56 protein-coding genes and 1 pseudogene (2 of these 57 cut by a window edge) are annotated in these 57,671 nt (G+C 40.7%); 6 read left to right on the top strand and 51 right to left on the bottom strand.

Annotated features, from left to right (window positions below; translation table 11 throughout):
- From AC6EJC_RS20195 to AC6EJC_RS20160, 8 genes are all read right to left on the bottom strand, one after another.
- Positions 1 to 2,076, bottom strand: the 5' portion of a protein-coding gene (locus tag AC6EJC_RS20195) for an AraC family transcriptional regulator (RefSeq protein WP_444955496.1). Its footprint begins 366 nt before the window's first position; 2,076 of the gene's 2,442 nt are visible here — the first part of the coding sequence; it begins with the start codon at positions 2,074 to 2,076; the stop codon falls past the left edge of the window.
- Between the two features lie 202 nt (positions 2,077 to 2,278).
- Positions 2,279 to 3,943: a methyl-accepting chemotaxis protein gene (locus tag AC6EJC_RS20190; protein ID WP_444955495.1), complete on the bottom strand. Its 1,665-nt coding sequence runs from the start codon at positions 3,941 to 3,943 to the stop codon at positions 2,279 to 2,281.
- A gap of 27 nt (positions 3,944 to 3,970) precedes the next feature.
- On the bottom strand, positions 3,971 to 4,975 hold the full coding sequence (locus tag AC6EJC_RS20185; RefSeq protein ID WP_444955494.1) for a BMP family lipoprotein: 1,005 nt from the start codon (positions 4,973 to 4,975) through the stop codon (positions 3,971 to 3,973).
- A 171-nt stretch (positions 4,976 to 5,146) separates the two neighbouring features.
- On the bottom strand, positions 5,147 to 5,737 hold the full coding sequence (locus AC6EJC_RS20180; RefSeq protein WP_444955493.1) for a restriction endonuclease: 591 nt from the start codon (positions 5,735 to 5,737) through the stop codon (positions 5,147 to 5,149).
- 173 nt (positions 5,738 to 5,910) lie between these two features.
- Positions 5,911 to 7,320: an aspartate ammonia-lyase gene (gene aspA, locus AC6EJC_RS20175; protein ID WP_444955492.1), complete on the bottom strand. Its 1,410-nt coding sequence runs from the start codon at positions 7,318 to 7,320 to the stop codon at positions 5,911 to 5,913.
- 200 nt (positions 7,321 to 7,520) lie between these two features.
- Positions 7,521 to 8,051, bottom strand: a complete 531-nt coding sequence (locus AC6EJC_RS20170; RefSeq protein ID WP_444955491.1) for a GNAT family N-acetyltransferase — start codon at positions 8,049 to 8,051, stop codon at positions 7,521 to 7,523.
- A gap of 109 nt (positions 8,052 to 8,160) precedes the next feature.
- Positions 8,161 to 8,562, bottom strand: coding sequence for a VOC family protein (locus AC6EJC_RS20165; protein WP_444955490.1), 402 nt, complete (start codon positions 8,560 to 8,562; stop codon positions 8,161 to 8,163).
- 112 nt (positions 8,563 to 8,674) lie between these two features.
- Entirely contained in the window at positions 8,675 to 12,058 is a 3,384-nt protein-coding gene (locus AC6EJC_RS20160; RefSeq protein WP_444955505.1) for an S-layer homology domain-containing protein, read from the bottom strand.
- A 307-nt stretch (positions 12,059 to 12,365) separates the two neighbouring features.
- On the opposite strand from AC6EJC_RS20160, the gene AC6EJC_RS20155 reads away from it, so the two are divergent.
- Complete coding sequence (locus tag AC6EJC_RS20155) at positions 12,366 to 13,529, top strand: aminotransferase A (RefSeq protein WP_444955489.1); 1,164 nt, start codon at positions 12,366 to 12,368, stop codon at positions 13,527 to 13,529.
- A gap of 513 nt (positions 13,530 to 14,042) precedes the next feature.
- Here AC6EJC_RS20155 and AC6EJC_RS20150 read toward each other — a convergent pair.
- The 7 genes from AC6EJC_RS20150 to AC6EJC_RS20120 form a co-directional block, all read right to left on the bottom strand.
- Positions 14,043 to 15,116, bottom strand: coding sequence for an ABC transporter substrate-binding protein (locus AC6EJC_RS20150; RefSeq protein ID WP_444955488.1), 1,074 nt, complete (start codon positions 15,114 to 15,116; stop codon positions 14,043 to 14,045).
- Positions 15,113 to 15,934 carry an ABC transporter permease gene (locus tag AC6EJC_RS20145; protein ID WP_444955487.1) on the bottom strand — a complete coding sequence of 274 codons (822 nt, stop codon included), beginning with the start codon at positions 15,932 to 15,934 and terminating at the stop codon, positions 15,113 to 15,115. The genes AC6EJC_RS20150 and AC6EJC_RS20145 overlap by 4 nt, the downstream gene beginning before the upstream one ends.
- Positions 15,924 to 16,736, bottom strand: coding sequence for an ABC transporter permease (locus AC6EJC_RS20140; protein ID WP_444955486.1), 813 nt, complete (start codon positions 16,734 to 16,736; stop codon positions 15,924 to 15,926). Before AC6EJC_RS20140 ends, AC6EJC_RS20145 begins: the two co-directional genes overlap by 11 nt.
- Positions 16,726 to 17,835 (bottom strand): ABC transporter ATP-binding protein, encoded by a 1,110-nt coding sequence (locus tag AC6EJC_RS20135; RefSeq protein WP_444955485.1) that lies wholly within the window; start codon positions 17,833 to 17,835, stop codon positions 16,726 to 16,728. The genes AC6EJC_RS20140 and AC6EJC_RS20135 overlap by 11 nt, the downstream gene beginning before the upstream one ends.
- 75 nt (positions 17,836 to 17,910) lie before the next feature.
- The gene (locus AC6EJC_RS20130; RefSeq protein WP_444955484.1) at positions 17,911 to 19,047 is read right to left on the bottom strand and encodes an N-acetyldiaminopimelate deacetylase; all 1,137 of its coding nucleotides are present in this window, start codon (positions 19,045 to 19,047) and stop codon (positions 17,911 to 17,913) included.
- A 182-nt stretch (positions 19,048 to 19,229) separates the two neighbouring features.
- Positions 19,230 to 19,943, bottom strand: coding sequence for a 2,3,4,5-tetrahydropyridine-2,6-dicarboxylate N-acetyltransferase (dapD, locus tag AC6EJC_RS20125; RefSeq protein ID WP_444955483.1), 714 nt, complete (start codon positions 19,941 to 19,943; stop codon positions 19,230 to 19,232).
- A 212-nt stretch (positions 19,944 to 20,155) separates the two neighbouring features.
- The gene (locus AC6EJC_RS20120; RefSeq protein WP_444955482.1) at positions 20,156 to 21,061 is read right to left on the bottom strand and encodes a DUF8580 domain-containing lipoprotein; all 906 of its coding nucleotides are present in this window, start codon (positions 21,059 to 21,061) and stop codon (positions 20,156 to 20,158) included.
- 233 nt (positions 21,062 to 21,294) lie between these two features.
- On the opposite strand from AC6EJC_RS20120, the gene AC6EJC_RS20115 reads away from it, so the two are divergent.
- The gene (locus tag AC6EJC_RS20115; RefSeq protein WP_190297661.1) at positions 21,295 to 22,239 is read left to right on the top strand and encodes a DMT family transporter; all 945 of its coding nucleotides are present in this window, start codon (positions 21,295 to 21,297) and stop codon (positions 22,237 to 22,239) included.
- Between the two features lie 75 nt (positions 22,240 to 22,314).
- A complete protein-coding gene (locus AC6EJC_RS20110) occupies positions 22,315 to 23,163 on the top strand; it encodes a sulfurtransferase (RefSeq protein WP_444955481.1) in 849 nt (282 codons plus the stop codon).
- A 163-nt stretch (positions 23,164 to 23,326) separates the two neighbouring features.
- Here the strand turns inward: AC6EJC_RS20110 and AC6EJC_RS20105 are convergent, their stop codons facing one another.
- The 8 genes and pseudogenes from AC6EJC_RS20105 to AC6EJC_RS20070 all read right to left on the bottom strand — a co-directional run bounded on the left by AC6EJC_RS20105 (position 23,327) and on the right by AC6EJC_RS20070 (position 27,786).
- Positions 23,327 to 23,953 carry a class I SAM-dependent methyltransferase gene (locus AC6EJC_RS20105; protein ID WP_444955480.1) on the bottom strand — a complete coding sequence of 209 codons (627 nt, stop codon included), beginning with the start codon at positions 23,951 to 23,953 and terminating at the stop codon, positions 23,327 to 23,329.
- 21 nt (positions 23,954 to 23,974) lie between these two features.
- A complete protein-coding gene (locus tag AC6EJC_RS20100; RefSeq protein WP_444955479.1) occupies positions 23,975 to 24,430 on the bottom strand; it encodes a DinB family protein in 456 nt (151 codons plus the stop codon).
- 23 nt (positions 24,431 to 24,453) lie between these two features.
- Complete coding sequence (locus AC6EJC_RS20095) at positions 24,454 to 24,771, bottom strand: GNAT family N-acetyltransferase (RefSeq protein WP_444955478.1); 318 nt, start codon at positions 24,769 to 24,771, stop codon at positions 24,454 to 24,456.
- 298 nt (positions 24,772 to 25,069) lie between these two features.
- Entirely contained in the window at positions 25,070 to 25,567 is a 498-nt protein-coding gene (locus AC6EJC_RS20090; protein WP_440722708.1) for a GNAT family N-acetyltransferase, read from the bottom strand.
- A gap of 181 nt (positions 25,568 to 25,748) precedes the next feature.
- Positions 25,749 to 26,162, bottom strand: coding sequence for a GNAT family N-acetyltransferase (locus tag AC6EJC_RS20085; protein WP_444955477.1), 414 nt, complete (start codon positions 26,160 to 26,162; stop codon positions 25,749 to 25,751).
- A gap of 89 nt (positions 26,163 to 26,251) precedes the next feature.
- A pseudogene (locus AC6EJC_RS20080) lies at positions 26,252 to 26,700 on the bottom strand (GNAT family N-acetyltransferase).
- Between the two features lie 174 nt (positions 26,701 to 26,874).
- The gene (locus tag AC6EJC_RS20075) at positions 26,875 to 27,087 is read right to left on the bottom strand and encodes a hypothetical protein (RefSeq protein ID WP_444955476.1); all 213 of its coding nucleotides are present in this window, start codon (positions 27,085 to 27,087) and stop codon (positions 26,875 to 26,877) included.
- A gap of 129 nt (positions 27,088 to 27,216) precedes the next feature.
- The gene (locus AC6EJC_RS20070) at positions 27,217 to 27,786 is read right to left on the bottom strand and encodes a TetR/AcrR family transcriptional regulator (RefSeq protein WP_444955475.1); all 570 of its coding nucleotides are present in this window, start codon (positions 27,784 to 27,786) and stop codon (positions 27,217 to 27,219) included.
- A 239-nt stretch (positions 27,787 to 28,025) separates the two neighbouring features.
- On the opposite strand from AC6EJC_RS20070, the gene AC6EJC_RS20065 reads away from it, so the two are divergent.
- Complete coding sequence (locus AC6EJC_RS20065; RefSeq protein WP_444955474.1) at positions 28,026 to 28,775, top strand: SDR family oxidoreductase; 750 nt, start codon at positions 28,026 to 28,028, stop codon at positions 28,773 to 28,775.
- A 365-nt stretch (positions 28,776 to 29,140) separates the two neighbouring features.
- On the opposite strand, the gene AC6EJC_RS20060 is transcribed toward AC6EJC_RS20065, so the two are convergent.
- The 14 genes from AC6EJC_RS20060 to AC6EJC_RS19995 all read right to left on the bottom strand — a co-directional run bounded on the left by AC6EJC_RS20060 (position 29,141) and on the right by AC6EJC_RS19995 (position 43,699).
- Positions 29,141 to 29,530: a hypothetical protein gene (locus tag AC6EJC_RS20060; RefSeq protein ID WP_076157294.1), complete on the bottom strand. Its 390-nt coding sequence runs from the start codon at positions 29,528 to 29,530 to the stop codon at positions 29,141 to 29,143.
- Positions 29,531 to 29,868: 338 nt separating this feature from the next.
- Entirely contained in the window at positions 29,869 to 30,168 is a 300-nt protein-coding gene (locus tag AC6EJC_RS20055) for a hypothetical protein (protein WP_235309177.1), read from the bottom strand.
- Between the two features lie 173 nt (positions 30,169 to 30,341).
- Positions 30,342 to 30,812: a hypothetical protein gene (locus AC6EJC_RS20050; protein WP_444955473.1), complete on the bottom strand. Its 471-nt coding sequence runs from the start codon at positions 30,810 to 30,812 to the stop codon at positions 30,342 to 30,344.
- Positions 30,813 to 31,117: 305 nt separating this feature from the next.
- The gene (locus AC6EJC_RS20045; RefSeq protein ID WP_444955472.1) at positions 31,118 to 31,651 is read right to left on the bottom strand and encodes a YfiT family bacillithiol transferase; all 534 of its coding nucleotides are present in this window, start codon (positions 31,649 to 31,651) and stop codon (positions 31,118 to 31,120) included.
- Positions 31,652 to 31,829: 178 nt separating this feature from the next.
- Complete coding sequence (locus AC6EJC_RS20040) at positions 31,830 to 32,588, bottom strand: hypothetical protein (RefSeq protein ID WP_444955471.1); 759 nt, start codon at positions 32,586 to 32,588, stop codon at positions 31,830 to 31,832.
- 161 nt (positions 32,589 to 32,749) lie between these two features.
- Positions 32,750 to 33,976, bottom strand: coding sequence for a Shedu immune nuclease family protein (locus AC6EJC_RS20035; RefSeq protein WP_444955470.1), 1,227 nt, complete (start codon positions 33,974 to 33,976; stop codon positions 32,750 to 32,752).
- A 121-nt stretch (positions 33,977 to 34,097) separates the two neighbouring features.
- The gene (locus AC6EJC_RS20030; protein ID WP_444955469.1) at positions 34,098 to 34,832 is read right to left on the bottom strand and encodes a hypothetical protein; all 735 of its coding nucleotides are present in this window, start codon (positions 34,830 to 34,832) and stop codon (positions 34,098 to 34,100) included.
- A gap of 484 nt (positions 34,833 to 35,316) precedes the next feature.
- Positions 35,317 to 36,627, bottom strand: coding sequence for a restriction endonuclease (locus AC6EJC_RS20025; RefSeq protein ID WP_444955468.1), 1,311 nt, complete (start codon positions 36,625 to 36,627; stop codon positions 35,317 to 35,319).
- Between the two features lie 534 nt (positions 36,628 to 37,161).
- A complete protein-coding gene (locus AC6EJC_RS20020; protein ID WP_444955467.1) occupies positions 37,162 to 38,280 on the bottom strand; it encodes a hypothetical protein in 1,119 nt (372 codons plus the stop codon).
- A 324-nt stretch (positions 38,281 to 38,604) separates the two neighbouring features.
- Entirely contained in the window at positions 38,605 to 39,315 is a 711-nt protein-coding gene (locus AC6EJC_RS20015) for a hypothetical protein (RefSeq protein ID WP_444955466.1), read from the bottom strand.
- A gap of 322 nt (positions 39,316 to 39,637) precedes the next feature.
- Positions 39,638 to 40,180 carry a hypothetical protein gene (locus AC6EJC_RS20010; RefSeq protein ID WP_444955465.1) on the bottom strand — a complete coding sequence of 181 codons (543 nt, stop codon included), beginning with the start codon at positions 40,178 to 40,180 and terminating at the stop codon, positions 39,638 to 39,640.
- Positions 40,181 to 40,398: 218 nt separating this feature from the next.
- Positions 40,399 to 41,988, bottom strand: coding sequence for an RNA-directed DNA polymerase (locus tag AC6EJC_RS20005; protein ID WP_444955464.1), 1,590 nt, complete (start codon positions 41,986 to 41,988; stop codon positions 40,399 to 40,401).
- Positions 41,989 to 42,244: 256 nt separating this feature from the next.
- A complete protein-coding gene (locus tag AC6EJC_RS20000) occupies positions 42,245 to 43,291 on the bottom strand; it encodes a hypothetical protein (RefSeq protein WP_444955463.1) in 1,047 nt (348 codons plus the stop codon).
- A gap of 204 nt (positions 43,292 to 43,495) precedes the next feature.
- Positions 43,496 to 43,699, bottom strand: coding sequence for a helix-turn-helix domain-containing protein (locus AC6EJC_RS19995; RefSeq protein ID WP_010345194.1), 204 nt, complete (start codon positions 43,697 to 43,699; stop codon positions 43,496 to 43,498).
- Positions 43,700 to 43,870: 171 nt separating this feature from the next.
- Here AC6EJC_RS19995 and AC6EJC_RS19990 point away from each other — a divergent pair, with 171 nt between their 5' ends.
- Entirely contained in the window at positions 43,871 to 44,158 is a 288-nt protein-coding gene (locus tag AC6EJC_RS19990) for a hypothetical protein (protein ID WP_040103230.1), read from the top strand.
- A gap of 265 nt (positions 44,159 to 44,423) precedes the next feature.
- Here the strand turns inward: AC6EJC_RS19990 and AC6EJC_RS19985 are convergent, their stop codons facing one another.
- The 4 genes from AC6EJC_RS19985 to AC6EJC_RS19970 form a co-directional block, all read right to left on the bottom strand.
- The gene (locus AC6EJC_RS19985) at positions 44,424 to 45,236 is read right to left on the bottom strand and encodes a class I SAM-dependent methyltransferase (RefSeq protein WP_307347369.1); all 813 of its coding nucleotides are present in this window, start codon (positions 45,234 to 45,236) and stop codon (positions 44,424 to 44,426) included.
- 216 nt (positions 45,237 to 45,452) lie between these two features.
- The gene (locus AC6EJC_RS19980) at positions 45,453 to 45,809 is read right to left on the bottom strand and encodes a hypothetical protein (protein WP_444955462.1); all 357 of its coding nucleotides are present in this window, start codon (positions 45,807 to 45,809) and stop codon (positions 45,453 to 45,455) included.
- 261 nt (positions 45,810 to 46,070) lie between these two features.
- A complete protein-coding gene (locus AC6EJC_RS19975; RefSeq protein WP_090738651.1) occupies positions 46,071 to 46,676 on the bottom strand; it encodes a class I SAM-dependent methyltransferase in 606 nt (201 codons plus the stop codon).
- Between the two features lie 220 nt (positions 46,677 to 46,896).
- Positions 46,897 to 47,100 (bottom strand): helix-turn-helix domain-containing protein, encoded by a 204-nt coding sequence (locus AC6EJC_RS19970; RefSeq protein WP_444955461.1) that lies wholly within the window; start codon positions 47,098 to 47,100, stop codon positions 46,897 to 46,899.
- A 171-nt stretch (positions 47,101 to 47,271) separates the two neighbouring features.
- On the opposite strand from AC6EJC_RS19970, the gene AC6EJC_RS19965 reads away from it, so the two are divergent.
- Positions 47,272 to 47,559: a hypothetical protein gene (locus AC6EJC_RS19965; protein ID WP_028542323.1), complete on the top strand. Its 288-nt coding sequence runs from the start codon at positions 47,272 to 47,274 to the stop codon at positions 47,557 to 47,559.
- 153 nt (positions 47,560 to 47,712) lie between these two features.
- On the opposite strand, the gene AC6EJC_RS19960 is transcribed toward AC6EJC_RS19965, so the two are convergent.
- The 10 genes from AC6EJC_RS19960 to AC6EJC_RS19915 form a co-directional block, all read right to left on the bottom strand.
- Entirely contained in the window at positions 47,713 to 48,702 is a 990-nt protein-coding gene (locus AC6EJC_RS19960) for a HEPN domain-containing protein (protein ID WP_444955460.1), read from the bottom strand.
- Between the two features lie 197 nt (positions 48,703 to 48,899).
- Positions 48,900 to 49,526: a hypothetical protein gene (locus AC6EJC_RS19955; protein WP_444955459.1), complete on the bottom strand. Its 627-nt coding sequence runs from the start codon at positions 49,524 to 49,526 to the stop codon at positions 48,900 to 48,902.
- 237 nt (positions 49,527 to 49,763) lie between these two features.
- A complete protein-coding gene (locus AC6EJC_RS19950) occupies positions 49,764 to 50,852 on the bottom strand; it encodes a hypothetical protein (RefSeq protein WP_444955458.1) in 1,089 nt (362 codons plus the stop codon).
- A gap of 149 nt (positions 50,853 to 51,001) precedes the next feature.
- A complete protein-coding gene (locus tag AC6EJC_RS19945) occupies positions 51,002 to 51,499 on the bottom strand; it encodes a hypothetical protein (RefSeq protein ID WP_061829663.1) in 498 nt (165 codons plus the stop codon).
- A gap of 237 nt (positions 51,500 to 51,736) precedes the next feature.
- A complete protein-coding gene (locus AC6EJC_RS19940; RefSeq protein ID WP_444955457.1) occupies positions 51,737 to 52,333 on the bottom strand; it encodes a DUF2441 domain-containing protein in 597 nt (198 codons plus the stop codon).
- A gap of 194 nt (positions 52,334 to 52,527) precedes the next feature.
- Positions 52,528 to 53,505 carry a site-specific tyrosine recombinase/integron integrase gene (gene xerA, locus AC6EJC_RS19935; RefSeq protein ID WP_444955456.1) on the bottom strand — a complete coding sequence of 326 codons (978 nt, stop codon included), beginning with the start codon at positions 53,503 to 53,505 and terminating at the stop codon, positions 52,528 to 52,530.
- 5 nt (positions 53,506 to 53,510) lie between these two features.
- Positions 53,511 to 53,648 (bottom strand): hypothetical protein, encoded by a 138-nt coding sequence (locus AC6EJC_RS19930; protein ID WP_444955455.1) that lies wholly within the window; start codon positions 53,646 to 53,648, stop codon positions 53,511 to 53,513.
- A 218-nt stretch (positions 53,649 to 53,866) separates the two neighbouring features.
- Positions 53,867 to 55,930, bottom strand: coding sequence for a methyl-accepting chemotaxis protein (locus tag AC6EJC_RS19925; protein ID WP_444955454.1), 2,064 nt, complete (start codon positions 55,928 to 55,930; stop codon positions 53,867 to 53,869).
- Positions 55,931 to 56,214: 284 nt separating this feature from the next.
- Positions 56,215 to 56,754, bottom strand: coding sequence for a CueP family metal-binding protein (locus AC6EJC_RS19920; RefSeq protein WP_444955453.1), 540 nt, complete (start codon positions 56,752 to 56,754; stop codon positions 56,215 to 56,217).
- A gap of 225 nt (positions 56,755 to 56,979) precedes the next feature.
- Positions 56,980 to 57,671, bottom strand: partial view of a polyprenyl synthetase family protein gene (locus AC6EJC_RS19915; protein WP_444955452.1) — the 3' end only. Its footprint extends 1,696 nt past the window's final position; 692 of the gene's 2,388 nt are visible here — the last part of the coding sequence; its start codon lies beyond the right edge, outside the window; its stop codon occupies positions 56,980 to 56,982.

Below are 57,671 nucleotides of genomic sequence, written 5' to 3'. Positions count from 1 at the left end.
CATCTCTTGCACACGCACAAAATCCTTGGATTGTCTGCGACCATTCCATTTATCTTCCATATCCGTCAAAATGACGACCAACAACGCCTCAATGTCTTGAAGGTCTAGCGTCAGAATCTGATTCCAGTGGTAATCAGCAAGCTTATCTGGCGGCGTCACACTCTGAGTGGCACACCATTTTAGTAAATCTTCCAGCAATTCATGGACAGACAGGTAAACTTGGACTGGGGCTATCCTGTGAAGACGAAGTTCTTCTACCCATTGGCTGATTAGCTTGGCACTTGCACCAGGTTCCTGTGACTCCATGGCACGAATCATTTCCACACGCTGATTGTCCAGCATTTTTGAATCCTGAGCCTGCTCCTTTGGGAGCACATCCGCTGTGTCATCCTTTTCCGCGCATATGCTGTATTCCATATTTGTATGTGAACGTCCATACCCCTCATACAAACGCAAGTTAAGGGCCTCTTTTCCTTTTACAAAGGACTCCCGCGCCTCTTGAATGTCTCTGACTACATGACCAATCCCTATTGAAATAGTCAAAGGAAGATACTCACCGACAACCTGAATCAGCCTATCAACGCTTTTGTGAAGCAAAATGCTCTCTTGGGCAGCAGACTCCGTACCAACTTCATATGGACTCCCGCTGCACTGTAGCAGCACAACAAAACTACTCTCCTCCTCCGGCGCGCTTACTGCTCTCCAGTGGGGTTCCAGCATCTCCAGCAAAATATTGTTCAGCGCATACTTGAGCAGCATTTTATCCTCTTCTGGAAAGCTTGCGGCCCACGTAGAATACCGGTCAATGGACACGATCATGACAACCAAAGAATTGCCGTCCCAATCGGAAAAATACTGTTCCCATTTCATACGCATTTCCTGTATGCCCATTCTACGCTGGATGACATCTTCCATATATTTGGAACGCAGCTCAGGCAGGCTTCGCTCTACCACCAATGATTTCCGGTGAAACTCTCCAACCAGCTTGCTAATCACAGGTTCCAGGTCATACAATCCTCCTTGGCGTGTTCCCTTATTGCCCGAATTCAACAGGTTATTAATTTTTTTCATGGGGCGAAAAGCTGCATAATTGTAATAGTAAACCGCTGAGCACCCAGCCAGTATAGAGATAAAGGCCAGCCACAGCATCATATTGCGCGCCAGCTTTACATTTTTCAGCAGCTTGTCCATCGGAACGAGCGATACTAGACGCCAGCCCGTTACATCAGAAAAGGTCTGGTTCGCCATATATTCCATGTCCCCTATCTCCACATAAGCATAGGGACTCACATCCAGTTCTTTCAAAACCCTGCCCATATCATTTAAGGGTAAGGACGATCTCAGCTTGGGATAGATCAGCTCGCCCTCCAGATCATACACGTATTGCGAGTTGGATAAATGAATATACAGTTTGGAAAAAAAACGGTCGTAATCCAGATTGATTAGCACCGCGCCAATGACCTTGCCATTCTCTACTATGGGCCTGGCCAGCGAAAGCAGCTCCATCGTCGCATGCTGGCGATCGGTGCCGTACCATCTCCGCTTAATCAGCAACGGCTTTTTTTGGATGTCCTGAATCCAGGGAACCCAGGTCGTATCCGGTGCCTGCTTCCAATCAGGCAAGTAACCATAATTGCTGGATACGAGAGCATGATTGTCCAAAGAAATGACTTCAACCGAATAAATTTCTTCGTGCGAAGAAAGGGCTTTCAAGTATTTCTGAAGCCGATCTATGACGGAAGCGTTGTTTGATAGCGATTTTCCATCCATTTGGGCACGTACAAAAGCCTCTACGTCCGGATGATAAGCCACATCAAGCGCCTTGTTATCAGACTCACGAAAAGCCCGATTGGTCACATCCAGATTAATTTGCAACAATTCTATATTGGGGGTGTTCAGCTCGGTATCCAAACCTTCACGGTATCCTGAATACGATAGCAAGCCGATCACGCTAATCACGAGCGACACGCACAGAGTGAGCAGTAGGATCAGTCTTGTCTGTTTATTTTTCAATATCAATCGAAGCTTAAGTCGCATCATTCCCGTAACTTCATCCTTCCGGACTTCGTTGTCCATCTTCCTCTTGCCAATATATCTGGTGACATATTCTCCCTAAATGTATTTGACGCAAGAGGCGGAATTCCCTGCCTATGTAAATCAAACTTAACAGAAGTCACATAATTAAAAAAAGAAGAAGTCCCCCTGTATAGGATAGAACTTCTTCTTTCGACTACTTATATTCATTGTTCAGCAAAAACAGATATTCGTTTCACCGTGTTTAGCTCGTCTTTTCCACCTGAAAACGATCCAGCTCCCGCTGCATCTCCTCGCGAATCTGACGAAGTTCTTTTACCTTCTCAGCCGACTCCTCAAAGGAACGCTTCTGCTCCACTGTGGAAGCCGTAATCTCTTCGCTGCCTGCGGCGGACTGCTGAGTGATTGCGCTGATATTTTCGATAGCTTGCTGCACCTGTACGCTCAGTTCTCGCGATACATTCATGTCCATTGATAGCTTGCTGACTTGGCCAGCAATTTGCTGCACTTTGCCACTGATCTCTGTGAACGATTCTCCGGTGGAGGTAGTTGCCTTCTCCTGCTCACGGAACAGCTCCTGACTTTGCGCCACAGAAGTCTTCACCTTTTCCATAGCCTGCGTAATACCTTCGACAGCGGTATAAATTTTCTTCACAGCAGATTCTGATTGATTCGCCAGCTTTTTCACTTCATTGGCAACTACAGCAAAGCCCTTTCCCGCTTCACCCGCACGTGCAGCCTCAATGGAAGCATTCAAGGACAACAGCGACGTCTGGCTAGCAATTTCGGATACGTAGCCGGTCATGGTTGTAATCTCGGCTGCATTGGCCTCCAGCTCCTTGACTGTCTGCTCCACTTCGGACATGGCTGAACGATTTTCTGTAACGATGCGCAGTTGATCGCTCATTACCCGCGTACCTTGCTCAATAACACGCAAAGCATCCTCACTATACGCGGTCGATTGCGTTGTTTCCAGCAGATTAGATTCAAACTTCAACTGCATCTCGTCCACAACACCTACCGTTGACGACAGATCCTCAGCAATTTTCTGACTGCCTATCGCCAGTTCCTCTGTTGACGTGCTGACTTGTGTCACAATTTCCTTCATGGCTTCATTATGCTGATCAATATCCCGAGCCATCAGATCGACACGATTACCCGCCTGATCAATGGAGAGTACAATGTTACGCAAGTTCCCGATCATGACTCGGAAAGATTCATTGAGCTCGTCCAGCTCATCGTGTCCCTTCGTTTGGGCGAGCTGCACTGTCAAATTCCCCTCGGCAATTTGCTTCGCAGCATCCGTTAACTTGCGGGTTCTAAGAGCAAGCTGCCTGGAGGTATATGTATTATATAGCCCAACCGCCACCAGAAGTATAACTGCACCTGCCAAGGCCAATTGCCAAGTAAAACGAATGCTCTTGGTCAAATCTTCTGTGTATTGGTCATAACGTGCCTTGGTCAGCAGATCCAGCATAAATACATCGTTTTGAATCCCCTGGGCACGCATGGCCTCCCGCTTGGACTCTGGGCTGTTTTGGGTACTCATTGCTTTTTCCGTTGCTACTTTCAATTGGCTGAATTTAGTTTTAATAGTATTCAGTCGCTTTTGCTGCGCTTCGGTCTGTATCATGCCCTGTGAAAGCAAAGCAATCGTTTTTTCAGACTGAGTCAGCTGATTTTGCACATCGGCTTTGTTGCTCTCCGTCATGGAAGTAGAATAATTCTGTAGCGCCTGCCCCGACTGAATCAAATAGGCATTGAGCTGCTGTACATTCAACATAGCCGGAACAAGATTACTGCTTTGCGAGTTAATACGAATTAATTCAAAAATAATATAAGCCACTAAAGCCAGGCAAGCGATCAGGGAAATCATCGCGTTCAGCACCAGTTTACCTTGCAGTTTCATCAGCATTCATCCTCCGTTTGCAAAAATTTATTGGGTAGGTACAGTAAGTGTGCCGGATTTGATTTTTTCCATTAAATCATCCATCACCTTTTGCTGATCCGGCTTCAGTGTCACGACACGAATAGGCGCCAGACCTATACCATCTTCCGCAAGACCAAACACCATGTCCTTCTCCGTAAATTTTCTTTGATGATCTGCAAAGCCTTTGACTACTGTATAAATTGCACTGTCTACATTTTTAATCATCGAGGTCACTACCGCTTTTTCCGCAATGAAAAACTGGTCGCTATCGACCCCGATGGCGAATTTTTGCTGCTTCTGTACTTCTTGTAGCGCACCCACGCCCGTAAGGCCTGCTGCTGCATAGATGACATCAATCTGATCCTGATTGATCATGTCATCTGCAATTTGCGTACCCAGCTCCGGCTTTCCAAAATCTCCTGCATACGTAGCGGTGACTTTGGCATTAGGCTTGACTGAGTGAACCCCTGCGCTATATCCAATTTCAAACTTTTTCAGCAGAGGAGATTCCACGCCTCCGAGAAAGCCCACCTGTTCAGTGCGACTCGTTAAACCTGCGACAACTCCGGCCATAAAGCTACCTTCTTCTTCTTTAAAGGTGATAGAGGCCACATTCGGTAAATCTGATTTCTCATCCACGATTAAAAATTTACGTTCCGGATATTTTTTGGCAACGCTTTCCAGACTGTCCTTGACCATGTAACCCAATCCAACGATTAAATCAGCTTTTTCTTGAGCAAGCTGCTCAAAAGCAGCATCATACGTCTTGGTCTCAGATATTTCCCGGTATTCAAAAACAATTTTCCCCTCATCCCGTGCCTTGACCAAACCTCGAAAAGCCGCGTCACTGTAAGATTGGTCACCCAGACCAATATCTGACAGTACGATTCCCACCTTAATGGGCTGGACCTTGGTTTGTGCTACCGATTGCCCACATGCACATAGCAATAATGCAAAGATTGTGACAATGGGAATCCACCTAAAAGTTAACAATATAGCTCGCTTCTTCATGACATATCACCTCAACATAATTTGGAAATCCCCAACATCTTTATATCGGTTATAAAAGCATATTTTTTCATAATAATTTCTGTAAATTCAGTTCTTCTATTTTATTATGAAAAAATAGAAGGGACTGACCACCAGGCTCGAATAACATCGCCTAACAATCAGTCCCCAATCTTATTTACTTTTACTCCATTTGGAAGCAATCACTTCGGTTTTACTTTCTATGAGATCCATGACTTCCTCGCGGTGTTTCGTCTTGAATAAATCAATCATGTCCATCAAGTCGTTGCGGTCTAATAGTTTAACCCCGTTGACAGCAGCAAGTGTTTTACAGGATTCCGTATAACGACCGGAGGTGATGACGACAGACTTGTCGGCCGCATAATAACGCATGGAGGTATAAATTTCCTGCACCGCGCCCAAACCTACCGGATGTTGTACCCCATAACGTTTGGCCTGAATGACAACCCTCACGCCTTCACGGTCTGTAAAAACTAGATCCGCTCCAAAATCCCGGCTACTGGTTGTTTTATAGATGTCCTTATAGCCAAGCGCGGATAACAACCGCTGCAAATAAAGCTCAAATTCCGAGCCATCCTCCATACGATCTATATCCTGAATTCCAATTTTGCGTGGGTCCAGATCACGTAAAATCTGATTTTGGCGACCACGTACCAGTCCCCTGATGATGAGCGCAAGCAACACTAAAAGTACAATGAGTCCTATTCCTAATTCCTTATAAGCCAATAATTTCTCTAGCAACATCCCACTTCCCCTTTTCTACAATAAGCGTAGCCGTATAATCCTTAACAGGAAAATCCCCTATGCACGCTGGCTCCCATATACATCTCCTTTATAACATAACAATAGCCCCGCCAGATTCGACGGGGCTATCTTCGTCTTGCCTCAAAGCTGTCTAAACTCCATACTCCGCATAATTATTCACGATTCAGCAAAGATTCTCCTGCAATACCAGGCTGAGTCATTTGGTACGGGTCCAATATAATGTCCAATTCTTCCTCGGTCAGTACGTTATACAGCAAGCACAACTCACGCACCGATTTGCCAGTCGTAATTGCTTCGCGAGCAATGCGTGATACCACCTCATATCCGAGATGCGGATTGAGCGCTGTAATAATACCTACACTATTCTCTACATATTCACGACACCGCTCCACATTCGCTTCAATTCCTTCCACACAATGAATGCGGAAGACATGGAAGCCCTGCTTCATGATTTCCAGCGACTGAAGCAGATTGTAGACAAGCACAGGCTCCATCACGTTCAGCTCCAGCTGACCAGCCTCAGAAGCCAGGCAGATCGTATGATCATTGCCAATGACCTGAAAAGCAATTTGGTTAATAACTTCACACATTACCGGATTTACCTTGCCCGGCATAATGGATGACCCTGGCTGACGGGCAGGCAGACTCAGTTCCCCCAGTCCAGCACGCGGTCCGGAAGCCATTAAGCGGATGTCATTAGCCACCTTAGACATATTCATCATACAAATTTTCAAGGCAGCAGACACTTCGGTATAGGCATCCGTATTTTGTGTGGCATCCACGAGATGTTCGTCAGCTTCCACAGGGAAGCCACTGACCTCTGCCAGTACCTCGGCAACACGCTTAATATAACGACGGTCTGCGTTCAGGCCAGTCCCCACCGCAGTTGCACCCATATTAATCGTTAGCAGGTGTTGTTTGGTCGCACGGACGCGTCCGATATCACGACCCAGCACACGCGTATAAGCCTGAAACTCCTGCCCTAATCGGATCGGTACTGCATCCTGCAAGTGGGTTCGACCCATTTTAATCACACTATCAAACTCATTTGCCTTGCGGGAAAATGCTTCCTGAAGCTCACTCATGGTGGCTAACAGCTTATCAATCATACTTAATACAGCCAAGTGTACGGCCGTAGGAAAAGCATCGTTCGTCGATTGCGCCATATTAACATGATTATTAGGACTGATCTCCTGATAATCTCCGCGCTGCTTGCCAATCAGCTCCAATGCCCGGTTCGCAATCACTTCATTTGTATTCATATTAATGGACGTGCCTGCGCCGCCCTGAATCGGATCGACGATAAAATGGTCATGAAGCTGTCCTTGAATGATCTCGTCAGCTGCCTGAATAATGGCCTCTGCTTTGGGGCGGTGCAAGCGGGTTAGTTCCATGTTTACCGTCGCTGCTCCCTTTTTAACGATCGCCATGGCTTTAATCAACTCAGGGTGCAGTCGTTGGCCTGTAATTGGGAAATTTTCTTTTGCCCTCAGAGTTTGTACACCGTAATAGGCGTCTGACGGCACTTCCTTAGTACCTAAAAAATCATGCTCCAGCCTCATATTCTTTGATTCCTCCGCTGTGTTTGCTACGTTCTTCAATTCAGAACAGCCAAATTGACATAAAAAGACCTTTTCTGATCCCCTCTTCATTATACGTTCCTATTCCCGTGCTTTTCCAGTCGAATAAACGCGGAAAAAGGTTATGTAATCCTATGACAAGTTATGATTACCCGTATATACCACAGTTATTCGGTAAATGCTCAACTATGACTGGAATACGGTTTCAATGGCTTGTAATAATATCGAGTGGCGTGCAGCTGACCATCGGCTGATTGAGCATAACCCGGAATAACGCCAGCTTCTACGAACCCGATAGACTCATAGAGTCCATTGGAAGGATCACCCACCCGCGTATCTAGCACCAGTAACGTTCTTTCCTGACGCAGTGCCTCTTCTTCCGCTGCCTTCATTAACTGTCGTGCGATCCCAAGCCTGCGTCCGGACGGATGCACCATAAGCTTAGCAATTTCCGCACGATGAGTAGCGTTAGCTTTTTGAGCCAAATGAAGCTGGACCGTCCCCACAGGTACTCCGTCCTTCTCGGCAATCCACAGAACTACACCGTCCTCAAGCACACTGTTCCAATAAGCTGCTGCTTCCTGATAACCCAGTGGCGGTAAGAACCCTATAGAGGCACCGTCTGCGACCACGTCGATCAACAGCCGGGTTAGTGAATCTGACAGTGCTTCGCTCATAGCTTGAACAGGATAGACTCTCATTTCGTTAGACATTGTGATTCCTCCCGGTGAGTTTGATAACATACAACAAAGAAAGTAAACTATCTTTTTAGGATAGCTTACTTTCCATGGTATTTATTTCACTTTATCCCTTTAGTTTTCATTACTGCTCTACCATATAAAAGAACTCCCACAGATGACCATCCAAATCCTGAAAGCTCCATCCATACATAAAACCATGATCTTGAGGTTCGTTCGAGGGCTTTCCGCCCGCTTCCAAAGCCTTGTGGACGATTTCGTCCACCTTTTCTCGACTCTCCACCGATAAGGCAACAATCGCTTCTGTGCTTTTCGTGGCATCCGAAATTTCCTTTGTAGTGAACGCTTTAAAACGTTCTTTAACCAGCAACATGACAAAAATATGCTCACTGACAACCATACAGGTTGCATGTTCATCGGTGAACTGAGCGTTAAATTCAAATCCGATTGTAGTAAAAAAATCAATGGAGTGCTGCAGGTTTTTAACTGGTAAATTCACAAAAATTTGTTTAGCTGTTACTCCCACGACATTTCACCTCTTCATTCGTCATAAATTCTACTTTTTCACACTACTTCTCCACAAAAGATAACTTAACTATCGTAGAAAGTCAATCAATCTGACATTTATATAGTGATATCTACTGTTCCCAATTTAGCTTGTCCAGCGTTCGAGATAATACAGCCGCTGCTTCTGCCCTCGTCACGGATGTAGCCGGGCCAAAACGGCCTTTCTCGTCTCCCTTCATAATACCAAGTCCAGACAGGGTCTTCACAGCCGGAGCTGCCCACGTAGAGATCGCCTGTACATCCGATAATGACACGGATTTACTTCCTGTTGCTTCTTCTGTATTTTCTTCTGTATTCCCAGCGAAGCGTAAGGCTCTCTCTATGATCACAGCCAACTCCTCCCTCGATACCGGTGTATCAGGTCGGAAGCTTCCGTCAGCATAGCCGTTGATCAGCCCGGCAGCAGCTGCGGTACGTACGGAATCCGCATACCACGATTCGGATTGAACATCGTCAAAGCTCGTCAGCGTGCGATCTGTATGCTCCAGCCCAAGTGTACGAATCAGCATCGCAGCCAGTTCGGAGCGTCGCACCTGACCTTCAGGCTCAAAGCGTACGTTCGCTAAGTCCATTTCACTAGTCGCATTAGTTGTAGACGCTGATGGATTGGTCCCCGCCACAACCAGGCGAGTTGCCAGACGTGTAATATCCTGCTGCGCCCAATGGCCGGATATATCAATGAACGATTCGTTTTCTCCAGAAGCCCCGCCATCCAGCACAGCGTAAGTCCCTCCCGAACGACCATACACGGTTATTTCCTCGCTCGAAGCGTGAAAAGGAACGGGTTGATAGGACACTTGTCCGACTTGGTTGGTCGATACCTTCACTACAGCGAGCTGGCCTGCATCGACCGTTGCAGGAACACGTAACAGATAACGTTCATACCCACTACCTGAGCCCCCGTTACCTGCCAAAGGCTGTTTCCGTCCATCCTCGCTTCTCAGCTCAGCTGTGATATCCAAAGCCTGTAACAGTTTGCGTCCTGTCGGAACATCCAAGCGTTTAGCCAATTCTTCGTTCAAAGCGACGGAAACATTCAAGGATATTTGTTTTACAGGCACCTGCCAGGTATCAGCCAGCTTTTGAAGAGACAAACGACTTGTTGCTACTTCATATCCACCCTGTGGCGTTTCTACTCGAAGAGTACGAATACGGTTGTTCAAGGCGGCCCCCAAAGCTTCCCCGGTTAAATGAACCTTGAACGTCTTCGCTTCCGCTTGCTCTCCTGCACGGATCACAAGCGTACCATTCGCACCGTTTCGAATCGCATTTTGTATTTCAGCTGCTGTTACTTGAGCGACTGCCTTTTTCAAGCCGTTTTGCTCCACTCCGGTCACTACAGTCTTGACTTGCACAACATTTGTACCAGACAGGCTGCTTCCATTTTGTTCACTACCGGCAGTCTGACCCTGTCCATTTACCGTTCCATTCACGTTACCGCTGCTGCCATTCCCAGTGTTGGTATTTCCCTCGTTATCCTGCTGATCCTCCTCATCATCGTCGTCATTTCGGCCACTCCCACCATCTGTTGGTGGTTCTTCCGTTTTACGCGGCAAATCTATTTGCGCAACCAACGGATCATGATCGCTTACCCGTCCGTCCGCCGCACTAAAATTCGCATTCATATGAACGATATCCAGCACGGATGTTTCGCTCAGAGACGGGCTGACCAGCATATGATCCAATGTTTGCGAATTACCCTCATAAATATATGAGTACCGCTCCTTTTCATCCAACTGGTCTATGAGATTGGTCAATTCCTGCCCCCGCAGCAAATCCAGCGTTTCAGAGAATTGAAAATCATTCAAATCACCGAGCACCACCATATTGGCCTTAGGGTTTACTTGCAGTACCGACTTTACAAAGCCGTTCACAATCGTTGCAATCTTCGCCCGCTGTATTTCGCTACTTCGCACAGGCGGCTGAATCCCTCCAAATGGAGCTTGATCGCCCCCTTTAGAATTAAAATGGTTAGCGATCACAATCACCTGTTGGCCTTCAAACTCAAATTCAGCGGCCAACGGCTTGCGTGAGTCTTCAAATGACGCATTCAGGGGATCAATCCGACCCGGGTTGAGAGTGAGTCCCTGCGCCCCATAAGTGACAGACGTCACTGAATCTCCTTTAGGTTTGTCTGTCAGCGTAACACGTTGCGGATTGTATAGGAAGCCAACACGGATGTTACCACCGGGAGCGCCGCCATCCTTATTATTTTCAGGGGCAATATCCGTAAAAGCGTATTCTGGCCCTCCATGAGCACGAATCGCTTCCATGAGCACGCGGAAGCTTTCAGAAGCGTCTGTGGTGCCATCATCTTTCTCACCGTTATTGTCCTGCACTTCCAGCAGTCCTATGATATCCGGATGATTCAAATTCACGGCGATAGCCTGTCCAAGCTGATCAATCCGTTTTCCATCACCGGGATCGAAGTTTTCCACGTTAAAAGAAGCTACTGTCAGTTTGTGATCATCCCGTATCAAACGCGTGTTTTCTGGCTCGAGGCCACCCGGTACAATATTGGGTAGACGTTCTGGCAACAGCTTATAATTGCTAAAGCTATAGCTCACCACACCTGTGATAGGGCCTGCAAAACGATCGCCTGTTTTCAACGGGGTCGAAGGCTTCGCGTCAATCAAAATCCGTTGCGGATTCAGACTTCTTTCTGTCAGCATGAATCCACCTGCCTCCGTCACTACCTCACTTGTGTTCGGACCGTTATCAATTCGGACTGGAATTTCATAGCCATAAGGACCAATCACAGTGGCATCGTTCAACTCTACACGCATTGCCTCCAGACTTTCGAAAAAATCCAAGCCATCTTCCTGCGGATCAAACACCGTCATTCCGTCATTATCCACAACAGATGTCGGCATCACACGTCCCTGTTTTCCTAACAAAACTGGAGTAGGGAGCGGACGTTCATTGGCAATTACCTTAACCGAAGAAGCCACAATTTCTGTGGTCGTCAGGTCGATTGGCTTGCTAGCATAAGTTCTTTCTGTGTATTCCTTCACCGAACCGCTAACCCTTACCTCATCCCCTACCTGTACACCGTGACTAGGCTTGTACACTAAAATGGCCTCGGATGTTTTTTCATCCTGATCCACTTGATCATCCAACTCTTGGATATAGAAGCTGCTTCCCTTCACCATCGTGACAACGCCTTCAATATCCGTTACTTTTTGTCCCTCATACGGTGAACGGTGGGCTGCTCCCTGTATATCGTGGATGCGAAGCTTTTTAGGCAAGTAGACATCTGCATATACACTTGCCCCAACAGTCACGGATGAAGGTTGCATCTCCTTTTCTACTGTAGGTGCAGGTTCTGCCGAAGCATTTCCACTGAACAACCATTCCGGGCCTCCACCTGAAAGCACCATTATTACACTGAGCCATGTAAGCCCAAGCCTTTTTAATTTCATGGATAGCATTTGTTCTATGTATACTTGTTTCATCAAAAGATGCTCTCCTCCCCATTTTTACTGTGATTACGCTTACAAACATATTTCATCTTTTAAGATACCATAAATTAGTCAATTCAGTACCTTAATTATGTAAGGATTTTGCAAAATTCGATTCCAGTCGCTCCAAAGTGCAATATATAGACGCACTAGACCACTTCGATCTATATATTGTTCATTGGAAGTCGCTTATTGAAGTTTTGCAAAACCCTCATATAAAAATGAATCCTTCTTGCCGTAGCATAATCAGATCATATTATTGTAAACTTGTTCTAATACAGAAAAAGGTGGCACATACGCTATGGAGCATTTGCTTAACGATCAGGTTAAAAACATTCAAATCAGCGGCATCCGCAAAATCGCCAACAAAGTTGCCGCATTACCCGGAACCCTGTCATTAACGATTGGACAGCCGGATTTTCCTACCCCTGCGCATATTATGGAAGCTGCTCATCGGGCCATTAATGAAGGACGCACCTCCTATACACCTAATCCGGGACTACCGGAGTTACGAGAAGCCGCAGCGGCGTTTGTAGCCCACAAATACGGGTTGAGTTACCGTGGTCTGGATGAGGTTATCGTGACGAACGGGGCCAGTGAAGCGCTGGATATTACCTTACGCACGATTTTGTCACCCGGCGATGAAGTTATTCTACCTGTCCCGATCTACCCGGGTTACGAGCCATTGATCCGTTTGTCAGGCGGCGTGCCAGTGTTTGCCGATACCCGCAGTAGCGGCTTCAAGCTCACGGCCGAGGTACTGGAGCCTTATCTGACCGAACGGACAAAAGCAGTCATTCTCGGATATCCTTCGAATCCAACCGGACGAGTGATGAGCCGCGAAGAACTGGAAGCGGTCGCGGATTTGCTGAAGGAGCGCGATCTGTTTATTATTTCGGATGAAATATACAGTGAACTGATTTACGATACACCGCACGTGTCCATTGCAACTCTTCCAGGTATGCGGGAGCGCACCATCGTGATCAACGGTCTGTCCAAATCACACTCCATGACGGGATGGCGCATTGGTTTTACACTTGCACCCGCTGAAATTACACAGCACATGGTCAAAGTGCATCAGTACAACGTGACCTGTGCCAGCTCGATCAGCCAATATGCTGCGCTGGAAGCCTTAACCGCTGGTGTCGATGATGCACTTCCGATGCGTGAGGAATACCGCAAGCGCCGTGACTATGTGCATGGAAGGCTGACAGACATGGGAATTCCGCTGGAGAAACCCGAGGGAGCCTTTTATCTTTTCCCTTCCATCGCCCATTTTGGATTAAGCTCGATGGATTTTACCTTGAAGCTGCTGGAAGAGCATGGAGTGGCCGTTGTGCCAGGAGATGCCTTTTCCTCCTATGGCGAAGGATACATTCGCTTGTCTTATGCTTACGGACAGGATGTGCTGGAGCAAGGGTTGGATAAAATAGAGAGGTTTGTTAGGGGAATTGTGAGGAGTTAAGGTGGGAGGAGGCTTCGCGGTCCATTTGATCTTCCGATCGCTGTTGCTGTGGGATTCTTCAATTGTATAAAACATTTTATAGGTAAGAATCCTTCAGCAAAGGCGAACGCTGTCGCTTCTCCAGATTCAAATGGCCCGCTTCGCTCACTGCCCACCTTAAAGTCCCTCAATCCGCTAACGTGTGTGTAGTATGGGGAAAAGAAGTACAATACTCACCGCTTTGCGCGGTGAATAAACAAAACAGGCCCTTGAACCACCTGTACGGGTGGTTCAAGGGCCTGTTCGCTCTTCCTCTACTCCCTCACCTGGGTGTGGGATTCATGGGTGCGTAGCTTTAAGCACGGTGCAGCGGAGGGGGCGGAATGGTGCTGGACAAGCGAAGCGGTCGCCTTTAAATTGAGATTTTAACCTTTAAATATTCAATCAAAAAAATCGGAATTTAACAGCGATGGTAAGCACCATCCGCCACCGCAGCGACCTTTAAAGCGCAAACCTGATTCACACGCCACTCCCCTACTTTAAATGCATTTTGAATTGAAGGAACAATTCATTGTAATGAGCCAGCATGCGCTTGCCCAGGTTGTCGTATACTTCCAGCTTGTCTGTAATTTCAGACGGAGGATAGAACCGCTCATCGCCAGAAATATCTTCAGGCAGCAATTTCTTTCCATCCTTGTTTGGTGTGGAGTAACCTACAAACTCGGCATTTTGGGCGGCTACATCGGGCTGCATCATAAAATTGATGAATTTGTGGGCCGCGTCCACATGGGTAGCTGTTTTGGGAATAACTATATTATCAAACCACAGGTTGGACCCTTCATCTGGCACGATGTAATCCAGCTTGTCGTTTTCGTCCATGATTTCGGACGCATCGCCGGACCACACAACTCCGGCAGCAGCTTCCTCGTTTGCCAGCAACATTTTAATCTCGTCACCGACAACCGCTTTGACATTGGGTGCTAATTTCTCCAGCTTCGTCAAAGCCTGCTGCAAATGTGCCTCATTCGTATCGTTCAAGGAATAGTGAAGGCTGTTCAGCGACATCCCTACGACTTCCCTCGCACCATCAACCAGCAACAGGTTATTACGCAGCTTCGGATTCCACAGACCGTCCCAGCTATGAAAATCAATTCCTTTCGTCAGCTCCGGGTTAAACACAATCCCGACTGTACCCCAAAAATACGGAACCGAGTATTGGTTATTCGGATCAAACGAAAGATTTAGATAATGAGAATCTATATGCTTCAAATTCGGCAGCTTGCTGTGATCCAACGGGAGCAACAAGTGCTCTTGCTTCATTTTAGCCAAAGCATATTCCGAGGGAACCGCTACATCAAACGAAGTGCCTCCCTGCTCGATTTTTGTCAGCATCGCCTCGTTGGAGTCAAATGTCTGATAAATGACGGTAATTCCCGTCTCCTTCTGAAACCTTTCCAGCAGATCAGGGTCAATGTAGTCTCCCCAGTTGTAAACCGTCAGTGTGTTGCCACCGGAGTAGCCTTGGCTGGAATTCAGCCATGCTGCCACCCCCATCAGGCCAAACGAGATGATAAAAATGGACAGAAACACGCGCACAAGCGACTTCATCTAGGCACCCCCATTTCCGCCGCAGGCTCTTTTTTATCATTACGATTCGCCTTGCGCATAATAAAGTAGTACCCCACCACCAGCAGTACAGTAAACAGGAAAATGAGCGTGGATAGCGCATTGATGGACAAGGAAACCCCTTGACGGGCACGAGAGTATATTTCTACCGATAAGGTCGAATAGCCACTGCCTGTCACAAAAAAGGTCACCGCGAAATCATCCAGCGAGTACGTTAATGCCATAAAGAAGCCCGCATAAATCCCTGGCTTGATAAAGGGTAGAATCACCTTGGTCAGCACATCCATCCGGGTGGCACCCAAATCACGTGCGGCATCCACCAGAGATGGACTCATTTCCTGCAACCTCGGCAATATCATAATGACCGCAATCGGCACACTAAATGCAATATGGGATAATAAAACAGAGTAGAAACCCAGCTTAATCCCAACCATCGTGAACAAAATGAGGAAAGAAGCGCCAATAATGACATCCGGGTTCACGATCAGTACATTATTGAGCGACAGCAGCGTATTTTTGACTCGACGGTTCTGCATCTGATGAATAGCCAGCGCCCCCATGATGCCAATAATCGTAGCCAACGCAGACGACAGCAGAGCAATCACCAAGGTGTTAATGACAATAATGATCAAGCGAGTGTCTGCAAACACCTCTTTGTAATATTGGAGTGTAAAACCTTCAAACTCATGCATCGTCCCTCCACTGTTGAAGGAATAGTACATCAAATACAAAATAGGTGCGTACAACACGAGAAAAACGATCACCAAATAAATATTCCCGAATCGGTTTTTATTTACCATGCCGCACCCTCCGTTTCGTTCCCGAGGTGAGCAGCATAATGATCGCCATCGCTAAAATCAGGAACACGGCAACCGTAGAGCCCATGCCCCAATCCTGAGTAACCAGAAAATGCTGCTCTATCGCCGTCCCCAGTGTAATTACACGGTTACCTGCAATCAGACGGGTAATCATAAACAGCGACAACGCCGGAATAAACACAGCCATGCAACCGGATCGCACACCCGCAAGCGTTAACGGGAAAATAACCCTGCGAAACGCAGTCCACTTGGAGGCTCCCAAATCACGGGCAGCGTCCAGCAGTGAAGGGTTTAACCCTTCCAACGCGTTATAGATGGGTAAAATCATAAAAGGCACAAAAATATAAACCGACACAAACACAAAGCTGGAGCTGGTAAACAATAATTGCTGACCACCCAACCCAACCATACCTAATACCGCATTCACCGGACCATAGGTACCGAAAATCCCGATAAAAGCATATGTTTTGAGTAATAAATTAATCCATGTCGGCAAAATAATAAGCAACAGCCACAGCTGCTTATGCTTGGTGCGTGTGAGCAAATACGCCGCCGGATAAGCAACTAACAGTGAAAATACGGTAATCAGAAATGCATACCAAAACGAACTAAGCGTCATGCTCAAATAAACGGGTGTCAGAAACTGAGCATAGTTGCTGAAAGTGAGATGACCATCCACGTCAAATAGGGAATAGTAAAACACAAGCACAACCGGAGCCGCCACGAACAGCACAATCCATAAATAGTAAGGCAGCAGATATGCTGCTCTTGTATTACCGGACATGCTGATCTACCTCTTCATAGGCTTCCAGACGTCGATCAAACTCTTCCTCTGTTTCCCCGAACCGCATCACATGGATCGATTCCGGGTCAAATCGTAGACCGATTTCACTGCCCAGCTCCGCCTTTTTGGTAGAATGCACGAGCCACTCCTGTCCCGAATCATCATAGCAGCTTATTTCATAGTGAACACCACGGAACAATTGGGTATCCACCTTTACACGCAGCTTGCCTTCAGCAACACTGGTAATCTCCAAGTCCTCTGGCCGGATCACAATTTCAATGGGTTCGTTCGGACGCAGTCCTCCGTCGACACATTCAAACTGTCGACCGTTGAATTCCACTTGATAATCCGCAATCATACGTCCTGGGACAATATTGGATTCGCCAATGAAATCAGCAACAAACCGATTGATCGGCTCATCATAAATATCATTTGGCGTACCACTCTGCTCGATCTTGCCTTTGTTCATGACAAAAATTTCGTCCGACATGGCCAGCGCTTCCTCCTGATCATGCGTAACGAAAATAAAGGTGATTCCAAGGCGCTGCTGCATTTCACGCAAAATATACTGCATTTCTGTACGCAGCTTTAAATCCAGTGCAGACAACGGTTCATCCAATAAGAGAACATCAGGCTCATTGACGATAGCCCGTGCAATGGCTACACGCTGACGCTGTCCCCCGGACATCTCGGAAATTTCCCGTTCGCCGTAGCCTTCCAGATTGACAAAGGACAACGCCTGTGTCACCTTCTCCTGAATGTCCTTTTTGTTCATCTTTTTAATCCGCAGACCAAAGGCTACATTTTCAAACACATTCAGATGCGGAAATAGCGCATAATCCTGAAAAACCGTATTTACCTGCCGCTCATTGGCTGGCACACGATTAATGAGTTTACCATTCAAATAAATAGAGCCCTCTGTCGGCTCCGCAAAACCTGCAATCATACGCAGAATTGTCGTTTTACCACAGCCGGAAGGACCCAGCAGTGTATAAAATTTACCACGCTCAATCTCAAAGCTGACATCCGCCAGCACCGGGGGATCGTTGTCATATTGCTTGGTCACCCGTTCAAATCGGATGATGGTTTGCTCTCCCATAACACCCTCCTTCAAAAATTCGACTTCATTCCATTTCATTCTCTTCATTAAACCTATTTATTCAGGCCGTATCATTTACCCTTGAGACTTCCATGTAAAATAGTCTGTCAGCACACGAATGGCCACGCCGATTGCTTCCTCCGCAGGCTCCAGCTTGGCATGATGCAAACCATAAGGCGTATCAACGCCAAGCCAGAACATCAGACCGGGAATTCGCTCCAGAAAATACCCGAAATCCTCGCCAGTCATCGCTTCCCCGCATTCAATAAGCTGCACATCCTGCCGATTACTAATCCAGTTCATGAATTCCTCGGTCACCTGAGCTTCATTGTACACTTGCAAATAATTGGAGCCATAATGAATCTCGGCATGGCATTCAAACCCAGCTTCCACACCACGCACCAGCGCTTCAATCCGTGATTTAACCAGCATCATCGAATCGGCTGACAACGTTCGGATCGTACCCTCCAAACGGGCTGTTTCCGCAATAATATTCTGCTTCGTGCCTCCGCTAACCTTACCAACGGTAATGACCGCTGCATCCAGTGGATTCACATTACGGGCTACAACCGTTTGTAATTGTCCCACCAGCTGACAAGCAGCTACTACCATATCATTCGCCTTGTGTGGATACGCAGCATGTCCGCCCGTACCCTTCAGGTCGATGAAAAGCTCCGACGTATTGGCAAATAAGATGCCCGGGCGAGTCGCAATCGTGCCCACAGGATATTCCGGTGCAACATGCAGTGCGACAATTTCATCCGGTATCCAGTCTGCCAGCTCCGTACTGTCCCGCATAGGCAATGCTCCGCCAGGCCCTTCCTCAGCAGGTTGAAACAACACAACTAGGTCATCCTTAATCGGGTGGCTTGCAAAGTGAGTAACAATTCCCAATCCAATCGTCATATGTAAATCGTGTCCACAAGCATGCATATAGCCGGGATGGGTCGAACGGAAATCGTAACCTGTCTCTTCTTCAATCGGTAAACCATCCATATCACAACGATATCCATAGCGGCGTTCAGGAGCTATTCCATGAATGAACACTAACACGCCCGTACGCCATGTACGAATTTCCAACCGCTCCTGAGGGAGCGTTTCCAAATAATCCAGCAAATATTGTTGTGTTTTGTACTCCTCAAAACCCGGTTCGGGAATTTGGTGTAAATCCCTTCGTATTTGGACAAAAGAACGATAGTCGACCGTACTCATTACTGCTACGCCTCCTCTTTATAGCTCATCAGCTCTTATCGGGCAAAAGAACAAAAGGACAAAAGCCCGGCGCAGCCGCCGAGCCTTGTCCGTTGTGCTTCGTCCCTAAGTTATGCTGTCAGTGCATCATGCTTCTGACAAGGAATCGTTCACCTTTGGTACATAAAAAAACTTTTGCCTTCTTACAGAACGCGCAGTTCTTTCAAAATTTCAGTTTTAGATTTGGTCTTATCATCGACCTGTTTGATTACACGTGCAGGTGTACCCGCCACTACGGAGTACGCAGGAACATCTTCAGTTACAACCGCTCCGGCTGCAACAACTGCACCTTTACCAATTCGTACGCCTTCCAGTACAACCGAGTTCGCACCGATCAATACTTCGTCTTCTACGATAACAGGCTGTGCGGACGGTGGTTCAATGACACCTGCAAGGACAACGCCTGCACCGATGTGGCACATGTTGCCTACTTTAACACGACCGCCAAGTACAGCATTCATATCAATCATCGTGCCTTCACCAATGGTGACACCGATGTTAATCACTGCACCCATCATAATGACTGCGTTGTTACCGATGCCAACCATATCGCGAATATACGCGCCTGGCTCAATGCGGGCATTGATGTCTTTCAGATCGAGCATAGGAACAGCAGAGTTACGGCGGTCATTTTCCACCACATAGTCTTCTTCTTTAGCGTTTGCACTATCCAGTACAGGCTTGATGTCGGCCCAATCACCAAATACAACACCGCTGTCTCCGGAAATAAAAGCTTGAACATTCTCGCCAAAAGATGCGGAAGCCAAAGCTCCTTTTACATATACTTTAACAGGCGTCTTTTTCTTGCTGTTTTTAATCACGTTGATGACTTCTTGTGTATTCATTTCGATGGACATAGTAAATCTAACAACTCCTTCATCGCTTCATACGACTTCGCAAGCCGGAACGAGCTTATTCTCTCATCCTTTATAGCACAAAAGTGCAGGTCTCGCAATTACAGTTTAGACCTTTAGAGCTCTAACCTAGCACCTAAAATAACAAGTTTCAGCAGTTTGACTGCCTTAAATCCATTATTGTAAGCCAGCAACCGCCCGACATCAAAACAGGGTTATTTATTAGCTTGCAAGCTCTCCAGCGATGTATAAATGAAGGATTCGAATCCTTCAGCAGGTTCACCTTGTGGAATGTTCACTTTCACGATGAAACCACCTGTTTTATTTTCTACAACAATATATTGTTGTGTCATCTTCGAACCGCTCGCTTGCAAGAACAGACGGCTACTGGACAACGCTTGAGGCACGGCTGCTTTGTCCAGCTTTTGCACCTTGCCGATGGAAGCTAGATCCTTCTCGCCTTCTTTTTGAAGTTCATCCAGATTAAAGTCGGAGGGCAGCTTTGTAATTTCAGCGTAATAGTTATCATCTACAGCTAAGGCAACACGGTTTTGATCGGGAAACAGGGACATCGGATCAAACACATACAGTGAATATCCCTCTCCTTTTGCCAATGTTGCTGTCTGCTTTTCCTTTTTTCCTTCAAGGGTAAGCTCAAAAGTTTGAGTCTTCGAGCGTTCCCCGCCTACTTCTTGACCAGAACTTCCGTTTTGACTGCTATCTGTTGCAGCCTCTGTTTTTTGTATTTTCGTTAAAGTCAGTTGCTTCGCCGTCGCGTCGCCCTCTACTGCTTTTTCGTTGTATTCAAACGCTACTGTATCGCCTTCTTTAAGTCCAGCTATCACCGTGTCCAGTCCCTCCCCCAATTGGAAGGATTGGGCTTCACCATTGGTTTCAATCTCAACCGTATGCGGGTCAGCAGCTCCGTTGTATACACCTGTGCCTTTTTTGACCTCCGGCTCAGCGACCGGCTCCGGTTTGACTTCCGAATGTTGCGTTTGCGGTTGGTCTGCACCCTGAGGTGCGTTGTTATTGGTTTGCGGTTTCGTTCCACAGGCTGACAGAGCCAGCACTGCCACTACAGTCAGTAGTATGATTGAAAATGTGTTTTGTTTTTTCATAAAATCCACCTCCACTATGATAGACGAGCTTGTGCAGCAAAAGTTCTACGCAGCATCTCACTTAAAATCCTACCTCCTGCTCCCGTTTATTATATTCTCAGGATTTTGCAAAATCCTAATACCACGGGAATGTCAGGTACGGTATAATGAGCTGTATTAAACCTAATTTTTTGAGATACCGATGGAAGGAGCATAGACGTATTTACTTTCTTCCATACGGATGGAGCTGCCACATGAATCAAGCACACAAACCGTCGTTTTCCTTTGAATTATTGTACATCATAGGTATTATCGCTATTTCGTTCTCCTCAATCTTCGTAAGATGGTCTGAAGCCGAGGTGTCCGTCATCGCTATGTACCGTTTGTACCTAACCAATCTGATCATGCTGCCTTTGGTCTGGAAATACCGCACCGAGCTGTTTAGCCTGACCCGCAAGCAGTGGATGCTGATCCTCTGGTCCGGCATTGCTCTGGGGCTGCATTTCTTGCTCTGGATGGGCTCACTGCGACTGACCACCGTTGCAAGCTCTACCGTTATTATGACATTGGAGCCGATCCTTGTCATGCTCGGTTCTTTTTTGTTTTTCCGGACGGGCACGAATCGCGCTATGCTCATCGGAATGGGTATGGCTTTTATCGGCTCACTGGCCATCGGAGCTGGCGACTTCCATGTCTCGGGACAAGCCCTGCTCGGGGATGCACTGTCCTTCTTGGGTATGGTAGCCGTGTCCATCCATATGCTGATGGGCAAGCATCTGCGCGAGCATTTGAGCGCGTTTGTCTATAATTTTTGGGTTTTCGCCATCGCAGCCACATCACTTGCGCTGTATAATGTGGTCAATGCCATTCCTTTTACGGGATATGCTCCACGGGAATGGGGACTGTTCCTGCTACTTGCCATTGTGCCTACGCTATTCGGACATTACCTGTTTAACTGGCTGCTCAAATACATTAACGCCACTGCGGTGTCGATGGCGGTACTCGGCGAGCCCGTTATTTCTTCCCTGCTAGCTTGGGTCCTGCTCGGGGAAAGGCTGTCTACTTTACAATTTGGTGCAGGCTTTTTCATCCTGTTCGGGGTATGGATTTTTATCCGATACGGAGCAGATTTTAAAAAGAAAGTCATCCACCAAAGTGAATTGCCCGACACTGAGCATCCCCTGAAGGCCAGCTCTTAACTTATTTACCCCATTTTCATAAACTATACTCAATGAATTAAATTTACTGTTAAATAAAGGAAGGCGGAATCCTCTATGAAATCCATCGTATCCAAACGCTGGCTGCTGGCCCGATTGTATGAGCCGGACATGATCATTGCCGACTGCCGTTCCCTGCTCGGACAAGCCGGGGCTGGACGGACTCAATTTAATGAAGACCATATTCCAGGGGCGGTTCACTTCGATTTGGAAGAAGACCTTACTGCTCCTCTTGGTGAGCATGGTGGTCGCCATCCATTACCTGATGCGGATACACTTGCCGCACGTCTGAGTCGTGCCGGGATCAACGCATCTTCACGCATCGTCGCTTATGATGACCAAGGCGGTATGATGGCTTCCCGCTTCTGGTGGCTCCTGCGCTATCTCGGGCATGAGCAGGTATATGTGCTGGAAGAGGGCTACAGCGCTTGGAAGGAAGCGAAGTTCCCCGTTACGGCAGACCAGCCGATTCGCATTCCAAGTACATTCACACCAAATGTACAGCCGCAAATGCTCACAAATATGCAAGAAGTGCAACGTGTATCCGAAGGTTCGCTTCCTGATAGCTCTTACATATTGATTGATTCGAGAGAGCGGCCGCGTTTCCTGGGGCTGGAGGAGCCCATTGATCAAGCAGCGGGGCATATCCCAAGTGCGGTGAATTTCTTTTGGAAAGAAGTATTGGACGAAAAAGGCAGCTTTAAAAATGTGGAACAATTGCAGCAGCACTTTGCCGACCTTGACCCACATGCAGAAATTATCGTGTATTGCGGTTCCGGCGTATCCGCCTGTCCCAATGTACTAGCCCTGAATGAAGCTGGATTTAGTAAGGTCCGTTTATATCCGGGAAGTTGGAGCGACTGGATCAGTTATGAGGAGAATCCGGTGGCGACCGGAGAGGAATAAAAAGTTTTCAACGGATATACAGTGGTTCTAAAGACAGATACACCGTCCTAAAGCGATTAAACTTACGGCGGTGTATTTGCTTTGTTCAAAAGCACAAAAAAATCAACTTGAGATAAGTGAAGCATAAAACGATGTAGTAGAAGTTGCTTGCTTTTTTGAATAGCTATCCAATCTTTTGAACAAATATATATCTTAATTCATATTTTTTCTGTTGTTTTTCTGCATATATCAGAGTTTCTCTTATGGAACCCGTTTCTAATATATTCAAATCATTAAAATGTCCTTTTAAATCTTCTTCAGTAAAGAAGTGAGCATATTTACCTTTCTTGTATTCATATGTTCCTTCTTCAATTTCCCTACCCACACCATTATTAAAATCACAATCAGAAAAACATGTGAAATACATTACTCCCAATTCCTTCAAATGCTTCACGCAATTCTGTATCAGTTTTTTTCGATCTTCTAACAAAAATAAATGCAATAAATCATAACAATATATTCCATCATACCTTTGGCATGTACTAAACTCTAATACCGATTCTTGAATAAAATTCGTTTTTAAGTCCCATTCTTTTGCTAGATTTATAGCTGAACTAGATATCTCAATTCCATCAACCTGAAAATAAGAAGAGAACGCCTTCGTATTTCTTCCATATCCAGCACCAGGAACCAAAATATCATGTACATTATTCTTTTTGAACAAATCTATAGCTTGGGTTACAGTTTGACTTGGTTCACACCCCCAAATCATCCCTTCTTCAGTAAATCTTTTGTTCCAATAATCCCCCATATGATTCACCCGCCTATATACTCACATAGCTCTTCTTTTAAGCTCATCAATCTGTCTGATATGATGTTGATCATGCCAGATAAAATCTCTTAAATATGATATTACAGTAAACTTCCCGTTAGCATATTCTTTAGTAAACTTATCGTCTTCAAAACTCTCTATACTCTCCAATATCATGTTACGATACTGAATAGTCATTTTAATTAATTCTTCTTTCGTTTTTGTTTTTCCATATTCAATAGCATCCTGATTAAATTGTTCAAAATCAATATGTGTTAATATCAAAGGTGTATTGTTTAATATGGGACTTATTGCTGCATCAAAAAAGTATTTATCCCACAGCAGTATATGACTTACGACATCCTGAACTGACCATTTATCTTCGGCAATCTTTATGTGCCAATCCATTTCACGAATCTCAGAAACAAAACTGATCCATCCTTTGAACTCCTCTAGTAACCGTGACTTCTCATTCATGGTATCAAGCTCCTTTTTTCAAATTATTCATTGTTCCTTTGCCATTCATCTGCTAAAATCGCATATTGATATGCATTATGCCAAATGGGTTGTCCTTCTTTTCGCATCAACAAGCGCTCCAATAATCTACACGATGAAGCGTTTTCTGGATTACACATCGCAATAATCCGATGAGCCTTTAACTCTTCAAATCCATATTGCAATACTCTTCTACTTGCCTCCGTAGCATATCCATTTCCATAGTATCTTGGGTTGAATATGTATCCTATTTCCCATGTTAAAAACTCAAAGGGTACGGTTTGATTAAAATAAATGTGTCCTATCATTTTATAAGTAATCATGTAGATCATTCCAATCATCAGATCGAAAATTTCTTATAAGTAATCTTTCTGACTCTAAATCTATCATAATTATAGCCTCTAATACGTTTATTTAGCCTTTGTCTGAATTACTTTTACCGATCATTTAAACCCTCTCCATTGAGAATTTTCTGCATACATTTTTCAACCCTTGACTCCCGAGTTTTGGATTGTTTGGGTGCACTCAGAATCCGTAAGGAGCCGCTGCTTGGATATGATGTTAGGCGATACCCTTGATCTCTTTTGAGTTCCTTAAAATAATCCCTATTACTACTGTATTTTAACTTCTCAAATCAACAACCATCGTGATTGATGAATCAACTTTCCCAACTTCTTTAAATCCGAATCGCTCGTAGAGTTTCATTGCCGCTGCATTGCTCGGATCAACACTGAGGGATAATTTTTTTATGTTCCTCTTCCTAGCTTCTATAAATAATTCATCCATTAAGGCCATTCCGATTTTTCTCCCCCTGTATTCTTTTAACAAAGCCATTCCTAGTTCGGGTACATCATTATCAATAAATCCAAATCCCTTATTATCCTCGTTAAAATATCGAACTGTTATTGATCCGACGGGTTCACCCTCATGGTTCATTGCTATAAATCCAAAATCCCCATCTCTTCCCCAACCTTCAATATACTTTGATATATAAGGGTCTTTTATTATCGCTTTATCGAATGGCTCTTGACCTTCTGGGACAAATAATGATTCATATAACATCTCCCATAAAAAAAACACATCATCTTCTATTATTGGTCGGATTCTGTATTGCATCATTGAAGTTACCTCATTTCTAGATTCTCAAAGGTTTCGCATAACGTTTCTGTATTCATGAACCCCAAAGGGGTTGTCTGCTGAAATCCCTCTTCGAATTTCAACTCCCAGACCTAGGCTCCATTGTGAACGCAGCTTGAATATTATATTTTAAATGTCACTTCCTTCATTGATTTCCTCAACGTTAATTTTTGTTCAACTCCTTTGTCAGTATTATTTCCAGAGGTTCATTCTCAAGCATTAAACATCCAGCATCTCTATATCCAAGCTTTCTATAAAAATGTTGAGCTCCTTCATTCGACTGTGTTGAGGTCATGACCATTTCAAATCCTTTTTGTTTCATTAATTCTTCCCAATATTGGACAACTTTTTTACCAATACCTGTTCCTCTATACTCCTCATCTATCCATATCATATTCATAAATGGTGTGTTGTCCCAAAAAAATCCGTATCTCATCCAACCTATTTCTTGATTGGATTCTCTAATTATTAGAATTTCATTTTCTTTTATTTTTGGTCCTATAAGTGTTTTATGTATGTGCTTGTCTCTTAACGAGATATACTCATAATCTGATTCAATCGCAAAATCAATCTTCATTGTAAATCCTCCCTTTCACTCTTCTCATTAAATATCTTCTTGGTAACACTTAGCACTGATGTCTCATAACGTTTGTACATTACATAAGTTTATAGAGTCTTTTCAAAAATGTATAAGTCACCTTCTTCTCTAACTTTAGTAAACCCACACTTTGAGTAGAAGTGACGATTCTTGACACTCCAGCTAGGAGTACCCAGCCACCATTTAGTGCTGTCTGGAAATTTATATTCAATTTTCTCCATCACCTGCGTTCCGATTCCTTGATTCTTAAAATTTGGATCAATAAAGATTCTTCCTAGATTATGCACTTGATTACATTCTACAAATATCATAGCTCCCCCGATTATTTCTCCATTAAAGAGTACTTGAAATATTCGCAATTTTGCATCATCTCTTCTTGCCAGCTTATGGAGTCATATCCTATTGGCCCAACGGTTTCGTTATTATAAAAATGCTTTGATTCATCCTCAAAACTGGCCTTTTGTATTTCAGCAAGTTTTTGTGCATCATTTTTTCTAGCTTTTTCTAATGTCAGCACCAAACATACCTCCATTGTCTTTTTATTTTTTCTGGGGTTGTCTGCTGAAATCCCTCTTCGAACTCCATCCCAACAGGCCAAAGCTCCGTGAGGATTCGATGCTTGAATATTATATTATCAGAAGTTACCGAACTTCTTCACTATGCATTCAAAATCAATCTGCAAATTTTTTTATCAGTGAATTTTCTTATACGTTCTTTTTTCATTTTGTAGTTTGATTATTAGTTCATATGCATCTCTTTCACTTTTCTGAGCTTTTAGTGACTCTTCTTCTGTTATTTCTATTTCTATCATTTGAACCACTATTCCACCAGCATCAAAACTAATGAATATTCCCCCATCTCTTCGAATTATATTAATCCCATAATTAGCAAAGAGTATATCCATAAAGTGACCTCCAGATCTTTCGCGTTCTTTATACTATAGCTTTTAGTACTTTTGAGATCTTATTATTATGTTTTTAGTAATTAAAGAATTTCTGATAACGTTTGTGTATAAAGCCTCTAAATTAGAGACTCAAATGGACGATGTTCGTTCGTGTCCCTCGACACCACGGTTCAGCAAATTCCAAAATTGTTCAACCATGACCGATGCCGGATATGGCATCGAACGAGTAATCCACCATTCCAATATCCCCACTGCCGCTGAAATTAAAAATTGCACCGTAATGTCCCTGTTCATTTCCTGATCGAGGTTGATCGAATCCAGATGCTCGCCCAGACTTTGCCGAAACATTTTCTCCATTTGGTTCCGAAAAACCGTACTTCCCTTGTTCGTCAGCATTCTAGAGTAGAATGAAGCATGCTGCTCCAAATATTCAAAACTGCGCAGTAATGCGGTTTTGGAAGGGAGATGAAAGAAGTTATCTTCAGACATACAATTGCGCAGTAACTCGTTAATTTGAGCTTCCATGCATTGATCACGCAGATCGTACTTGTCAGCGAAATGCAAATAAACCGTTCCGCGATTGACATTCGCTTCCTCCGCAATTTGATTGATCGTAATTCTCTCGAATTCCTTTTCTGCCATCAGCCTCATAAAAGCATCAATAATGGCTTGCCTCGATTTTTGAATACGCCTGTCCATATCCTTCTCCCCTTTGTACTATCCGAAAAAATGAACACTTCGAAGTCCTCTGTTGAAAAATCAACAACCACGCTTGTTTTAACCTTTGAACCCCATATACCGCTCTGATACATTTACTTTATAAAATTTATGTTGATGATTCAACATATGTTCAATTTTAGAGGAGCCATACTCATGAAAGCTATTGTTTTACAATGTTTGGATAATTTAATTTACATTGAATTAGGAGGGTTTAAAAATTGAAACTTACAGGAAACACGATTTTTATTACAGGCGGCGGTTCGGGAATTGGACGTGCGTTAGCAGAAGCTCTCCACAATCTTGGAAACAAAGTTATTATCTCCGGTCGACGTAAAAAGCGTCTGGAGGAGACGATTAAAGCGAATCCCGGCATGTCCGCAGTGGAATTGAATGTACAAGATCCTGCCAGCATAAAGGCGGTCGCAAAGCAGTTAATCAAAGAATATCCGGATGTTAATGTCTTGATTAACAACGCCGGCATCATACAATCCGATGACGCGGCGGGTGTGATTGATGAGGATGTTTTGATTTCGACTGTCACTACAAACTTGCTAGGTCCCATTCGGTTGACTTCTGCATTCATCGAGCATTTGAAGTCCAAAGAAGAAGCGGTTATCATCAACACGACTTCAATACTCGGATTTGTACCATTAGCAACAACTGCTGTATACTCCGCGACGAAAGCAGCACTTCATACCTATACGCTTTCCCAAAGGTACTTGCTTAAAGACACATCGGTAAAAGTAATAGAAATTGTGCCCCCATGGGTTCAAAGCAACAACGATGAACCACGTGCGATGCCACTTGATTCATTCATTGATGCAACAATAAAGATACTTGGCACGGATACAGACGAAGTTCTGGTGGAAGAAGCGAAAATGTTTCGAAATAACCCTGGCCTGAACGAAGGTATTTTTGTGACCCAGCTTAACGATACGTTGAAGTCTGAACCTCCAAAGATCCATTGATCCATCTGTAATTTAATTTTCAAAAATTTAGGCGAGCATGAAGTAGACACTCAGCTCCGTCTATTTCATGTTCATTTTATTGCAACTTGCTCGTGGAGTAAGAAAAAGCGCCAAGCGGTCACACCCATGTTTACCTCTTAAATAATTTCGTTGATTTCACATAACGTTGGGCATTCCTGAAGTTCAAGCAGTTTAAGGTGACCATTGGGAATACTCGTCAGACTTAACAGGTCGAATGTGTCCGGTGAATCCGCTCCTCCGAAATGCCTCTTCCAGACCAAGCGTAGAGCTTGTTCTGCTCCGATGAATTTAATGCGATGTTAGATGATGTCACCTACTTTTTAGAGTTGCATTGAAAGTAATTATTATTCTTGTTTCCATTTATGTGTTTTGAGTAGTTTTCCAGTTTCATAATAATACTTTATTACTTCAATCAAAGGAATTAATTCTATACAAATGTTATCGCAATAATTTCCTAACTGACCACCAGCAACCAGAAGAATTTCATTGTTTCCCTGTTTATCGTTCATAAGAGTATATATATTACCATCAATTGTAATAGACACTATGAAATATTCCGGTCCGCCTCCAACCAATGCTGAATCTGTATCTGATACCTCAAAAAAAACTAATGTAAATTTATCTCCATCGAGTTTTTTTAAAAAACTTAAAGTGTCTGCCCATGTAGGATTCATAACTATTTCTTCATTGAATGTGGTCCCATTCCATTCATCAATACTAATAGATTTTATCATTTTTTCTTTTCATCCTTTATAGATGGTTTTATTTATTTAGGTGCTTTCATCTAACATTTCCGCCTCTATGACGTGACCTGACCCTAGATAGCTTATCTTAGGTCAGGTTGTGTGTTATCTGAATATGCTTCTGTGCTTGACACCTAATAACTTACTAGTACTTCATTCAAAGTGTCAAATCCCTAGATGTAATATTATTAAGTCGTCATTATCTTCAACTAGATTACATAAGGTAATTAGTTCAGAGAGAATTTTTAATAAATTAGCTTTTCTTACTTCAATTTTTTCATATTCACCTTTATCGATTTGGTCTCTCCAAAAATAATTCCCTGTTAACTTTATTTCATTTGGAGCATTTTTAAATATCTCATACCAACCTGTAATAATTTTTTTAGTACACTCGCTCCATTTGGATAAATATCTGTTAACCCATAGTAATTCAACCCGAATCTATTTCCAGTTTCATTTGGTATCCACTTTAATGTATCTGAAAAATACTGAAAGAATTCATCATCTAATTCAACTAAATAATCGATACCTGATTTACTTTTATTAATTCTCCCATTGTTATTCCTAACAATTTGATTTAATTCAAAGCCAATTTTAGGAGCTATAAGAAACTCATGAATTAATGGCATTCTATTCACCTGTTTTCTTAAATGCTAGTCTTTCAGATAACGTTTCTGTATTCATGAACCCCATTAGGGGTTGTCTGCTGAAATACCTTTTCGAAATCCACCTTGCAGACCAAGGCTTCACAGAGTCGCTGCTTGAATATATGTTAGCCGAAGTACTGATCCTCTTCGAGTTTTCACTCAAAATACTCATCTTTCTTTTGCTTGTATAAGACTTTTCCAAACTCTTTAGTTGGTGAGATAACCCGAATGATTCGACTAGCATTTATAGAATTCGTCAAAACAAGTTGACAGTCCTCTAGGATATATTCCATGAATGCTGCATCTGTTAAAGTTTCCTTATAATCATCTGGATTTTTCTTAATTACTTCCTTCCCCAGCTTTAAAAAATCCTGATCATGGTTATGTACTTCGATATTATTCCATACAGCTCTTTCTCCGATCCTCCAAATGATTGCATTCTGTATTTCCATACCTAATTCAATTAGCGTTTTTATAGGTTTTTCGCTTCTGTCACTTGTCATGTGTCCTATAAAATGACCAAAATAAGCAGGAAAATCAGACTCTTCCACTCTAAATACAAATCCATTATATTTCTTTCTGTCTTTTCTAAATCTCTTTAATGCTTTCATCCACCAACGATCCAATGCAATATGTCCTGTTAAAGGAAAACAGTAAACCCCGTTCCGACTTTTTCTAATTCCGTTTTTCAAGATGTTTTTTGAGTAATTCACAGGTGATCAATGAACAACAAGCACATAAACAACCCCTATAATTATGAATTTACAAGTATATCGGCTAACGTTTCTGTATTCATGAACCCATAGGGGTGTCTGCTGAAATTCCTCTCCGAAATCCATCCCCAGACCCAGGCCCCAAAGGAGCCGCAGCTTGAATATTATGTTATGCGTTTTTACTGCCATCTTTGAACTCCTTACAATTACCCTCTTTCTTATATGTCTTTCCATTTCTCTCTTCTTATTAGGTTTTCGATTTGGGATGCATGGTGTTTGTTGTGCCAAATAAATCTTTGTATAGCTGTCTCTAATGTAATTATTCCTAATACTTCGGTTTGTATAGTCCGTTTATACTCTTCTATACTAAGTTCTTTCAGCAACACTAAAAAGCGATGATGCAATATTTCAATAAGTGATAGCGAATTCTCTACGGGCAACTTCTTGTAATCAATTAATTCTCCCCACAGATTTTCTCTATATGTATTTGCTAATGGATTATTTTCAGTTAATCCTCTTTTAAATCTCAGGTACGCATTCATATCATTATCAGCTAAGTGATGTATGACCTGCCTTACTGTCCAACCGTTCGGCCGATACGGAGTCTCCAATTGGTATTGTTCGAGACCAACCAGCAATGTATTTAATCGCTTAATTAGTTCAGGAATTTGTCTAATAAGATTTATTATTTCATCATTTGAAAGATTGTTTTTGGGTTGAAATTGACCAATCGGATATTTGATTTGATCCATTGTATTTCTCCTTTCTTCTTTAGAATTGCAATAATTACGCATAACGTTTCTGTATTCACGACCTCAGCGTATGCTGAGTGTCCGGCGAATGCCGGACCAAGGACGAATGTCCGCAGCGTGAATATTATGTTATAGGATGTCAGCACTTCTTTGCACAACCTATAAAACTACTTATTATTTAAATTGAAGATTCAAGGTATTTTGATAGAAGCAATCTTTCTATTTCTTCAATCAACTCGCAGACTAGCCCGAAACTCTCAAGGCAATAATCATACGTTAAATACGACTTATATGTAGTTTCATTTTCACCTCTATTGTGTACTGCTAAATCGTCTTTCAGTGAATGAGTAAATTGATTTCTGATTTGCCTTAATTGTTTAATCTCTTTCCAAAAGTCTTTTGGTAGATTAACATTCATATTGCACTCTCTACGTATAAAATCTATATATTTATTGATCACTGGTTTATTTTGAGACGACATAACAAATTCTTCCCCTATTTTATGGGCAAGTAAATCAACTATATTTTTCAAGGTGCTCTCAAGAATGCTATAAAGTAAGGAGGTTATCGATATATACAAGTATTCAGTAAAGTAATTCTCAATATTATAGTATGATTCTTCTTGAGCATGTCCCATCTCGGCACTAATAGGTTTTGAAAGACTTCTTTCTAAATATTTTTTTCTTGTCTCAATGAATTCTTCAATGAAATCTTTATTTATATTTAAGTAAAGCAATAAAGAATTTATTCGATCTTGAAATACTGAAAATTCAATTTCTGACGAATAAGTTTGATAAAACAATTCTTGTTCTATTACCATTTCATTTACCAATTTATAATCATTCTCACAAATAGAATCCAAAAAATCTAATTGATCTTGCTCGCTCATATTTTCGAAGTCTAGTGTTTGTTTCGACACCTCATCTACATACCTCATCAGCTTACCTCATTTCAAAAAATTATTAAATTCACGCTGATTTCCTATAACGTTCCTGTATTCATGACGTCCGACGTAGTCGGATGTATCTGCTGAAATGCTTCCTCGAAATCCATCCAGCAGACCAAGGCTCCATAAGGAGCCGCTGCTTGAATATTATGTTATACGACGGAGTCACTTCTTGAATCTGCTTTCGGCAATTGGCTTTGAAATTTTTCGATAATTCTTTCTAACCTTCTAATAAGATCATCATATGTAACAATATCCAACACATTTTTATACTTTCTTTTAATAACTTCTAAATCTCGAAGTTGTTCAATACCAAGCTCTTCTTCTCTTCCAAGAATTAAGATAGCATTAGGATTTGTTATGTTAATCTTGAAACCATCCGGAAGCAAATCCTTATATTTATTTGTTAGTTTTATTTCACCTTGTCTACCCGACTTGTTTAAATGAAACAGATACTTTTCTACTTGCATGATAGTACCTGAGAGTTCTCTAACGGGGACATAATTATCTCTATATGTTCTTGTCGAAATCAAGGCATTAGAATTAGGTTTTTTTATTTCAACAACATCAACATTTCCATTTGAGTCAACTAGCATATAATCTAATCTTCTTTCTTTCAAATCGTAATCGTCGTAGACGCTTACTTCTTTAAATACTGTGATATATTTAGGGTAAATCAATATCAAAACGTCAATAATTTCGTTTTGCCAGTCTGATTCAGAATAGCCTTTTTCATTCTTAAGCATATCTTTAAGGCGATTCAGCACTATCTGATACTTAATGGTTTCGTACTCAGCAAATGAAGCACTTAAGCTTGACTTAGTACTTTTAGCCACTGACTTTTTAGACATGTAAGAATTATATTCTGATATAAAATCTTGTTTAATATTTACATATTCTTTTAATATACAGCTAATCCTTGCATTAGAATATTTCTGTAGTTCAGTAGAGTTAGGAAATACCTTTAATAGCTTATTGAATTCTTCCATATGTAAATCCGATTCTTTTGGTCCAATAAACAAATCTCCTTCTATCACATCAAAAATCTTCCTGAAAATAGATATATTATTCCATGTCTTAAATATATTCGGTTGAAATTTTATACTTTTATGGATAAATAACTCATCCTCTATCCCGATTGCAGTTTTCTTGACTCTAAAATAGTCGCCTTCTAAATTTGCAAAAGAAAATTGTGCCTCTTCTATTATAGTAAATTCTTCTGAACCGATCTCTTTATATAAATCATCCTTTTCAAAATAAAAGGTTCTGCCTATAGTTATCTTCTGGTTATTATCAAATTTTTTTGTTATCCAATATAATCCATCCCTTGGTGTGTATCGAATTATAATTTCATTCCCGATTTCTTCGAATCTAATCATAAGGTCTCCTTAATAAACTTTTCTTCATTGTAAGCTTAATTTAATTTCCTGTATTCAACTTACAATTTATATTTATTGGATTGTTAAACACGATTCCATTTGTGCGTCAAAGATCTGCAATTTAGATTCTGTTGTATAACATTCTCGTATTCACGACGTCCGACGAAGTCGAATGTGTCCGGCTGCTTCCCGAAATCCCTTCTACCGGCCCGAGGGCTATTATGGCTCGATGCGTGAATGTTATATTATACGAGGCCTCTTCTTCTCCAGAGACGTATACTAGTGTCCATGCATTTCTTGATAAACTATTATCAACTGCTACAATATTAATTAAGTTGTATATCTCATTTGGTTTGGAATATAACTCCATAAATTTATTAACGGTAACAGGCAAAAAATTTCTAGTTGACCCGTGCCACGACCACATACTTCTATCTCTCATTTCCTTCATAATATTTAAATTAATTCTATAAATTAATCTGTATGGATCTCCTCTCCATTCCTCTGGAAGGTGTGATAATATTTCATTTAGTCCCGCAGAAATCCAAATCAAAGCTTGTTTCTCACTGCTTTCTTTGTTACTCCATAACATCTCAGCTGTTCGTTTAATACCCATCACTGTATCCCAATCAGCACCTAAGATGCCCCGATCATTTAATTTCTTTGTTCTATATTCAACTTCACTGGTTGGCCACCAATCTATTATTTCAGTTCCAATGTTAAGATTAGAATTTAGCTGTGGTTTTATCATAATTTTTTCGAAATTCTGCTCACTAATAGATTTATAGCTATATTCTTCAATAAAGTGTTTCCAGTATGAATAGACTTTCTCCCATGAGAAATCATCTGTGTTCATATTGTGTCTCCTCGTATTAAGATGGTTTCGTATAACGTTCCTGTATTCACGACGTCCACCAACGGTGGATGTGTCCCGGCAACTATTTCATCGCCTCTTCTAGCCGGACCAAAGGGCGAAGAAGTCGACCGAAGCGTTGAATACTTTGTTATAAGATGTCGGTGGTTTCTTCGAAATAAATACTTTGTTCTTAGATATACTACTTATGATCAACGCTATTGAAATATCTAGTTCACTATTGCAGCCAGTTAGCTAAACTAAAGATTTTTACCTGCCGATTTCTTATAACATTCCCGCGGCTCACGATCATTCCTTCCTTATTAACGCTTCAGCGAAAAAAGCGGCATAGCGCTTGCCACGCAAGGGCTGTGACACCCGAAGGAATGTCAGTAAACCGACGTATTAGCTAGCTGTAGTTCGATTTTAATTCACATATTTTGTTTACAATGAAGTTCTCCATATAATATAGTTAGTTTTCTTCCATCTATTTACGCAATACGCTTCCGTAGTAATCACATGATTGTCGTCCCTTTTCAGTTAAAGTAATTACCCCATTCGGAGAATCACGGAAAGGGAGAATAATGTCCTTATCAATTAAATCATGGATGATCTCGATATATAGTATTTGCCATACGCTATTTAATCGATCATCCTTCTCAAACTCATGACGACCTCTGACATAATTCAAAACCGCTTCAATTGATGACGTTCCACCATGAGTGTTTTTAAGATGATCAATGACATTTTGTTCAAATGCATTGAAATGTTGTTTATATTCGTACTTATCAAGTAAATCCACTAAACCGCTGCTCATTATTGCTTTCTCAATGTAGTCATAGTCTTCATACAACCTGTTAAACTCGTTGCTATCTCTTGAATATCCAATTTTGAAATTATCCATAAAGTTCTTATAATAATCTTTGTGATTTATTCTAAAGTGATCTGATCCGAAGTTGGCTTCAACAAACCTTATGTCCCAATTCACGCTAACCCCCTCAATGTTCCAATTCTTCTCGTTAAAATACTGATCAAAATCTACCAGTCTAGCTTTGGGTTTTTCTTTGGTGTAATACATGTAATCAACAAACACCAAAAAATTCGTATTCTTGTCATCGTAATATACGGCTCTTGGCAGTAGGTATTCACGGCTATTAGTGCATCTTTCAAGACCAACAAGCTTACGTTTATCGATTTTATCAAAACCTTCGATTACTTCTATAAATTTCTCCACTAAACCAATTTCACTAAAGGTCAATGAATCTCTTGATGATAGATAGATAAAATACTTCTTGTAGTAAGCCATCCAAAATGAAGAATCCTGTGTGTTATACAATTTCCACGACAGCTTTTTTGCTGATTCATTAAAAAACATATCAATCAAATGATAGTTATGAGGTTTCATTAGTCTTCTTTCTATTTCAATCGAATCCCAATATCTAGCGCTAACCTTTGTGAAGTTGTTAATATCCTTCAAATGATTGATTAATCCTGATGAAGGTTGCGTAGAACACGCTATTAAAAAACCATCTGCACCAATAGCCAAGCAAGTTTCCATAATCTGTAGATCATTTTTACCTACTGATTTCTCGCTATGTGCATTGTGCTTACATTGTACAACCCATTTTTTCTGAATCTCTCCCAATTTACCTTCATAGGACTCAATGGCAATCAAATCCTTATCCCCATCCGGTCCCACTCCGGTCCAGTGAATCTCAAAACCTTCCGATAACAACAACTCTTTGACAAGTTGCTCAAACTCGACTCCGCTTTTTTCCAATTCTTTAAAATCAAGCACCTCGTCACCCTATTCCTTTATTAATTAACTATGTTATATCTAAATTCAAAATCAAATTACAGCTAATGCTCGTGTATGCATGAATCCGAGAAGCTTAAGAGGCGTCTGTCTGGGTTCGAGGGGCTTAGCCCCGTAGGAGTTGTCAACTGATTCCGCTTCCCCGAAACCCTCCTGCAGACCAAGAGCCATAAGGTCCGCAACGTGAAGAAATACGCTTTTATAAGATGTCGGCTAATTCCTGAAAAATATAGTTTTCAATGAACATCTTTCAAATTTAACTCCGTTGAATTACCCTAAATAAATATATCTTTCACCGATTTCTTATAACGTTCCTGTATTCACGACTCAGCGTATGCTGAGTGTCCGGCGAATGCCGGGCCAAGGGCGTATGCCCACAGCGTGAATATTATGTTATCTGCTGTTGATGCTCCTTAAACAACTTATTCTAGCTCAATACAGATAGAATAATAAAAAAGGCTTTCGAGAAGTTCTCGATTGCCTCTTTTCATAATGATTTCTAAATCACACAGATCACTAACTTATCATATCTTCCAATACGCTTGCTGCTGTAGACATTAAGCGGTTCATGTCAGAAAATAAATTCATGATTCTCTTTTTCGCTTTAATCAAATCTTTTTGAATAGGTGGAATTGTTCCTAACATTTCTTTTATCTCGTCGATTGCCTTTTCAGAGCCTTTTAAAGCAGAAAACATTTCTTCAGTCATATTCACAAGTTCTGGGTTAGTTGCTAACGACCCATCGACTTCTTCTATTATGGATACTGATTTACTGAATGCATCTAAAAACTCATTTAAATGGGTACTCATTTCTTTTGATTCGGGTTCAAACTTAGAAGCAAAACTATTCATTATTATGGCTATACGACTGATCGCTATTTTCATTGCTTTAATGTCAGTTGCATTTTCCATAGCTGCAAGCTTTTCGGTTCTTAGAGTGATATCTTTTGCAAATTCAGTGACTAAGGATTCAATGCTATTAAAATTAACATTCAAGTAAAAAGCTTTCTGAGTTAACGTAGTATATAAATCAAGAAGTCCGTCTTCATCTTCATCTTCGATTTCAAAATCTTCTTGTTGATCAGCGACTATAACGCTCGTATGGTTAGTATTCCAATTTTTTAGTTTCATAGTAAGATGCGCTCTTAAAAAACTTTCAAAACTATCAATTCCTTCGTAGGACCAATAGTATACTCCTTCTTCGCCAATTCTACTTTTGAAATCTTTTATCAATTTTAATTGATTTAAGTCCATATCTCTAGGCGATATCGGCGACTCATTGAAGTAAAACATTACTTCTACATTTTCACCTGATCGCGCTCTGTTGTATGCCCTTTCAAATTCTTCAATAGTACCCGAATCAGCTCGAGCTGTTTTCGTTCCTGCTCTTGACCAAAGAACACCAATGAATATATCATAATCATCATCAATTTGTTTATTAATGATGTCTTGTGCATCAACTCCCTGAATAGAAGGTGAAGTGCTATTCTCCCAATTGACCAATTGAAGCCTTACATTAAAAATATCTCCAATATCTTTATTAAGTTGGTCAATTACTACTCCTACAATCCCTCGCTCTCCAATTACGTCTCCAGGAGAAGCAATAAATACTTTTAAAATTTGAACATTTTTCATTTAAACTCTCCTATCTATTTAATATGTATTAAATTCAATTTTAAGTAAAAATAATAATTGATTTACTTTTTTATTATACTATGATCTTAATAGTCTGCATACAATATGCTTAAAAAAAATGAAATAAATTTCTCGAAATTTGTATTATATAGTACAGCTTTTTTAAATTTATTGTGTTGGTCAATTGCAGATAACGTTCCTGTATTCACGAACCCCGTAAGGGGTTGTCTGCTGAAACTCTTCTCCGATATCCATCCCGCAGACCGAGGCTCCAAAAGAGACGCTGCTTGAAGTTAGACGCTGTTATTGTCTTCATTGAACAACCTAATTTTCTTCTTTAAGTCTAAGCCATTCTTTCACCACTAAATGTATAAGTAACCTTGCTTCAGTAATATTCATTGGCTTCCTAGGTGGTTCATAATCTAATGCATGTCTTGCTTCTATACCAATGGCCTTATAGCTATTAGCTGTTTGGGTAAATCTCTTGAGATTCTCAGATGAAACTGAAGCAAACGATCTAATTCCAGCGTCTTTGTCAATCACCTCAAAAATCTTATACAAACCAACCCAACTATCACTATCATGAGATATCAACCTGATTATTTTATTCACCAATTCATCTTTTAAAGATAATTCTATCCAATTCAGTACAGAATCAGCAGGATTATCATGATTACATACTTCAATTGTTCCATCAGCTCTAATAATTTGATAGTTTGCACTTGCTCCTCCTGATCCAAAAAGGTGGGCTGAAAAAAACAAAATACGGCCACCATCGTCTTTTAAGATGTAAATATCTGATAAACCAACCGTGTTACGAGTTCCTAATGATAGTTTTGTTGTTCCATTTATTAGTTCAATCAATTCATCTACTTTATCACAAACTTCATTATATTCATCAGTTGGTCTGATTTGTGATGATTTTAAGTAATACTGATTCCCTTCCTTATGGATAGCTAATTTTTCTGTATTAAGTAATTTTGAAAGTTCATAAAGATCATCTTCATCTCCAGTTAAACAAACAATCCATTTCATTAAAATCTTCTCCACTTATTTATTAAATAACTGCAATAATTGCGTCTAACGTTCCTGTATTCACGACCCGACGCATGTCGGGTGTCCGGCGAATGCCGGACCAAGGACGTATTTCCGCAGCGTGAATATTATGTTATCTGAAGTAACTTTCTTCTTGATTAATCCCACATATCTATTATTTCGCTTTTAGCACCTTATATTTAGGGTCTGTTGGTTGTCTGACAGGAATTGAATATTTAAATGTCTCACTCAAAAAAGCATTTTGTAGTTCGACGATAAAATCATGTACGTAGCCTAAAAAATCAAAAATATACTCGTTAAATTATTTCGTTCTGTTCTCAAGATCTATCATTTCTTCTTCTGAAAGCACTATCCCGTTTAAATATCTTGAATAATAAATCCCACCTAAATACTCACTATACCTACCTATCACTTCTCTTATTTCACTTAGCTGTTCTAAATATATGTCCTTCATTCCTACAAATTTATTAAGTACAACTTCTCTCGATTCAAAAAAATAGGTGAATTCAAGAATTGACTTAGAGGATTTTTCCCACAATTTTAAAACTTGCTCATTTGGCTTTTCCCAACGACTATTATGAATTTCAAAATTCATTGCGTATTTTGTTCGCAGATCACCAGGCAAAAGAATTAAATATAAATTCAATTCTCCAAGTGAGTCTCTTGATTTTGCAAGTAAATTTATGGCTTCATCAGCAGTTTTAATTTGCATTTCACGAACAAACTTTTGTTTATCTAATTCAAGATTTCTTCTATGCTGCTTATTTAAATTAGTTATAGCTATCCACCAACCAACAATTGCTATTAAGGCAGATAAAGACCACCCGATAATACTCGGCCACATATAATTCAATCCTCTTTATGATTTTATAGTTATTTCAGATAACGTTCTTGTATTCACGACGTCCGACGAATGTGGGATGTGTCCGGCTGCCCAACTTCTTAGCCAATACATCAGCCGGACCGAGTGCCGAATGGCTCGAAGCAGGAATATTATGTTATCAGAAGTTCATGTTCTCCCTGAATTACTTACACAGTATGAATTAAAAGAAATTTATCACTTCACATATCCAATTCATCAACTGTAACCATATTGTACTTTTTATTATTAATGGACCACTCTATGACTAACTCCTCTGACAAACTTAAAGGATGTGTTTTCTTAATGTGCTTTAGATAGTGAGTTCTTTCATCTTCGGGTAGAATCTGACATGCAATTAACATAGCTCTACGACTCCAAGGATCTAAAGCCGAGTATAGTTCTTTAAGTTCCCGTATCCATGTAGAAGCCCCAGCCTCATGAGCGGCAAAGATAATCTTTCTTTTAGCTTCTGGTGAAGAAGATTTATATAAAGAAAGCAATTTTTTTAAATGATTTAGATCAGAATTGCACGCAAATAAGTTCAAAATCGCTATATAGAAATACTCGTTAGCCTGAATAAGCTCATCCTCAAGTATTGTTACTACCTGATCACCTAATGTCAGAAAATCATCTTCAAAGTTTCTACTTGCTGAAATCAAGTAATGACAAACATCACTAATGGCTGGAATTAATTTATTAATATTGTCTATTGTATATTCAATACCACCTGGTGCGCCTAATTGACCAAGCCTTCTATATAACCATCTAATTTTCTTATAATCTGGTTCAATTACATTTAGATATTTTTCTAAAACTTCATTGATGTTATAATCGGCAAACAATTCCTGATCCTCTGGGTCTAGTTGTCTAAAATCTATTCCTTTATAGGAACCAATGGTGTACTTTTTTAAGACCTTAATCATTTGATCCTCATTTTCATTTAATGGATTATCATTTAGCATATTTTCGCAAATTTGAGCGAATACTTCCGATTTAATGATATCGGTTTTTTGGTTTTGTAATACAAGCTTTTGTTGTTTATCCAATATTTCAGCCATCCGATAAACAGTAATTTGAGCTTCTTTTTCATCGTCGCAAAATACATAAATATCATCTGCATAGCGACAAAAGTCAATTCCTTTTATGCATAAACTATCATCTATTGGGATTAAGGTCATTTCAGCAAGCAAATGTGAAGAATGCGGTCCAATAGGTATACCTCTAGATACCGTTTTTGTGACGTCCTCCAGCAAACGCATGATAAATTTAATTATTGAGTTTGGTAATCCTGACTCACCCAATTGATTTTCTACAGTATGATGGTAAATCTGATTATAGAAATCTGATATATCCATCTGAACTACGTATCTTTTTCTCTTACTTTTTTGTAAGCAGGATGTCCAAAATTCTTTCCATGAATTTTCATTACTATAAAAGGTTCCATCTCCCTTTGGAGCGAATCTATAACTAAATACTGTATTTTCTTCCTTGGGTCTCCTACGATTTTCGATCAAATGACCGTATTCAAAGATAACCGCCGCTATTAAAAGACTATCAATTGGATCTAGCTGAGTTGCAATTCTATATGACAGTTCTGTTTTAGGTATAACGAATCTACGCGCGGGACTAAATTGATGTTGTGTTATGTCGTAATCTTTTAACCTTGTTATTACCTTCTCTTTAAGATCGTAAAAGACATTTATTTCTTTAGGGCTTGGAAATAGATCTGTATCTTTTTCTAATTGCAGATGGTTAATAGCCCATTTTATAGATTCCTCTTTAAGCTTCACAGTACTTCCCCTTTCATCTCTTGACTATGCAAATATGCCTTTTTGTGATATTGCTTTTCATGAATTTCTGATAACGTTTCTGTATTCACGAACTCTTACTGCCTTAAGCGACCAAAGGGAGCGGCCGCGAGTCGGTTAGGCAGTAAGGGTTGTCTGCCTGATTTCGCTTCTTCGAAATGCCTCGGGCAGACCAAGCGGTGTTAGCCGCGCAGTGTGAGTATTATGTTAACTGAAGTTCCTGCCTTCATAGAATATGCTAATCACCATAAGTACCTAACATATATGCATTCATTTCCTCTATATATTTGTTGTGTAAAGGAAACTTATTACGGCACAAATCTACCAACTTATCTCTTAATATCTTATCTTGGATCATGTACTTACACATATGCTCAAACTTTGCAAGCTCAATAGGTAGAGCTGGAATATTTAGATTATCATATAAATGAAATAGTTCAGTAAAAACTCCAAGTGTTACTCCCACTACATCGTCATAAACTAATTGAGCTTCTCTTTTAGTATCATCCCTATTGAAATATTGATGGAAGTTATCATTAAACAAGTTAAAGTCTATCTGCATATAGCCATCAAAAGTATAATTCTCTTCATTCCTTGCCTTTGATAAATGATCATATTTGTTGTCAAAAAGTTCTTCATAAGTTATCTTAGTAAATTCAAGTTCGTCATGATTCAAGTCACAGTAAATTCTCCATGTATCATCATGCGAATTAACTCTCTCATTATCAAATATTAGATGACCTCCTTTGTTTTTTATATCTAATTTCAAGTGCATTGAATAAGAAACAATGTCAGCATCATAATCAATTTTATTAGGGTTATATTTATTTGATAAAGTTTGATATCGCTTTGGATTTGTTATTCTAAACACATCTTCTATAAAAATAAATTTATCACTGGTAATTCGATAACTTTGAATGCCGCAAAGAGTATTAATTGCTCTTGCAAGATATAGCTTTGCATAATAATTTGTAATCTCTATCCAATGAAGAGCTCCTGATAAATATAGATTCTTTGCTGCTAAATAGTTGTAGAATGCTTTATAGAAATAAAATAACGATTCATGTAGCAATGTAACTCTCAAAAGTTTCATATCTTCTTCATCAAGAGGAATTATGATTTTTGTGCCATTCTTATATTTCTCAAAGAAATCTACATTTTTATTAAAATTTTCATGCATAAACTTAGGAAGATGCCATTCTCTTGGACGTGGTACACCGGCCCTGAATTCAGTATATTCTGTATCTTTGTAAAAATTAATAATAGCATGTCTTAAGGAATTCATTGATTTTTCTCCTTTTTAATATTACTTTGCGGGAATTTCAGTTAACGTTCCTGTATTCATGAACCCCGAAGGGGTTGTCTGCTGAAATGCTTCCTGAAATCCTTCTCGCAGACCAAGGCTCCAAAGGAGCCGCTGCTTGAATATTATGTTATACGATGGAATCACTTCTTCGATTAACCAGCATCCATTCTTGATTCTAATCTTTCATTGTTCTGCTATATGTTCCAATAAATCTCCTGGCTGACAACCTAAAGCCGCACATAATTTATCAATCACTTCTAATGATACATATTCGTTCGTATTGAGTTTCGCCATTGTAGCAGACGAAATACCTGTCATTTTCAATAAATCCTGCTTCTTAATCTCCCTGTCGATCAATAATTTTTGAAATGGTTTATAACTAATCATCTGATATTCCTTTCACACATCGAGTGAATTTTTCTTTAATTATATGAAAGTATATTTTCTTTATCAAAAACATCTTCAACATGTATTGACTTAATTATTTGATATGATAAAATTATGTTTAATAAGTTGAACTTTTATTCATAAAATCAAATACATTGGATGGTGTTCAAAATGCATAATTCTTTGGAAGTCTTACTTGATTCACTGATTCAGACTCGAATTGAATCTTTATATGGCAAGCTTAACAAAAACAACTCCAGCTACAACCAGTTCTCATCCGAACGGAATCTCTATTTCAAGCAGTTACATGAAGGAGTACCGGAGAATATACAGAAGACCCTTTTCCTTTACGACGATGCTGAGCTTTCTGTTCAAGCTATTTTAGAACGTGAAATTTATTTGCAAGGTTTTAAGGACGCTCTTCACCTGCATAACGAATTACATATACCTTTAGATTGAGAGCCTTCTGGCTCTTTTTCAATTTGATTCTGTCGTATAACGTTCAGGCATTCACGAACCCTCACTGCCTTAAGCGACCAACGGGAGCGGCCGCGATGCGGTTAGGCAGTGCAGGGTTGTCCGCCTGTTAATCTTCCCTGAAAATCCTCGGGCCGACCAAGGGGCGCGACAGCGACCCGCAGCGTGAATGTTTTGTTATCAGATGTCAATACCTTCCTCGAACCTCTAAAAATCTTGGAGTCAGTTTCGCTTTTGTTTTTATATCTTATAGTTTTCTTGCCTTTATCACAAAAGTTACTGGAAGCATTTTTGCTCTCTTTGCCATATCGCTGTTATCATCCCGCAATTGCATAAACTCATAATCACATTCCTCAATCATTAGCTCAATTACAAACCCAGCTTTTGCAAGCGCGTTTACATAAGTTGACAGCATACGGTCCGCTAACAATAGCTCACCTTCATCAACTGCTACCGGATACCAACCTTCATTAAAGTAACTCTTATTAATTACAAACCTATCATTTTCTGTAGTAACCCATCTGTGTATAGGGTGAGACCAACTGAAAATAAATAGCCCGTCTTTTTTAAGGTAAGAAGATATTCGTCGAAAGGTACCCTCAAGATCGGTGGTCCAACCTATGGCATAAATTGAATAAACATAGTCAAAATAATCCGTCGGGATGCCGCATTCTTCTTCCATGGGAGAACATATCAATTTTGCTGCTATTCCACATGACTTCAAATGTTGCGCTGCCTTTTCAATTTGTCTTTCTGAAATATCCACAGCCCATAGTTCAGATGCGTTTCGTTCCCCTTGATATTGCAAGGATTGACCATTTCCGCAGCCGATCTCCAGCAGTTTTTTTCCTGAGATATCACCAAAGAGCTGGCACTTTTCTTCTGAGATAAATGCTCCATAATAAGGGAGCACGATTGCTTTTAAGAAGTCATTGCCTTTGGTATCCCAATATAGGCTGTTTGTTTTATGAACAACATTCTTTTTTAAGTCTTCCGAGCTGCCGACACCATTTTCCCCATCAACAATAATGCTTCTTCTATTTAATGAATTCTTGTCCATGAAGGCACCTTCTCTTAGTAGATATTTATATTTGAGCATTTCAGATTTGCATTAATTTCTGATAACGTTCCTGTATTCATGACGTCCGACGGAGTCGGATGTGTCTGCTGAACTCGCTTCTTCGAAATCCATCAGCAGACCAAGGCTCCATAAGGAGCCGCAGCTTGAATATTATGTTATAGGATGTCAATGACTTCTTCGCAATTGCTAAATACTCTAAGATCTCATTTCATTTATTATGCTTTGAAGACCTGAAAGATTTCCTTTACCTAGTGTTGAATAATAATTTACATGCTTTTGGGATGCATCTAAAGCTTTTATAAAATACTCTTTTCCAAAATCTCTTTTTATACTTTCAAACAATAATCTATTAGTTTCATTATTGAATGCCCTTTTATATACTTCTCCGCTCATCATCGCCAGAAATATGGTGATAAACGCTTGTGCTGATCCTTCATTCATTCCTGTGACCTTATTAATCTCTATCTTTCCTTCAGTTCTTGTAATTTGCCCTGAATATACCTTCTTTGCTATTTCATAAGCTACTTCGCTCATTTCCATAGTGATTTTCATATATTCTCCTTACAAATTTAGATATCGTTTTCATGATGTTTGTATATCCGCTGATTTCCTATAACGTTCCCGCATTCACGACATCCCACCGCCTAACTGCCGCTTGCGGCAGTTAGGCGGTGGGATGTGTCCGGTGAATTCACTCCCCCGAAATGCCTCTTCCGGACCAAGTGGCGGACTTGACCCGCCACGCAGCGTTGAATGCGATGTTAACAGATGTCCACGACCTCTTCGAATTACATACGATAAATCTTTATATATTCATTTCTTTAATATGTAATCAATAAATCCTTGTCGTATTTTTTTGCCCTCATAGATTCTTTCCAAAACTCGATCTTCTTTATAGATTAATTTCATATCATCAAACATCGCATCAGCTTCATTGTAATCATAATACGAATGGATAACTGGCTCATTATCTTCAATCTGTTCATATTGGTTATCTCCTAAATCAACACCTTCTCCAACCCGAAAATCCTTAACGGTTAGGAAATTCACAAATAATACTCCATTGGGTTTCAATACCCGTTTCATTTCATTGATTGATTGTTTCACATCTTCTTTTCTCATATGAAACACCGAGTTATATGAATACACAAAACTAATCGACTCGTCACTAAATGATAAAGATCTCATATCACCATGTTGTATATTTAAATTCTGTCCTCTCATTTCTGCAAATCGATTCGCTTTTTGAAACTGTTCAATATTCATTTCTATTCCAATAGTTTTGTATCCATAATGTGCAAATAGACTTAATGGAGGGGAATCTCCTCCCGCCCCGCAGTCCAATACTGTTCTTTCCATACCGCTTTCATTACATAAAGCTAAAAATCTATACAGTGGTACTTGTCTGAAAAGCTCCACAACAATCGTCTCCTTCGTCTTTTGGTTTTATAGTTTTATTGTTTCGTGGATTTCTGCTAACGTTCCTGTATTCATGACCCCCGAAGGGTTGTCTGCTGAAATGCTTCCCTGAAATCCTTCTAGCAGACCAAGGCTCCGAAAGGAGCCGCTGCTTGAATAGTATGTTATATGACGGAATCACTTCTTCGATTAACCAACAGTCATTCTTGATTCTAATCAGTCATTGTTCTGCTATATGTTCCAATAAATCTCCTGGCTGACAACCTAAAGCCGCACATAATTTATCAATCACTTCTAATGACACATATTCGTTCGTATTGAGTTTCGCCATTGTAGCAGACGAAATACCTGTCATTTTCAATAAAGCCTGCTTCTTAATCTCCCTGTCGATCAATAATTTTTGAAAAGGTTTATAACTAATCATCTGATATTCCTTTCACACATCAAGTGAATTTTTCTTTAATTATATGAAAGTATATTTTCTTTATCAAAAACATCTTCAACATGTATTGACTTAATTATTTTACTTGTTAAAATTATGTTTAATAAGTTAAACTTTAATTCATAAAGTCAAATACATTGGATGGTGTTCAGAATGCATAATTCTTTGGAAGTCTTACTTGATTCACTGATTCAGACTCGAATTGAATCTTTATATGGCGAGCTTATCAAAAACAACTCCAGCTACAACCAGTTCTCATCCGAACGGAATCTCTACTTCAAGCAGTTACATGAAGGAGTACCGGAGAATATTCAGAAGATCCTATTCCTTTACGATGATGCTGAGCTTTCTGTTCAAGCTATTTTAGAACGTGAAATTTATTTGCAAGGTTTTAAGGACGCTCTTCATCTGCATAACGAATTACATATATCTTTAGATTGAGAGCCTTCAGGCTCTTTTTCATTTTGATTCTGTCATATAACGTTCCTGTATTCATGACCCGACGTATGTCGGGTGTCCGGCGAATGCCGGGCCAAGGACGAATGTCCGCAGCGTGAATATTATGTTAGATGATGTTAATATATGTTCTTCGAATCAAAAATCTCTACTAGGTTCAAAATTATAATAAGCTCCAAATCTATCGTAAATCCTATCTACTGCAACTTCAAAATCTTTGATGATGACTTTAAGTTTTTTGTCATTGACACTTAAATCCATACCTCCTTCATGAACAAATGTATTTCTTAACTCAACAATTTCTTCAATAGAGTCAAAAAGAGAAACTTTTCTGTTTAAAATCGGCTTGTTTAATACAGTAAATATATCTAATTTTTCATCAACCTTTTTAAAATTTTCTGCAACTATTCGTGGTCTTTGAAATGAAAATTTTTCAACTAAAGCCTCTTCAATTGAGGTATTCCCAGCAGAGATATCTCTTAGATTATTTACTGAAAACCGCGCTTCTTTAAACAGCTTGTCCCTATTATCTGTATATTTCAATATCACAATAAATGATTTCTTCAAATATTCTTCCCAAGTTGCTACCAAGTAAGGTATTAACAAGTTATTAGAAAAGAATCTTGGATTTAGATCATCTATAAATGAAATGCCTGTATGCTCTACCCTTGAAATATCACCTTTCAAATTCCTTGAATCTAAATATATTTTGGGTTTAATAAGTGCATTCTTGTAAACCCACCTAGCGATAAAAAGTCCTGCTTCTAACTCAGTAGGGACTTTTTCATCTATTATAAAATAACGGTTTTTGCCCTCATCCGTTGAAAAACTTCCTTTAAAATAATCTTTTATATATTTAATAGTTTTATTTTGATGTTCTAAATCCCAATAACTTCTCCCTGATCTAGTTCTTGTATAAACTAAAATATTACCGTCTTTCTTATAAATGTCGAGTTCTACTCCAACATACGATCTATAATTCTTATATTCATACCAAAAATAACTTGCTAGCATACCTTGATTTTTGAATTCGTTTCTTTGCTTTGTGTAGCCTAACAAGGCTATTAAATTTATTAATTTATTATAGGCTGTACCTTCAGGAAGAATATTTTCTGAAGTAAAACTCATCTTTAAATCATACTCCTTTGATTAAAAACAATTAATTTCACCTAACGTTCCTGTATTCACGAAGTCCGACGGAGTCGGATGTGTCCGGCAGCTTCTTCTCCCCCGCAATCCCTCTGCCGGACCGAGGGCGTATGCCCGATGTGTGGATATTATGTTATGCGATGTTAATCGCTTCGAAGCACCACTTACACAAGTTATTAGATGATCTTGAATATTGATAACGAATTTTTAAAGCCTTCTCTTATGTTTACAAGATCATGCAATGTTATATACTTTCTAGAATTTTCAAAGCTCTTCAAATTTTCCTTCATAATTATAATATTCATGTTTTTCTCATCAGTAATATCAAGAGCAATATATGGTGCTCCATTATGAATAAAGAAATTTCTACTTTCATCTAGGACTCTAAACCACGCTGTGTCGCTTGAAGCAACTCTAAGTATTCTGGCTAACTCTTGTCCTGTCTTATCTTTATGAATAGATATCCCTATCGCGGTATAAAACTCATAAATATACTGGCTGAATAATTCGCAGCAGGAGTTGATCTCAAACAAAAATGCATCGATATCGATTAATAAATCCAGCTTCAAATCATCGTTTATGCAAAGAGCATATCCTTCTTTGTCCTGTGTGAAAATATGCTCTTCAGATACATTCATTACTTCTTTACTTAACAGCTGTATACTATTAGTAAGTCTTTTTAAGAGTCGGTCTATCAGATCAAGCCTTATTGCTATTGACATAGAGAAATCATTAAATTCATCACTAGGTGTAGCAATACGGCCTTCTTTTATTGCTTTATGGATTTCTGTAATAACTCTCAAGCCTCATTTATTTTTGAAAATACACTCAAAATGAACCCATTTTTCTACCATTTTGTTAGACTCCTTTCTTGTCTTGATGAATTTCGCATAACGTTGCTGTATTCATGAACCCCAGCGGGGTTGTCTGCTGAAATCCCTCTCTGAAATTCATCCGGCAGACCAAGGCTCCAACGGAGCCGCTGCTTGAATATTATGTTATCGGAAGTTACTACTTATATTTATCAACATGTATTTTTTCTAGTTCAAATTTTTGGAATTTTCATCTTTAATATAAGTCCATATCTTATAAAGCTCTGCTACTGTTTCCTTCAGAGAACTAATAAAAGATTGGTAATCAACAACTTCTTCAGGAATTGTTGCTTCATGTGCGACATAACTACTAATTGAATAAGCTTTTTTTAATGGGTATGTTACATGATTAGGTAATATACCTTTCTTATTTAATTCAGATACCAAGTAATGTAAAGGCTTTTTATTATCTTCTTGAAAAACTTCGAAGTAGATTTGACGCAGTAACCCCTCCAGAAGTACTCTTTGTTCAACCACTTCAAGTATTTTTTCCTTATCATTGAAAACTTCCTCAAATTTAACTTCTTTAGTCATAAGATTATTATTCAAGATGTTCGGCATTGTTTCTATTCTTCTCATGAGGTTTTCTTGTTTTTTCATGCTTCTAGATTTTCTATCGAAAAATTTAAAGTTTCCAGCAAGCATTCTATTTACTATAGTATTCATGAAAGAGTTAGAAAACATAATTAATATAACTGATATAAATATTAATATATAAAGTAATAGTTCATTTACTTGATATTTCTCATATAATTTACTTATGATTCCTATCGCTGTTACAACAAGAAGAAGGCTTATCATCAAAGACAATCTTGAAGAAATTAAATTATTCTCTTCGCTGTTATTTTTTTCAGTAGAAGAAATATATTCAAATCCACAACTATTTATAATTTCTTCTACTTCTTTTAAAAACTTTAGCCTTATACTATCTGTAATATGTTCATTTTCATATATTCTTGCATATACCATCATACTTATGCCTCTAACGTCCAATCTTAATTTACTATTTTTCAGCAATTCATAACCTTCTATGATAGAGTTCAAATCTATAGAAGAAACTGGAACACCGCTGTTAACATGATTGCGTATTACTAAACTTACTATTTCTTCTTTTAATCGAATAACTTCTTTTTCCTGTTCTCTCCTTCGTTTGTATTCCTGATAAATAAAAATCAATATTCCTATAAGTAAAGATAATATGGTAGCTGAATTCACTAGAGACACAGAAGATATCAAACTATTCCAAAAATCAAACATAATAGCCTCCATTTTATATCTACAATAATTTCCGATAACGTTCCTGTATTCACGACCCAGCATATGCTGGGTGTCCGGCGCATGCCGGGCCAAGGACGAATGTCCGCAGCGTGAATATTATGTTATGTGATGTCTGCTTCTTCTTCGAACTACTTAGACAGCTTGTTTGATTTCTTTGCCATGCTTTTAAACTCTTCATATTTCTCTTTAGCAGCTTTAATTTTACTTTCCACTACATAAGGAGCATCATCTGAAAAACTGGGTAGTTTCTCATTTATGTAATCGTATAATGATTTTTTCTCAGCAGTCGTCGGAATTATCGGCGCAACAGGTATAGGTAGTGGCTTATCTTCTACTTCTATTCCTTCATGCAAATCAGCCATCCCAAAAGAAAGAAAATTATGAATAGCTCTTTTTCTATCTTCTTCTGTCTGTTTATAATTTCCGTCCGAATCTAAATGGAATCTATCAAATTCCACCATAAGTAGTTTATGCGGCTTCCTGTCTTTATTCCTGTAATATAAGATCACTTCAAGTACTTCCTCACCTGCTAATTGAGGAACAGATTTATGCTTATGATCTTTAGGTCGGGCGATCTTTATAACTTTGCCTGCACGAGATACAAATAAATATCTGCTTTGAATCATCTATCTCACTCTTTCTCTCTTATTTAAGCTGATTTCACATAACGTTACCGTATTCACGACGTCCCACCCACTTAAGGACCCTCCAGGGTCCGGCTGCGCTTGCGCAGTTAGTCGGTGCGGATGTGTCCGCTGAATCCACTTCTCTGCCGATCATATCTCGCGGACCGAGGAGCCGCCAGGCTCCGATGCGTGAATATGATGTTATAGGATGTCAGCGTCTCCTTTGAAATACTCAGATTATACTAATGTGAAATCATCAATTATTTCAACAACTTCAATTTTTCCATTAATCAGAAGCTCAGGGAGTTCGTTTTTTACATTTCCCTTCCAATATTCTCTAGCCTGTTCGATTTTTTTTGAAAATGATACTCCGTCTACCTTTGGTAATAGGTTCCCATCACCTTCAAAATAACTCCCTGTTACTCGTAGCTTAACAATCTGCAAAACCTTCCGATTAAAAGAATCAAATATCTCCTTCCATTTCAAAGCATCCTCATAACTTCTCGCAGCATATAAGCAAGACAATCTAGAAGGATAATCCGGATATTCTTGTAATCTCACCATTTCTACTATTACTTCTCTAACAGATCTGATCGTTTGTCCTGCATACTTCATCGTTGCTGCAGCGTTCTCTTTATCCAGCTTCAATCCTTCATTTGAATAATGATCATGTAAAATCTTAAAAATATCTTCACCGTTATTATTTGTATATGTCTTCTCAAAAAAGAAATGATACAGGTTGTTCTTCTGGTTTTTGTCAAAATTGATAATCTGTCCAGGACTCATTTCTTTCCTAGTCACAATATGATAAACAAGCATTTCGTTCTCATTCATAGTCTACCTCCGTTTGACCATTAACGTAAAAAAAAATTCAATAAGTAACTAACAATATTGATTTTGATATTTAATTTTTACGCTGATTTCCTATAACGTCTTATTTACGAACTTCCGAAAGAATGCTCTCTTCGTCATATTCACGAACTTCGTGAATCCTGCACTTTTCTCCTTATTCCGGCACTTTCTGCGTTTCAATGCTCCAGCCCGCTGATCCGATCCAACGGACTTTGAATCCGCCCAATGTCCCGTCTGCTCACATGTGTATACCGCTCCGTCGTTCGCACACTCTGATGCCCTAGCAGTTCCTGAATATAGCGAAGATCAATCCCATTCTCCAGCAAGTGGGTCGCAAAGGAATGCCTTAGCGAATGGATACTCACCTGTTTGCGAATGCCCGCTTCAGCCAGCGCTTTTTCAAACACTTTCTGCGCTGAACGTTCCGTCAGGTGGCGGCCTTCCCTCTGCCCTGGAAACAGCCAGTCTTCTGGCTGCTCCACCCCTATATACTGCTCGACCACCGCAAAAGCCGCTTCGGATAGCAGCGTTTGCCGATCCTTCCTGCCCTTTCCCTGACGAACTTTCAGTACTTTCCGTTCACGGTCGCAGTCTTCAAGACGCAACCTCACCACTTCGCTTACCCGCAGCCCGGATGTATACGTCAGGTACAGAATAGCCTTATGCTTTAGATTTTTCACTGCTTTCAACAGACGCATAACCTCATTCAGGGACAGCACATCTGGCAGTTTACTCTCCTTTTTCGGACGAACATAGGCGGCGGATTTGGACTGCTTTAGCACATGGCGAAAGTAAAATTTCAGCGAGCTGATCGCTTGGTTAACATAAGCGTGCGAAAGGCCTTTTTCGAGCAGCGCCAACGCATATTTTTGCACCGTCGCATCATTTATGCTTGCTTCGGTCCCTTGCAATCTTGCAAAAAAGCGTTCCGTTTGCGATATGTATGCTTTAATCGTCTTGCTGCTGTAGCCTCTTGCCACCAATGCATCGCGCATTTCTTGCCGCTGATTTGGGTTCCATTCACCTCGTTCCGAAGAAGAGGGAACCGCATTAGCCTGCGTGTCCCGCCGATCCAGCCATTCCAGGATGAACGGCAGCTCTTTATTCAAGCGCTCGTCGCACTCGAACTTGCAGCTCCGATACGCTTCCAACATGCTTTCTACAGCCGAGATACTGTAAGGAATGGTCCATATTTTTTCGTCTGGAACCCATTTCCTGCTCGGTATGGATCGAATCCTTCTCGCCCCAACCGTACGCCGATCGTTTTTTCATCCCGATAAAGTAGGTTTATCTTCATCTCACTTGCCTCCTTAGTATATCAGCCGTTCAAAAAATTGGAAATCTAATTTTACACAAAAAAAGGGACTTAAGATAGATATTCATCTCAAGTCCCTGATTCTTTCGGAGTAAATTATTGATCTATTAAGCCCGATTTACGTTACCATAAAATGTCTTACCTTTATTTGTCCAGTTCCTCCGTCACATCATCCCATAGCATCGCCGCCACCTACCATGTTACTCGACCTTAAACTGTTTTAATTCGTCTTGAAGTTTATTGGACAATTGGTTTAATTGTTTGGATAGTTCAGCAACTTGTTCGAAGCTCTCCAATTGTTCCTGCGTGCTGGCGCTGACCTCTTCGGTTGAAGCGGAATTCTCTTCGGTGGTGGAAGATATGATCTCCAGTGCCTGCAAAATCTCATCTTTGTGCTTGTGGACTTTGGAAGTGTTCGTGCTGATCTGGATCATTCGCAATTTCAAATCTTCCAAATCCTTATTAATGCTAAAGAATACTTGCTTCGTGTCCTCCACCGATCTGGCATTTTCTTCTGCAATTTTCAGCCCATGAACTGTATGCTCAACCGATACGCTGGTTTTTTCTTCAATTACACGTACCTTCTTGTAGATTTCCTGTGTCGCCAGCGCCGTCTGCTCAGCCAGCTTGCGAACCTCCCCGGCAACCACAGCAAACCCTTTGCCCTGTTCTCCTGCACGTGCAGCTTCAATAGAAGCATTGAGCGCCAGCAGGTTGGTCTGCGTTGCAATTTGGTTAACCGTATCCACGATGCTGGAAATCTCATGACGACTCAGATCAATCTCCTGAATAATAGATGACATCGCTTGTGTGGAATTGTGATTTTCTTCTGCCCATCTGGATAACTGATCTACTACAGCAAGCCCCTGTCCGCTTTGCTCAGCAGAGATTTGCACCATCGTTTCGATGGCTTTGGCATCATTGGCAATTTCGTCAATTTGGCCGGATAATGCTCCGGTTTTTTGTAAAATGTTATCCGTTTCGATGGATTGGTAGTTCGTTGCATTGGCAATTTCATTAATCGCTGTCGCCGTATCGTTCATCGTGATCGCGGTTCTGGAAGAAATGGATTGCAAATCATGAGAAGACTGATTCAAGACTTGAGCTGAGCCACCCACCATTTGGAGCATGCCTTGAATTTTTTGAACCATATTGTAAATTCCTTGAGAAATTTGCCCGATTTCGTTGTTGGAATGCGTATCAAACTGAACGGTCAAATCTCCATTTTCAATCAGCTTGATTTTTGCAAGCAGCTTCGGTATGGATCTCAACAGATAACGGAGCGTTATATAACAAATCACAACGAGCAGGATGGTGGCTACCGCAAAACCGCCAATAGTAATCCAGGTAAAGGCTTTTAATTCTGAGAGCACCTCTTCTTCAGAAATGGTTAAGCCTACGGACCATCCGGTATCTTTACTGGTTGCATACCCAATGTAACGACGTTCCCCATTATCATTAATTAGCTGTACTCCGGACTCACCAGCAATCATTTTCTTTCCGATCTCCCCAAGATCACCTGTGCTTTCGTTAATCTTTTCTTTCAGCACTTTATTTTGATCGGGGTGATACAAAATATCACCTGTTTTGGATGCAAGAATCGAATAACCTGTGCTTCCAAGCGAATAGCTTTGCATAACGGCAGGGATGTCTTTGAAAGCAATATCGACAGCAGCAAATCCGATTAATTGGTTACTGCTATCTTTGATCGGATAGAAAATGCCCATGAGCACACTACCCGAATTGACGTCAATATAGGGATCTGAGTAGTATAAACCGTCTGCTTCTACAGCCGGCTTGAAGTACGGGCGTGTTTGGATATCGAAATCCGGGTTGGAAGCAGCACCATCATTCTGAAGAAAGAAGCCTTTACCAGATATTCCAGCAATCCAGGCGTCGGCAAAAGATGGCTCTGCCTTTACAATGGCTGCCAGAGTCGCTACTGTTTCGGCAGCATAAGGAGAAGTTTTCACCATTTCTGCCGATGGGGTGGTTTCTAAATATTGCTTAAAAAGATTGTTCGTTGACATTTGTTTGACAAGTGATCCCTTTTCCTTAAACAACGCATCGAATTGAGTGACAACGGCCTGCGTCTTGGTCTGGAGCATGGCCTCTTGCTGCTTGACAAGTATGCTTTGCGTGCTTGCAAACATGAACGTCCCCAAGGTTGCAAAGACGACAACGATAATGACTAACAAGACCATAGCCAATGTGTTGGCGATGCTGGATGATCTGAATACGTGCTTCTTCATATTTTGTGACATGCTGCCATCTCCCCGAGGAATATTGAGTGAAAAGCTCTTAGATAATATGTCGGAAGTTTGCAGCTGTTTTAATAGGTTTTTAGTATATACAATTTAAAGTTTCGCTATCTGATTCCTCATAGATTCCCTCCCAACCTGTTCGGTAACTCCAGCAAAAGATTAGGGCAGCACAAAGAGCCTCCGTCAGACGTAGGCTCTTTACTAAAAACTATATATGAGAACGCAGAGTTTTGCGGATTTAGAGCGTTTCAGCGATCCGTAAGCTCAACCCTCATTCTCCGTCGTTAACCCAACTGCATCGTTGTGATACACGTATCGTTTTTTTCATATGTAGAGAATTCAGTTTCAGCCGTTTTACCTTCATGATTCACGCTAATACGGTATGTTTTATCCCTCGGTAGCCATAGATCAATAAAACCATTGGATTGTGATTTCATGGCGGCATTCTCCATGATGACATTCCCTTCGGAGTCGTGAACGGTCACATTGAACGCTCCGTTTTTTATTTCGCCTTGGCAGCCAGTTAGACTATGAGTTGCACAAGGGTGGGTCTGCTCCACATATGGTGCAATCGAAACAAAAAACTCGTTGTCAGGCAAATCATAAGTTATGGGTTGGGTATCGTCCCCTGTGACAATCAACTGACTGGAATTAATGGAAGCAGACTGGGCTGTTGCCTTGCCTGCACTGATATCATGCACCAATTGCTTGATATCTGTCGTCTCATGTTTTTCCGCCCCTTCTTTCTGAATATTTCCTGCAATTAGGTACGTCCCCAATGCGGCAACAACCAACCCTGAAGCGACTAAGATTCCTTTTTTCATCTGGAGTTCATCTCCTCGTCTGTTTTGTATTATTATAAGGGAGAATGCACCATTATGGGCAAAATGGGTGCTGAAGTCACCAGATATTCACATATCTGTGCTATGATTCAGTCATATTTGTATAACATTAGAGGATTACCGATGAGCGAAGGAGCATGATCAGCTCTTCGGTCTCAACGTACAAACACCCCACCACTCCTATCGAGCCATGGGGCACAATTCTTTTTAACGGTCCCTGTTCACGACATAATGTATTAAGTGCTTCAGAAAAGCAATATTACGTGGGATTTCTTCCAATGCTTCCATCGCGAGGCAATAGTGTTCCCACATCTCTTTACTGGCACCTTCAAGACCAAGAATGGACACGAAATTCGAATTGTTATTATCAGAATCTTGGCCAACAGGTTTTCCGAGTAAGCGCATATCTCCTTCCACATCCAGCAAATCATCTTTAATCTGAAAAGCAATCCCCATATGATAGGCAAATTTCTTCAAAGCAGCAATTTCCGACTCCTTGACCTGTGCAAGCATGGCTGGCATAACTAGACAAGCCTCAAACGCCACTCCTGTTTTGTAAAAGCACACCATATTCAGTTGCTCCAAGGTCAGTGCCTTTCCTTTGGAATCCAGATCCATCGCCTGCCCCATACACATATCTTCTGCTTTCTGGGCCGAGTATTGTATCAAAGCAAGCACCGTTTCAGCATTGAACTGGTCAAGTGACGATTGTTCCCCAATCGCCTTCTGGATCAGATACAGACCGGTTAGTTCCGCGGTGGCGCTATTGTGCACCTGATGCAAGGTCTGACGCCCTCTACGGGTAGACGCATTATCCTGGGAAGGCAGATCATCAAAGATCAAGGAGGCTGTATGCATATATTCCAATGATCTCAGAAGAGGCACAATTGCCGATGCAT

This window comes from Paenibacillus sp. TY11 (assembly GCF_059772165.1).
The sequence above is the reverse complement of the archived record's forward strand: the minus strand, read 5'-3'. Positions and strand labels throughout refer to the sequence as shown.

Bases quoted from the DNA above. Each gene is read 5' to 3' on its own strand.
- AC6EJC_RS20190 (WP_444955495.1), bottom strand. From the start codon at position 3,943: ATGAAACTGCAAGGTAAACTGGTGCTGAACGCGATGATTTCCCTGATC.
- AC6EJC_RS20185 (WP_444955494.1), bottom strand. From the start codon at position 4,975: ATGAAGAAGCGAGCTATATTGTTAACTTTTAGGTGGATTCCCATTGTC.
- AC6EJC_RS20180 (WP_444955493.1), bottom strand. From the start codon at position 5,737: ATGTTGCTAGAGAAATTATTGGCTTATAAGGAATTAGGAATAGGACTC.
- aspA (WP_444955492.1), bottom strand. From the start codon at position 7,320: ATGAGGCTGGAGCATGATTTTTTAGGTACTAAGGAAGTGCCGTCAGAC.
- AC6EJC_RS20170 (WP_444955491.1), bottom strand. From the start codon at position 8,051: ATGTCTAACGAAATGAGAGTCTATCCTGTTCAAGCTATGAGCGAAGCA.
- AC6EJC_RS20160 (WP_444955505.1), bottom strand. From the start codon at position 12,058: ATGAAACAAGTATACATAGAACAAATGCTATCCATGAAATTAAAAAGG.
- AC6EJC_RS20155 (WP_444955489.1), top strand. From the start codon at position 12,366: ATGGAGCATTTGCTTAACGATCAGGTTAAAAACATTCAAATCAGCGGC.
- AC6EJC_RS20150 (WP_444955488.1), bottom strand. From the start codon at position 15,116: ATGAAGTCGCTTGTGCGCGTGTTTCTGTCCATTTTTATCATCTCGTTT.
- AC6EJC_RS20145 (WP_444955487.1), bottom strand. From the start codon at position 15,934: ATGGTAAATAAAAACCGATTCGGGAATATTTATTTGGTGATCGTTTTT.
- AC6EJC_RS20140 (WP_444955486.1), bottom strand. From the start codon at position 16,736: ATGTCCGGTAATACAAGAGCAGCATATCTGCTGCCTTACTATTTATGG.
- AC6EJC_RS20135 (WP_444955485.1), bottom strand. From the start codon at position 17,835: ATGGGAGAGCAAACCATCATCCGATTTGAACGGGTGACCAAGCAATAT.
- AC6EJC_RS20130 (WP_444955484.1), bottom strand. From the start codon at position 19,047: ATGAGTACGGTCGACTATCGTTCTTTTGTCCAAATACGAAGGGATTTA.
- dapD (WP_444955483.1), bottom strand. From the start codon at position 19,943: ATGTCCATCGAAATGAATACACAAGAAGTCATCAACGTGATTAAAAAC.
- AC6EJC_RS20120 (WP_444955482.1), bottom strand. From the start codon at position 21,061: ATGAAAAAACAAAACACATTTTCAATCATACTACTGACTGTAGTGGCA.
- AC6EJC_RS20115 (WP_190297661.1), top strand. From the start codon at position 21,295: ATGAATCAAGCACACAAACCGTCGTTTTCCTTTGAATTATTGTACATC.
- AC6EJC_RS20110 (WP_444955481.1), top strand. From the start codon at position 22,315: ATGAAATCCATCGTATCCAAACGCTGGCTGCTGGCCCGATTGTATGAG.
- AC6EJC_RS20105 (WP_444955480.1), bottom strand. From the start codon at position 23,953: ATGGGGGATTATTGGAACAAAAGATTTACTGAAGAAGGGATGATTTGG.
- AC6EJC_RS20100 (WP_444955479.1), bottom strand. From the start codon at position 24,430: ATGAATGAGAAGTCACGGTTACTAGAGGAGTTCAAAGGATGGATCAGT.
- AC6EJC_RS20095 (WP_444955478.1), bottom strand. From the start codon at position 24,771: ATGATTACTTATAAAATGATAGGACACATTTATTTTAATCAAACCGTA.
- AC6EJC_RS20090 (WP_440722708.1), bottom strand. From the start codon at position 25,567: ATGATGCAATACAGAATCCGACCAATAATAGAAGATGATGTGTTTTTT.
- AC6EJC_RS20085 (WP_444955477.1), bottom strand. From the start codon at position 26,162: ATGAAGATTGATTTTGCGATTGAATCAGATTATGAGTATATCTCGTTA.
- AC6EJC_RS20075 (WP_444955476.1), bottom strand. From the start codon at position 27,087: ATGGATATACTCTTTGCTAATTATGGGATTAATATAATTCGAAGAGAT.
- AC6EJC_RS20070 (WP_444955475.1), bottom strand. From the start codon at position 27,786: ATGGACAGGCGTATTCAAAAATCGAGGCAAGCCATTATTGATGCTTTT.
- AC6EJC_RS20060 (WP_076157294.1), bottom strand. From the start codon at position 29,530: ATGATAAAATCTATTAGTATTGATGAATGGAATGGGACCACATTCAAT.
- AC6EJC_RS20055 (WP_235309177.1), bottom strand. From the start codon at position 30,168: ATGCCATTAATTCATGAGTTTCTTATAGCTCCTAAAATTGGCTTTGAA.
- AC6EJC_RS20045 (WP_444955472.1), bottom strand. From the start codon at position 31,651: ATGGATCAAATCAAATATCCGATTGGTCAATTTCAACCCAAAAACAAT.
- AC6EJC_RS20040 (WP_444955471.1), bottom strand. From the start codon at position 32,588: ATGAGGTATGTAGATGAGGTGTCGAAACAAACACTAGACTTCGAAAAT.
- AC6EJC_RS20035 (WP_444955470.1), bottom strand. From the start codon at position 33,976: ATGATTAGATTCGAAGAAATCGGGAATGAAATTATAATTCGATACACA.
- AC6EJC_RS20030 (WP_444955469.1), bottom strand. From the start codon at position 34,832: ATGAACACAGATGATTTCTCATGGGAGAAAGTCTATTCATACTGGAAA.
- AC6EJC_RS20020 (WP_444955467.1), bottom strand. From the start codon at position 38,280: ATGAAAAATGTTCAAATTTTAAAAGTATTTATTGCTTCTCCTGGAGAC.
- AC6EJC_RS20015 (WP_444955466.1), bottom strand. From the start codon at position 39,315: ATGAAATGGATTGTTTGTTTAACTGGAGATGAAGATGATCTTTATGAA.
- AC6EJC_RS20010 (WP_444955465.1), bottom strand. From the start codon at position 40,180: ATGTGGCCGAGTATTATCGGGTGGTCTTTATCTGCCTTAATAGCAATT.
- AC6EJC_RS20000 (WP_444955463.1), bottom strand. From the start codon at position 43,291: ATGAATTCCTTAAGACATGCTATTATTAATTTTTACAAAGATACAGAA.
- AC6EJC_RS19995 (WP_010345194.1), bottom strand. From the start codon at position 43,699: ATGATTAGTTATAAACCATTTCAAAAATTATTGATCGACAGGGAGATT.
- AC6EJC_RS19990 (WP_040103230.1), top strand. From the start codon at position 43,871: ATGCATAATTCTTTGGAAGTCTTACTTGATTCACTGATTCAGACTCGA.
- AC6EJC_RS19985 (WP_307347369.1), bottom strand. From the start codon at position 45,236: ATGGACAAGAATTCATTAAATAGAAGAAGCATTATTGTTGATGGGGAA.
- AC6EJC_RS19980 (WP_444955462.1), bottom strand. From the start codon at position 45,809: ATGAAAATCACTATGGAAATGAGCGAAGTAGCTTATGAAATAGCAAAG.
- AC6EJC_RS19970 (WP_444955461.1), bottom strand. From the start codon at position 47,100: ATGATTAGTTATAAACCTTTTCAAAAATTATTGATCGACAGGGAGATT.
- AC6EJC_RS19965 (WP_028542323.1), top strand. From the start codon at position 47,272: ATGCATAATTCTTTGGAAGTCTTACTTGATTCACTGATTCAGACTCGA.
- AC6EJC_RS19960 (WP_444955460.1), bottom strand. From the start codon at position 48,702: ATGAGTTTTACTTCAGAAAATATTCTTCCTGAAGGTACAGCCTATAAT.
- AC6EJC_RS19950 (WP_444955458.1), bottom strand. From the start codon at position 50,852: ATGTTTGATTTTTGGAATAGTTTGATATCTTCTGTGTCTCTAGTGAAT.
- AC6EJC_RS19945 (WP_061829663.1), bottom strand. From the start codon at position 51,499: ATGATTCAAAGCAGATATTTATTTGTATCTCGTGCAGGCAAAGTTATA.
- AC6EJC_RS19940 (WP_444955457.1), bottom strand. From the start codon at position 52,333: ATGAATGAGAACGAAATGCTTGTTTATCATATTGTGACTAGGAAAGAA.
- xerA (WP_444955456.1), bottom strand. From the start codon at position 53,505: ATGTTGGAAGCGTATCGGAGCTGCAAGTTCGAGTGCGACGAGCGCTTG.
- AC6EJC_RS19930 (WP_444955455.1), bottom strand. From the start codon at position 53,648: ATGAAGATAAACCTACTTTATCGGGATGAAAAAACGATCGGCGTACGG.
- AC6EJC_RS19925 (WP_444955454.1), bottom strand. From the start codon at position 55,930: ATGTCACAAAATATGAAGAAGCACGTATTCAGATCATCCAGCATCGCC.
- AC6EJC_RS19920 (WP_444955453.1), bottom strand. From the start codon at position 56,754: ATGAAAAAAGGAATCTTAGTCGCTTCAGGGTTGGTTGTTGCCGCATTG.